Here is a 57671-nt window from a genome sequence, read left to right on the forward strand (position 1 = left end):
AGGCTACACCGCTTTCTCCTCACTTGTCATACACCAGAAATAATCATAGCTCACCAGTTCCACGGGTGCCACAACGTATAACTTAGCTGCTGCCGATGACTGGAACACGGTAATCGGCAATACTGATATCGCGGACGCAACCGGCAACGGCATTACCGTCAGCAACGTGGCCACACCGACGATCACATCGGCCACTTTTGACGCCAGCACCGGCACATTAGTGGTAACTGGAACCGGCTTTCTCAAAGCAAACGGTGCAACTAACGACATTCATGCTTCCAAATTCACCTTCACGGGAGAAGGCGGCGCGACCTACACGCTGACTGATTCCGCCGATGTCGAGACTACCTCCGGCACCACATTCACCATCACGTTAAGCAGTACCGACAAGGCTGCCGTCAATCAGATGGTCAACAAAAACGGCACCGCTTCGACCGGCGGCACGACTTACAATTTAGCCGCTGCGGAAGATTGGGCAGCAGGCGCCGATGCTGCCGTCAATGTTGTTGATGCAACCGGCAACGGCATTACCGTCAGCAACGTGGCCACACCGACGATCACATCGGCCACTTTTGACGCCAGCACCGGCACATTAGTGGTAACTGGAACCGGCTTTCTCAAAGCAAACGGTGCAACTAACGACATTCATGCTTCCAAATTCACCTTCACGGGAGAAGGCGGCGCGACCTACACGCTGACTGATTCCGCCGATGTCGAGACTACCTCCGGCACCACATTCACCATCACGTTAAGCAGTACCGACAAGGCTGCCGTCAATCAGATGGTCAACAAAAACGGCACCGCTTCGACCGGCGGCACGACTTACAATTTAGCCGCTGCGGAAGATTGGGCAGCAGGCGCCGATTCGGCTGCAGTTATTGCTGACCTCACCGGCAATGGTATGACGATTTCGAATATTGCCGTACCAACCATGACGTCGGCAACTTACGATTACAGCAGCAACGTATTAACCGTTACCGGAACCGGCTTCCTCTCTAAAAGCGGCGCCAGCAACGACATCGATATTTCCAAGCTGACAATCACCGGAGAAGGCGGCGCGACTTATACACTAACCACCGCCACCGATGTGGAAATCACGTCAGGCACCGCATTCTCAGTCACATTGGGTGGCACAGACCTGATCAATGTTGAGGCATTGCTGAACAAAAACGGCACCTCAGCGGTCAGCAGCACTACTTACAACCTTGCTGGCGCTGAAGACTGGGCGGTCGGAGCCGATGCTGCAGTAGCAGTAGCCGATCTGACCGGGAATGCGATTACCGTCAGCAACTATGCTGCGCCTGCGATCACTTCCGCTACTTTTGACGGTAGCACCAACGTGCTGACCGTAACCGGAACCAACCTGGTTTCCAACAGTGGTGCAGTCAACGATGTTGACGTTTCTTTGCTGACGATAACCGGTGAAGGTGGAAGCTACACATTGACGTCTTCAGATGTTGAAATCACTTCGGCAGCATCGTTCAGCGTTACACTGAATGCATCCGACCAGATCGTCGCGCATGGATTGCTAAACAAAAATGGCACCGCCTCCTCCGATGCAACCACCTACAATATCGCTGCGGCCGAAGACTGGATGGCCGGAACTGCCACCAGCGTCAATATTGCCGATCTCACCGGCAATGGCATTACCGTGAGCAATGTCCCGACACCTACTATCACCTCAGCAACTTACGATTCCAGTACCGGCATCCTGGCCGTTACCGGCACCCATCTGTTTCACAAGATTGGCGCCAATAACGACATTGACATTTCCACGTTAACCCTGACCGGCGGCGTTGCCAATGCTACTTATACGATCACCAGTGCGTCGGATGTTGAAATCACTTCGGCGACTTCTTTCAGCGTAACGCTGTCCGGCGCGGATAAAACCAACGTTGATGCGTTACTGGATCAAACCGGCACCACATCATCCGGCGGCTCCACTTACAATCTGGCAGCCGCGGACAATTGGCTAACCGGCGCAGACTCTGCCGCCAATATTAGCGATACAACCAATGCAGTAACCGTTTCAATCAATCCAAGAATCACCTCAGCGACCTATAATACATCATCCGGTGCTTTAGTCGTCACCGGCACAAACCTGCAAGCTAATGGCGGTGGTGCCGATATCGATGCTTCCTTGCTTACGTTTACCGGCGAAAGCGGTGCCACCTACACTCTGACCGATTCCGCCGATGTTGAAATCGCTTCCAGCACAGCTTTCACGGTTACGCTCAGTGCCACCGACAAAGCCGCCATTAACCAGATCGTCAATAAGAACGGCACCGCTTCGACCGGTGGAACTACTTACAATCTAGCTGCGGCTGATGACTGGAATACCAATGCCACAGCGGGCGACACATCAGACACCAGTGGCAATGGCATGACCGTCAGCAATGTAGCCGCGCCCACGATTACATCGGCCACCTACAATGCCAGCACCGGTGCATTGGTGGTAACCGGCGCTGGTTTCCTGAAATTAAGCGGCGCAACCAACGACATTGATGCCTCCAAGCTGACTTTTACGGGTGAAGGAGGCGCTACCCATGCATTAACCGATTCCGCTGACGTTGAAATCACATCCGGCACTGCATTCACCGTCACCTTGAGCAGCACCGATAAAGCTTCCGTCAATCAAATCATTAATAAAGATGGCACGGCTTCCACCGGTGGCACTACGTACAATTTAGCCGCTGCGGAAGATTGGGCAGCAGGCGCCGATGCAGCCGTTAATGTGGTTGATGCCACCGGCAACGGTATTACCGCCAGTAACGTCGCCGCACCCACGATCACATCGGCCACTTTTGACGCCAGCACCGGCGCATTAGTGGTAACCGGAACCGGCTTCCTAAAAGCAAGTGGCGCAACGAATGATATCGATGTTTCAAAATTCACCTTTACTGGTGAAGGCGGCGCCACCTACACACTGACTGATTCCGCCGACGTCGAGGTCACTTCCGGCACCGCATTTACCCTTACTTTAAGCGCCACAGACAAAACCGCAGTTAATCTTCTTTTGAACAAGACAGGCACAACCTCCACTGACGCCACGACCTACAACCTGGCTGCCGCGGAGGACTGGACAACAGGAGCCGACGCCGCCGTCAATGTGGCAGATCTGACAGGCAATGGCATTACCGTAACCGTCCCGGCTCCTTCTTCCGGCAGTGGCGGCAATGGCAATTCAACTACGACCACAACGATCGATGGCGCTGAAACGACCATTACAACGCAACCGAATGGCACCGTAATAACCACTCTCTTGCCCATCACACCAACACGAGAAGATGATCCGGCTTCGTTACTTAGAAACTACGCAGATATTCCGCTGGTTACCGGAACATCGGGCAATACCCTGCTGACAATCAGCTTACCTGTCGGTGTTGGCATGAATGTCCAAGGTCTGCCTCGGGAAATGAATCTGACCGATGCCAGAGATGATCTAATTCAGCGCATTGCGCAAGGAACCGGAACCAACAGTACGGATGAAGGGATCATTAACCAAGTTGAAAATTTCTTGTCCACACTCGATTCTGAAACCACCATCGGTATTCGTACCGTAACCCCCACGGTTAGTAACAATCAAGTTCCCGAGCTACCCATTATCATTACCGGCACGGAAAATACCGATGGCTCCCGCCAAGCGCTGATAATCGATGCCAGTAATCTACCGCCTGGCAGCATTATTCAATTAGCAAACGTCGCGTTTGCATATATTGTCGGAGCAATCAGCGTCACAGGGGGTGCGGGTGAAAACTACGTCGTAGGTGACGATCACGATCAATATATCGTGTTGGGCGCGGATAACGACATTCTTTTTGGCGGTGGCGGCGATGATACCATCGGCAGTCTTGGTGGCGACGACCAGGCTTCAGGCGAAGCCGGCAATGATATCGTTTTTGGCGGAACCGGCAATGATCGTTTAAGCGGCGGAAGTGGCAATGACCAACTCAACGGCGGATTGGGTTTCGATATTGCGGCACAGGAAGGACAATTATCGGATTACCGAATTGAAATAGACAATGACCAAGTCATGCTGATACACACTAGTAACGGTGAAACGGACACCCTGATTGATATCGAATTGATCCAGTTTGCTACAGGCAATACTGTTGCGATTGCTTACTCTGAAATTGAGGCGGTCGCGCACCATCTGGTAAAAACCTGGTTGGGCCGTGATTTAACTGCGGCTGAAAGCAATGCTGTGCAAAACTGGCAGAACGCCACTACCGATGATATCTTGACAGCCTTCCATAACCTGCCTGAGGCAGTTGATTTTCAGGATAAAACTGATACTGAATTGCTCAATGGTCTGGAGACCCATCCGGATATTATCCAGCTAGACGTGAGCCGAAACTTTACTGGCGGGGATGAAAATAATCAGGGCTATTTACCGTTGGGTCTGGCCGTGAATGCGGATGGCGGCGCAGGCCATGATGTGTTGCAGCTACCCGGCACGCGTGAGGGTGTGCATCTGGAATTTGCCGAGGATCGGCTGGAATTGACACAACTGAGCAATGGCGCCATGTTCAGCCTCAGAAATGCTGAAATGATTGCCTTTGACAATGGAGAAACCGTTGTGATCGCGCACGATGCAACCGAAGGAATTTTAGGCCGCCTGTTCCAGAGTTTCTTTGACCGGAATGCCACTATTGCTGAGTGGCAACTGGGGCGGGAAGCACTGCAAGCGCAAATCAGTCCTGACACGATTCTGGATTGGTTCCAGCAACGCGCCGGTCTGGATGCCTTATCCGACACGGAATATGTACAAACAATCTACTCTCGGACATTGGAACGCTCCGCGACAGACGATGAGCTCAGCCTGCAAATGTCGCGCTTGGCGAACAACGAAGTTGAACGAAAATGGTTAGCGGTTGAAATTGCACAAAGCAATGAAGCGACTATCAGCTTGGTTGGCAATGTAATGTTGCAGGAAGCGTAAGCAGAAAAGGCTCCTGCACAACTTCCCCCAGAAAAACAGACCGTTGAAAAATTATCTGCATTGCTGCTGCAAGGCAAAAACATTTTTCAACGGCTGGCTAAAGCTTCACTGATTATTATTCTTTATTCGCACTATCACGATCTTTCAGAATATCTTGGCTTGGAGGATACTGGCCTGGCTTTGGCTCGCCGCACGCAACCAAGAATAACGATGCTAAAACCGCCACAACAAAAAAAGAATATTTCATAATATGATGTCCTATATTTGAATGTACGTTAATTGGAAATAACCCTCTATTAAAAAACAAAAAACTGACTTATCACCTTGTTAATTCGCAGCTCTCGTTATTTATTAGATCATTCTTTATAACATAACCAAGATTAAATTTTCGTGAAGATTCGTTAATATCACCGATTTGCAGGGAAATTAGGCGTATTCAGATTGACTGGGTTACATCGGCCAGAACATTTCTCCTAGCCGATTCCACTAGCACAGATGATCACTTTTTACCTGGCATCAACATATTATTGAGTGCGGTCGACCAAGATAAATTGGCGAATTCCAACAATTATGCTCATTTTTCTTGTATTGCGACCTGACCCCATTTCCATACGTGACCCCATTTTCCACTACCGGATCGCAAGACTGGCGGGGCTTCCCTTTACATCATTTTTTTGAATCGCGGAAATTGGGCCTAGTATAATTAGTATCTTAGCTTTGATGGATATTAAAATAGGGATTCTTCCTATAATACAAAGCGATAATGATAAAGGAGGCTAGATAATGTATATCCAATGGAAAAAAACATACGAAACAGGTCATCCCTTGATTGATGCAGAACACCGCTTGTTAGTCATGCTTTTTCGCAAGCTCGACATAGCTATTAAGACTCGCGAGCCTGAGGCAACGGTATTACGCATAGTTCAGGAAGTAAAACGGTACGTTAAATTCCATTTCACCAGCGAAGAAAACCTTATGTACGAGACAAATTATCTTGGTATAGAGGGACATATAGCAATGCATACCCATCTACTGGTGGATTTAAACAAAATGATGAGTAAACTTACTTCACGACAGGAATTTCCTGAAGATGTGCTCGACTTTCTCTCTGATTGGTTAACCAAGCACATCGCGCATCATGATCAGCTACTAGTCAAATACGTGGAAAATGCCGTAAATCGGCCTGTGGCGGAGTTAATCTATCCCGAGTACCTCGAGATGATCATCACACAAAACGTTGAGTCAGATTAGCTGATCCAGTTCAACCAGCAAAAAACAGATACCGGATCCATAGTCTAGAATTCTTCTTGCCAAGAATTACATAAATCGTCACTTGGCTTCAAGTATCGATTTTTTGGGCGACCATCATCGCCCGTTTTCGATCGCATTTCGCTATGTCATCAACAACCTCAAAGCCTCCCGATACTTCTCCATCGTCTGCCGTAAAATATCTTCCGGCAATTCCGGCGCGGGCGCTTTTTTGTTCCAATCCTGCGTTTCCAGCCAGTCACGCACGAATTGCTTATCGAAACTGGGGGGATTCTGCCCTGCCCTATACTGATCAGCAGGCCAGAAGCGCGAGGAGTCGGGTGTCAATACTTCGTCGATCAGATACAGTTCACCGGCATCATCCAGGCCAAATTCAAACTTGGTGTCGGCGATGATGATGCCGCGTTGCAGCGCGTAATCGGCGGCTTCGGTGTAGAGCTGGATCGCTTTCTCACTGACTTTTTCAGTGAGTGGTTTGCCCAACTGCTGTTCCACTTGTATTAAAGCGATGTTCTCGTCATGCGCACCGGCCGGTGCTTTGGTGGAGGGGGTAAAAATCGCGCCACCGGGCAGCTTCTCAGCCAGTTTCAATCCGACAGGTAATCGAATGCCGCAAATTGCGCCGGTTTGTTGATAATCCTTCCAGCCGGAACCAACCACATAGCCGCGCACAATCGCTTCGACCGGCAAAGGCTTTAAGCGTCGGATGACAAATGCGCGGTCGCGTATGTGTTCGCGTTCATTTTCAGCAACAACCGATTCCGGTGCGATACCCGTCAGGTGATTGGGTAGGATATACGCAAGTTTCTGAAACCAGAAATGGGACAATGCGGTGAGAATTTTGCCTTTGCCGGGTACCGCCGTGGGCAGAATCACGTCAAACGCCGATAAGCGGTCAGTTTGCACGATCAGCAGCTGATCGTCGCCAACGGCGTAAATATCCCTGACTTTGCCACGATGTAAAAATGGCAAACTTTTGAGGTGAGTTTCAAATATTGCGGATGATTGCGTCATAGGCTCTGGATTCAATGATGTTCTAGTTGTTTTTTGATATGAATGGCTTCTCGCAATGCGCTGTCAAGCTCCGTGCTTAATACGGTGTAATGCCCCATTTTACGGCCCAGGTGCGCTGCATTTTTACCATATAAATGCAATTTAGCCGATGGATGTTGCAACACCCGATGCCAATCGGGTTTTCCATTGCACCATAAATCCCCCAGCAGATTAACCATTACCGCAGCGCTATGTTGCGTGGTGGCTCCTAACGGAAGCCCGCACAATGTTCTAACTTGTTGCTCAAATTGTGACGTAATGCAGGCATCTATGGAATAATGCCCGCTGTTATGCGGGCGCGGCGCGATTTCATTGATCAATAATATGTCGTCCTGCAATACAAAAAACTCGACACACAACACGCCCTGATAATTCAGCTTCACCGCCACCTGGCAAGCCATGTCTTGCGCCTGCTGCGCGAGTTTTGATGCTACTCTGGCCGGCACGATGCTGATATCGAGAATGCCATTGATATGCTGATTCTCGGCGACCGGAAAGGTCTGCAATAGACCATCGTTACCACGCGCCACTACAACCGACAATTCTCTTTTGAGCGGCAGAAATTTCTCCAGCACGCACACAGCGTGATTAAGCTGCTCATGAGCAGCCGTCAATTCGTCAGGATTAACAACCGGCATCTGTCCTTTGCCATCGTAACCAAATTGACTGACTTTCAGGATACCCGGAAGTAATTGCGCCACATCCTGAGCAGTCAAATCTTGTGGCTGCGCGACGATGGCAAACGGCGCAACGGAAAAGCCATTAGCCACCAGAAATTGTTTTTCCAATACACGATTTTGCGCGATCGCGACGCAGTGCGCATCCGGCCTGACAATGCAGGATTGCACCAGCTTGTGCATTGACTCGGCAGGAATGTTCTCGAATTCAGTGGTAACAGCAGCACATTGATCACCGAGTTTTTGCAGCGCCGCAGAATCCGAATAATCGGCACAGACAAAGTCATCCGCGATTTGTCCCGCCGGACTGTCAATTGCCGGATCAAGTACGGTTACCCGATACCCCATTTGTTGCGCCGCTTGCACGAACATGCGTCCGAGCTGCCCGCCCCCCAGGACACCGAGCATAGCACCAGGCATGATGCGCATTATTTCGACAACTCGGAAACCAGGACAGATTCAGCCTGTTTTTGCCGGTATCGGTCTAATTGCTCACTCAATTCACTGTCGTGCACCGCCAACAATTCAAGCGCAAATAGTCCGGCATTGGCCGCCCCCGCTTCACCGATGGCAAAGGTAGCGACAGGAACGCCCTTAGGCATCTGGACAATCGACAGCAATGAATCCAGGCCCTGCAAATGCTTGGAATTCACCGGAACACCCAGAACCGGCAAGGTGGTCTTTGCCGCGATCATACCCGGCAGATGGGCCGCGCCCCCTGCCCCTGCGATGATGCAGCGGATGCCGCGTGCTTTGGCTTCTGCGGCGAATTGAAACATCAAATCCGGCGTGCGGTGCGCTGAAACCACTTGGGCTTCATGCGCAATATTGAATTCATCCAGGATGGCTACCGCATGCTGCATTACATTCCAATCACTTTTACTGCCCATCACAACGCTAACTAATGGTTTAATCATATGACTTCAGTCGGTTTTAAATTTAAAAATAAATTACTTAATAGCTCGTTGCACGATTATGCCTTGAAACACGGCTGGCTATTTTATAAGTCTGTGCAATAATTGTCTGATTTATTTCGATAGCTTTAATAAAAATGACAACTGGTATTATACTAAGCATATTCACAGTCGCACTTTTACATTGATATGACTATTCAATGCATTAAACTTGAAACATTGACTTACCTATTAACGATGGCTTGATTCTGAATGAATTTTCAACGTGGAAAACAAAGTGATGAACCAGAAATCAATCTGGTGCCCATGATCGACGTACTGCTGGTGATACTGATCTTTCTGGTGGTGACAACAACGTATTCGAAATTTGCCGAACTTGAAATCACTCTCCCGCAAGCCAGTGATGAAGAAGTCGACAAAAATATCGACAAGCCAAACAATATAGACATCACCGTCAATGCACTGGGAGATTACACCATCAATCGGATACCCATCAAGTTTTCCAGTATTGAAAGCCTGCGTGACGCGTTGCTGTTCGCAGCCAAAGATCAGCCTGATCCCTTTATCATCATCAGCGCAGATGCCAAGGCTACGCATCAATCAGTCATTACAGTGATGGAAGCTGCTCGCTTGGCGGGTTACAATAAAATCACTTTCACCACGGAAACGAATCATGCCAACTGATGATTAGTTCGGATCGTGATTGAATTCAGCAAAAATTATTACAATAAACCCTAACGTTCCATTTCATAAGGAGAGCACTATGACCAATGTCAACCTCGATAATTTTTCCCAAGCGGCGCAATCCGGGTCGCAGTATGTTTTAGCCCCATTGCCTTATTCCGATACTGCGCTGCAGCCTGTAATATCTTCAAATACACTCAGTTTTCATTATGGCAAGCACCACAAAACCTATGTCGACAACTTGAATAATCTGCTAGCAAATAGCGATCTGGCAGGACAATCTTTGGAACAAATCATCAAAGCAACCGCCGGACAAGCGGATAAGGCCGCGATTTTCAATAATGCTGCGCAAGTCTGGAACCATATGTTTTATTGGCATAGCCTGAAATCAAGTGGTGGCGGCGAACCATCCGCAACACTAAAACAAAAAATTGAAGCTTCATTCGGTAGCCTGGAAAACTGCAAAAAGGAATTTGCTCAAGCCGCGCTCACTCAGTTTGGAAGTGGTTGGGCATGGTTGGTGCAGGATGGCGACAAAATTGCCTTAGTCAAAACCGGTAACGCCGAAACGCCGCTGACAAAGGATGTCCGCCCGCTATTGACCATCGATGTTTGGGAACATGCTTACTATTTGGATTACCAGAATCGCCGTGCTGATTATGCAAACGCAATTCTGGATAAACTAATTAATTGGGATTTTGCTGCAGCTAACCTTAAATAATCCCACTTTTATGACTGATATCACCATCGCCCTGTCAAAAGGGCGAATTTTTGATGACACCGCGCCCATACTCAACGCTGCGGGAATTGAGACGCTCGATAATCCGGAAACATCACGCAAATTAATTCTCTCCACCAACCGGGCGAATGTACGCTTGATCATAGTGCGTGCATCAGATGTACCGACTTATGTGCAGTATGGCGCTGCAGATCTCGGCATCGCGGGCAAGGATGTGCTGCTCGAACATGGCGGTGCAGGACTTTATCAGCCGCTGGATCTGAATATTGCACGCTGCCGCATGATGGTGGCGGCACCAGAAGACTTCGATTACGATTCCGCGGTGCAACAAGGCGCGCGGCTACGCATTGCCACAAAATACGTGCAAACTGCGCGCGAACACTTCGCTGCCAAAGGCGTGCATGTCGACCTGATCAAGCTGTATGGCTCGATGGAATTAGCGCCTTTAGTAGGCCTGGCAGATGCCATTGTTGATCTCGTTTCGAGCGGTAACACATTAAAAGCTAACCATCTTAAGGCGGTGGAAGAAATCATGGCTATTTCATCACGATTAGTTATTAATCAGGCAGCCTTAAAACTGAAAAGAGATACCATTCAACCAATATTGGATGCATTTTCTGCAGCCGTCAAATCATAAATCCGCCAGCACTCACTCATCATAACCATGATAGAAATAAAACGATTTAATTCAAAAGACGCTGACTTTGATTCCAAATTAGAGAAACTTCTAGCATTCGAGAGTGCACAGGATGATGCCGTCGAATTGACCGTGGCGAAAATTCTTGCCGATATTAAACAGCGCAAAGATGCCGCTCTGATCGAATATACCAACCGGTTTGACAGACTGTCGGCAACTTCCGGCAAGGACTTTGAGCTCACGCAGAACCAGCTGCAGCAAGCGCTGAGTGGTTTGCCGTCAAACCAACGAACTGCCTTGGAAAAAGCGGCCGAGCGGGTTCGCAGCTACCATGAGAAGCAGTTAATGAGCTCATGGCAATATACCGATTCGGAAGGTACGTTACTTGGCCAAAAAATAACGCCGCTGGATCGCGTTGGGCTCTATGTTCCTGGCGGGAAAGCTTCTTACCCTTCTTCGGTTTTGATGAATGCCATTCCAGCCAAAGTCGCCGGTGTAGAAGAATTAATCATGGTGGTTCCAACACCGGATGGCGAAAGAAATGACATGGTTCTGGCAGCAGCGGCTATTAGCCAAGTGGATCGCGTATTCACTATCGGCGGTGCTCAAGCTGTCGCTGCGTTAGCGTATGGTACCGAAACCATACCGCCGGTGGATAAAATTGTCGGCCCCGGCAATGCCTATGTCGCCGCTGCCAAACGGCGGGTATTCGGCATCGTTGGCATCGACATGGTCGCCGGACCATCTGAGATTTTAGTCATTTGCGATGGCCAAACCGATCCGGATTGGATTGCGATGGATTTGTTTTCTCAAGCCGAACATGATGAGTTAGCCCAGTCGATATTATTATCACCCCATGCTGAATTTCTTGACCAGGTATTGCACAGCCTGAGCCGCCTGTTGGCAGAAATGCCTCGCAAGGAGGTCATTCGTGCTTCACTGGAAAATCGCGGTGCTTTGATTCAGGTGCAAGATTTGGATGAAGCCTGTGTTATCGCCAACCGAATCGCACCTGAACATCTGGAATTATCCCTCGAGCAACCGGAAAAATGGGTTGCTAAAATCCGCCACGCCGGCGCTATTTTTATGGGTCGCAATGCTTGTGAGGCGCTAGGAGATTATTGCGCCGGCCCTAATCATGTATTGCCAACATCAAGAACCGCGCGCTTCTCTTCTCCATTGGGTGTGTATGATTTTCAAAAACGCAGTAGCTTGATCCAAGTCTCGCAACAGGGCGCAGCGAAGTTGGGAGAAATTGCATCGATACTTGCAACCGGGGAGGGATTACAAGCACATGCATTATCGGCAGAATATCGTTATAAAAATCAATAATGATACGATTTTACTGCGATAGTTTCGACACCTGCGGGATTCACTTATGCCAGTTATTACTTCGCGCGACCACCCGCTCATCAAACAACTGATCCAGTTGGAAGGATCATCGCAATATCGTAAGAAAACTGGTCTGACGCTTCTTGATGGCATTCATCTCATTCAAATTTATAGCTCGATACTAGGAAACCCCGAAAATCTGATCGTTAGCGAATTTTATTTTGCCGATAACAAACATTTCATCGACATGCTTTTTGGTCACAAGCCTCCTAAAATAACCATCATTAGCGATTCGTTATTTCGTGTAATATCTCCAGTCAAAACACCCACAGGGATTCTCGCACTTATCTCAAAACCTATATTGCAGAAAGTAAATCATCGCAAAAAAGCAGTTCTGAGTGTTCTGTTGGAGGCCATTCAGGATCCTGGAAATATGGGCTCAATATTACGTTCGGCCGCCGCCGCCAACGCCAGTAATATTTATCTTTCAAAACACTGTGCTGACGCCTGGTCTCCCAAAACATTACGGGCTGCGATGGGTGCTCATTTCTTTTTGCACATTCATGAGAATAGTGATTTGAAACAAATTGCGCAGAAATTCATGGGAACTGTGGTTGCCACATCCATACAAGCCAAGCAGAGTCTTTTTGAAATTTCATTGGTTGGACCCACAGCTTTCATATTTGGAAATGAAGGCGCAGGGTTATCTACAGAAATGATACAAGCAGCACAGACGAATATCTCTATTACAATGCCTGGCAAAACTGAATCTCTGAACGTTGCGGCGGCGGCGGCTATTTGCTTTTTTGAAAAAGTGCGCCAGGATAGATTCTCAACTCTAGCTTCCGATGTTGGAACTAAATAATGCAGGGGTGTATCATACTGCAGCTAACAATAATCACTATGGAGTCTCATGAAAATTTCATTTTTATCCCTCATCATCCTGCTCGGATGCTCGTTATTCAATCCTGCCAATGTCATGGCTCTGCACCATGAACCGCAAAATGCACAAGAATCCAAAGAAAGAATGCCTGATAATGAAGGAATTGTTATCAACACAATGGACGCGGCCGGTTACACTTATATGGAACTGGAAAATAGCGGTCATAAATTCTGGATTGCTGCACCCACAACCAAGGTTAATAAAGGCGATCATATTCGCTACTCTGGAAGTATGACCATGAGCAACTTTACCAGCAAGACTTTGAATCGCACATTCAGCACCATTGTTTTTGTTACTTCTACAGAAATTAAAAAATAACCTGTCTAAGTCACATCTGAAAAGCCGATTAATAGCTTATTCTTCAGGCTTTTCAGCTCATCTCGATAGAGTGCTGCTTGTTCGAATTCCAGATTCTTCGCAGCACTGAGCATTTTCTTCTCAACACGCTGAATTTCTTTGGCTAATTGCGTTTCACTCATGACATCATAGCGCGCCTGTGCTTGTGCAGCTTTGAGGTTTTGCTGCGATGATTCATAGTTATAAACGCCATCGATAAGATCTTTAATCCTCTTGTGTACCGATCGAGGAGTAATTTGATGCTGCAAATTATGGTCTATTTGCTTCTGGCGTCGGCGATTCGTCTCATCAATCGCAGCACGCATGGATTTGGTGATGGTATCAGCGTAGAGAATGGCGGTGCCGTTGATATGACGAGCAGCGCGGCCGATGGTTTGAATCAATGACCTCTCCGAGCGCAAGAAACCCTCCTTATCGGCATCCAGTATCGCAACCAGGGAAACTTCCGGGATATCCAATCCTTCGCGCAACAAATTAATTCCGATCAGCACATCAAATTGTCCCAGTCGTAAATCACGGATAATTTCAACTCGCTCTACCGTATCGATATCCGAATGCAGATACCGCACCTTGATTTGATGTTCGGAAAAATAGTCGGTTAAATCTTCTGCCATGCGTTTAGTCAGCGTGGTAACCAGTACACGTTCATTCTTGGCTGTACGCAAACTGACCTCAGACATTAAATCATCGACTTGGGTCGCTACTGGACGTACCTCTATCATCGGATCGACCAACCCGGTAGGCCGCACCACCTGCTCCACAATCTGCCCGCTATGTTGATGTTCATAATTCGCAGGCGTTGCCGACACAAAAACAGTCTGCGGCATCCTTTTTTCAAATTCTTCAAAACGCAGCGGACGATTATCCAACGCGGATGGCAGGCGGAAACCATAATTCACCAGATTTTCCTTGCGCGATCGATCACCTTTATACATGCCTCCGATCTGCGGCACCGTGACATGGCTTTCGTCAATAATCATCAATGCATTGGATGGCAAGTAATCGAGCAAGGTCGGCGGCGGTTCTCCGGGCTTTTTTCCGGAAAGATGGCGCGAGTAATTTTCAATACCTTTACAGAACCCTAATTCATTGAGCATTTCCAGATCAAATCGGGTTCGCTGCTCGAGACGCTGGGCTTCAACTAGGCGATGCTCCTGATAATAATATTCCAGTCGCTCGCGCAGTTCATTTTTGATAGTTTCCATTGCACGCAATGTGGTACTTCGCGGTGTAACATAGTGACTGGACGGGTAGACGGTGAAGCGCGATATTTTTTGCAGTATACGGCCGGTCAGCGGATCAAATAATGACAGGCTATCCACTTCATCATCGAATAGTGACACCCTTATCGCAGCTTCCGAATTTTCCGCCGGAAAAACATCCACCACATCCCCTCGGACGCGAAATACCCCACGTTTGAATTCCAACTCATTACGATCGTATTGCATTTCGGTCAAACGCTTTATGACGTCACGCTGAGAAATTTTCTCACCGTTGCGCAAATGTAGAATCATGCCATGATAATCCACCGGATCGCCGATACCGTAGATACATGACACGGTGGCCACAATAATGACGTCATCGCGCTCCAGCAAGGATTTTGTTGCAGATAGGCGCATCTGCTCGATATGCTCATTGATGCTGGAATCTTTCTCAATAAACAAATCACGCGCAGGAACATACGCTTCGGGTTGATAGTAATCGTAATAAGAAACAAAGTACTCGATGGCGTTCTCTGGGAAAAATTCGCGCATCTCTGCATACAGTTGCGCTGCCAGCGTTTTGTTTGGCGCGATTAAAATTGCCGGACGCCCTGAATGGGCAATCATGTTAGCTATCGTATAGGTTTTCCCCGATCCGGTAACTCCCAGCAATGTTTGAAACGCAAGTCCATCATTCATCCCCTCAATTAGTTGCGTAATAGCTGCAGGTTGATCTCCTGCGGGCGCAAATGTCTGATGTAATTTGAACGGACTATTGGGGAAGGTTACGATCACAGGTATAATTCCGACTAAACATTTATGCTTTTATACCATTCTAACATGTCGTTCTATTTATTTTAGTGCGAGGATTTTTGTGGAACTCTCTAGTCGCGTTCAAGCTATCAAACCATCTCCCACCCTTGCTGTTACTGCGCGTGCCGCCAAGCTCAAATCTGAAGGTAAAGATATTATAGGATTGGGCGCAGGTGAACCTGACTTTGATACTCCTCAACATATCAAAGATGCTGCGATAGCTGCGATCAACAAAGGCCTAACAAAATACACCCCCGTCGGTGGAACACCTGGTTTAAAAAACGCCATTGTGGCAAAGTTTAAACGTGAAAATAATTTTGATTTTGACTCCAAACAAATCTTAGTTTCCTGTGGAGGTAAGCAGAGTTTCTTTAACTTAGTATTATCCGTAATCAATCCGGGTGATGAAGTGATTATCCCGGCACCCTACTGGGTTTCCTATCCTGACATTGTGCTTATTGCTGAAGGTAAGCCTGTGTTCATCGATACCGGCATCGAGCAGAGTTTCAAGATATCCGCACAGCAACTGGAGGCGGTCATTACACCCAAAACAAAAATGTTTGTCATCAACAGCCCCAGCAATCCGACTGGAGCTGTTTATACTTTTGATGAACTCAAAGCACTAGGCGAAGTTTTACGCAAACATCCCAAAATTCTCATTGCTACCGATGACATGTACGAACACATCCTGCTTACTGGAGAACGATTTTGGAATATCGCCAATGCCTGCCCTGATTTATTGCCTCAAACCATCGTTCTCAATGGTGTTTCCAAGGCTTATTCAATGACAGGATGGCGAATCGGTTATTGCGGTGGGCCTGCACACATCATTTCAGCCATGGAAAATATTCAATCGCAAAGCACATCGAATCCAAGCTCTATTTCACAGGCAGCCGCAGAAGCGGCACTCAATGGGGATCAATCGTGTATCAATCCAATGGTGACAGCGTTCAAAGAACGCAATATCTTTATGGCTGAACAATTGAATCAAATCAATGGCATGCGGTGTTTGCCTTCGCAAGGTGCATTCTATGCATTCGCAGATGCTGGCCAGTCAGTTGATGCGTTATTTAAAAAAAACCTGATAAGCGCACCCAATGATATTGTATATAGCGAATATCTTCTGGAGAAAGCCGGAGTCGCTGTGGTTCCAGGTTCCGCATTTGGATGTGAAGGTTATGTGCGACTATCTTTTGCCACCTCAATGGAAAATCTAAAGCAGGCATTAAGTCGAATGAAAAATCTGCTGAAATAAGACCATCAGATCCAGTAGATTTATATTTTTTATTAATGAAGCGCGGCCATCATTGCTGCTTTTTTAGTTTTTCCAGCTCGTGAGGGTACATTGCACAATCCACAGACGTGATTGGAGTGAATTTCCAGTGTGTGTACTACATACTTGCCGTGGCATTTCACACAAGGCGCTATGCACAACACGCCACTTTCGACAAAACGCGCTAAAGTCCACGCACGCGTTAAGCTTAATACTTTTTCTAGCTGATTGACCTTAACATGCTCTTCATAAAGCCTATAACTTTTAATTAATGCATTAATACCTTTAACGCCTGTATTTTCTGTCACATAATTGTATATGTTTATAAACAGTGAAGAATGCATATTTGGCTGCCAGCTTATAAACCAATCTTCCGAATAAGGCAGCATGCCCTTGGGAGGCGACACCCCTCTAATTTCTTTATATAACTTGACTAATCTTTCACGACTCAGATCAGTGTTCATTTCCAATACTTGTAATCGAGCCCCTAATTGAATCAATTCAGTCGCCAGTTGAATTTGCTTAGCCTCGGTGATAATGCTTCGATTGCGCATGCTATTGCCCTCTTTCTATATTTACTTCTACGCTACAGCTTCGGCAGGTTTACCAGCCATCAAAATAGCTGCATGCGACTTAGCGATAGATTGCTCACGATTATCACTGGATAACATCTCGGCAATCAAACGATCATCAAAACGGAAACGACAAAGCAGCATATTTGACGCGGCCATTTTAATTAGCTGTGCAGAAGTTAACTTATCTAGGATATCCGCCAAATCCTGATTAATGCCCAGCCGATACATGGCAGATACCGTATCATCATGCAACATCTGCTTTGCAAGCAATAGATAGCTTAAGTTGATATCTCGGATCTCATTCAACATTTGATCTGTTTGCATTTAATCACCTCTTAAATAAATAATATTTAATCGAAAACACGCATTCGTGAGGTGACATTTTCAATTATGACGCAATGGAAGTAAATGGAAGTTAGGCTTAAACGAAGCTAGGTAATCTTCTTATCGCAATGTAGGAATTTTGACTACACGATAAAAATGATAATGAGTTAAAAATATGGTGTTTTTTACTGCACTAGTTAACTGAGCAATTTGTCAGTTATTTGTGGCCTGATAACAGAAGAAAAACTCGAGTACAATACTGTATACAACCATGCTAGAACTAAACAAACCTTCAGCTCCAATTCTTCCGAGATGCCCGGGTCATCGAGTCACTGTATTTATTAGTTCGGATCTGAATACCGAGCGATCAATGGAATTCATCATATCATGGACACAAGGAACGTCCATCTTGAGAATATCGATGGAAAAATACTTTAAACCAATAATCTTCGTTAACAACTAATACATTTTGCAATGCGGTCTTGAATACTCTAATCATTAATACCCCCATCAGTTCTCAGGTTGACCCCAGAAACAAATCTGGAATCATTTCCTTGCACTGCAGCAGACTCCGTTCCACTATGCGCAACTTATTGAGCAGAATAGTTAATTGCAAATAGAATTGATCGCTCGCCATTAATTGGTGCCATTCATCTCCATCTGGATCATCTTCATCAAGATTACGCCAGAAAAGATTGCAGAAACTATGGAATGAGACTGGATACCCTGCAGTTAAGGCAGATTTAATTTTCTGATCTAACCAACGCTGTCGTCTAATAATTAAGCCTTCAGCTCCATCGCAAATAATGACCGACAAGTAATCATGCAGATCTGTCGTGCTGCGTATGCTTTCCAGCTCAGAGAATTTTTGTCCATTGATGGCGCTGGCAATCAATTCTTGTAAAGCAAGCGTTGAAACTTTAAAACTTACGCCTGTTTGTAGTCTATAGATTTTGTCGAAATACATAGGTCAATCGTCATGAGTAAGTAAAACCAAAGTGAATGAACGATTCGATTAATATTCGCGATTATGGTTCACTTCGGAGAATTCACGCAAATGCAATCTTGGCGGATTACAGTTAATTAATTTCTGACTTAGTTGAGTTGATAAAACAAGCGATCACTTCTTCATCGCTCACTTGCGGAAAACTCAAATAATACTAACCAACCGCATAGAAATCCGATGGAGATGACAAACATACAATACGATCCGCTTTTCCATATAAACTTTCCACAACTCCTTGTGGTTGACCTGGTCAAGTTGGCGTAAAAAGCCAGGCGCTGGTTTGCTACATTATTCCGATCGTGGTAGTCAATATTGTTCAAAAGCCTACAGGGCGCTACAAATAAGTTTTAAAATGAAAACCTCGATGAGTCGTAAAGGTGATTGCTGGGATAATGCGCCAATGGAAAGCTTCTTTGGCACATTGAAAAATGAATGTTTACATCACTATAAATTTAAAACCAGAGCTGAAGCAAGAAAATAGCGTTTGAATATATTGAGGTGTTTCACAATCGTATTCGAAGGCATGCAAAACTTAAGAGTCAAACCCCTGCTGATTTCGCTAAAACTTGCATGCAAAAACTTGAGAGAAATGTAGCATTCTCGAAATACTTGCCCGCCCGGATCTAGCTCGGTGCGCTGGCGCTTGTTTCATCTGCCGGGCAAGGTCGTGCGTCACGCCGGAGCGCTAATATATCTCGTTGTGAAAACTACCAATTGGCGCAAGCGCTGGCTCCGTAGCCTGTTCCCTGCTCTTGCTTCACCACCCCGGTAGAATCGCTTCCGCCCAGCGGCACTCGTCTGGAATTCCGGAAATTTACGAACTTCACTGTCCGGCTGGCCGTGTCGAACCGTTTTCTCGCCATTCGTCCTCCCTGAGCTAACCGGTACCCACAAAATCCAGGCTAAAACGTTCTGCCTCTTACTTCGTCAAAATTCAATCGCGGAAATTGGGACTACTGAAGCGCTTGACAAAATCATCAAAGCGATCAAGATATACCAAGTAGTGGTCTATTAATAAAGCACCCCGCCGCAAGCAGCGAGGAATTAAACCCGGAAGAGATTAAATAACTCTTATTCCGAATAGAGTGAATAGACAGCATTAGGCCCAAATTAAATCCGTTGTTTCTAAGGAAATTGATCATGAATACACGAAACACACACCATAATGAAATTATAAATGTGATTCATCATTTTGAGGAAAATGAAAAACTCAAGTATCCATTTAACCAAGTAGAGAACTTTATACACGTTAATGAGTCGCATTAATTGATTCATACAGCTGTCTTATTCAGATAACAAGAAAGGGGCATCAAATGACTATCGGTGAAATTTGTAATCGCGAAGTAGTTGTAATTCAACAGGATGAAACCGTTCAAGAAGCTGCCAAACTGATGCGTCAGTTTCATGTGGGTGCCGTCATCGTCATCGACAAACCCAATGGCCGCGCAGTACCAATAGGGATAGTCACGGATCGTGATTTGATTGTCGAAGTTATGGCAACAGAATTGGACGAAACAGTAATTACAGTGGGCGATATTATGGCGCCGGATATATTTACCATAAAAGAAAACACCGAAGCACATGAAGCGATCGAATTAATGCGCCGCAAAACTATCCGGCGTCTGCCAGTAGTCGATGATGCCGGCGAATTGATTGGAATTCTAACGCTGGATGACGCCCTACAATGGTTGTCCGAATCAATGCTTGATCTTGCCAAGCTAGTCAAATACGAGCAGAAAAAAGAAATTCGGCATCGCCCCTAGTGAATTAGGGATATCAAACAATTGGGTTGTTTGGCATGATTCTAACAAGCCTCCTCAAGTTTCCGGCCAAACGCGCCGAGAGAGGAGCGACAATTTGTCACATTGTAATTTTATTGCATTTAAGATAGATTGAAACTGTAATTGCATAAAGTAAGATTGTATCTTGTTATATTCCTGTCATATATCTTTGCTATCCTGGATATTATCACCTTATACAAGGAGTAACCCAGATGAAACAACTCCCAACTGTAATTGAACTTGATATTAATCATCAGGTTAATCTACGCAAAAATAACTATCCATTTTATGAAGCAGCCCAGCTAAGGCGTGCAAAAATGCATGCGGCGGGTCTCATTGAGGCGTTGGATAGCGATAAACTGTTGACGCCTTCTCTGCATCAATTACTGGAAGCAAGTCTCATTCTGGAAACAACCGATACCCGGATTCTTGCGGCTTACTTAAAAAGATCGCCAGCTATTATCCGTAGCGAATTCCAGAAGATATGTGCTACGTTAGGAATATACGAGGGAATCCCAAAAGATCTCCAGAAACGACCTGCATCGATGATTAAGGAATCTGCCTAAATAAGTCAAACAAAGAATTTCAGGCGATTAGCAATAGTTACCTTAACGCTAGTAGCATTGAACTGCCAGCGTGTGATGCATCAAATAATGTGGTGCAACCGCTGTTCTTGTTTGCCTGAAAATTCATTCGGAACGACTGGCAATTAACGCAGTCATACTGTTTCTCCAATTCTGACCGGAATACGCTGCCTACCGAATTGACCGACAGATTGACCATAATGACCTGCAATTGTAGCACCGCAACTTGTGCAACGTCCGTCCGCAGTTAAATGATATTGCTTAATTTCATACCAATCACGCACGATTAATTCACTATCGCAGGATGGGCAAAAAGTGGAATCGCCCTCGGTATAATGCACATTGCCGGTATACACATAGTTTAAGCCGGCATTCAGCGCAATATTGCGTGCCCTGACTACGGTTTCAGTCGGTGTTTGCGGTATGTCGACCAATTTGTAATCCGGATGAAACACACTAAAATGCAGCGGCACATCGGCCCCCAGTTCTTTAAAGATCCACTCACTCATCGCGCTGATTTCCTGATTTGAATCATTTAAACCAGGAATCAACAAGGTCGTCAACTCAAGCCATACATCGGTTTCATGCCGCAGGTATTTTAGTGTGTCTAATACCGGTTGCAGATGTGATCCGGTTTGCCTGACATAGAATTCTTCGGTAAATGCCTTAAGATCAACATTGGCAGCATCCATTTTTGCAAAGAAATCCCGGCGCGATTGCGCATGAATATACCCCGCGGTCACTGCAACTGTTTTGACACCCACAGCGTGACAGGCATCTGCTACATCCATCGCATATTCGGCAAAAATCACCGGATCGTTGTATGTAAATGCAACACTTTTGCAACCATATTGCTGTGCGCAGCGTGCAATAGCTTCCGGATTGGCCTGGTCGAGCAATTTATCAAAGCTGCGTGATTTGGAAATATCCCAGTTCTGACAAAACTTGCAGGCGAGATTACAACCTGCCGTACCAAAGGATAAAATACTGCTGCCCGGATAAAATTGATTTAACGGTTTTTTTTCAATGGGGTCAACACAAAAACCGGATGAGCGCCCATATGTCGTCAACACCATGGCAGTACCGGCACGCCCGCGCACAAAGCACGCGCCACGTTGCCCATCATGCAGCTTGCAATCACGCAGACATAAATCGCACTGAATCCGGCCATCGTCAAGAAAATGCCAATATTTGGCTGGATGTTGTTGCGTGGCACTAATTGGTTCATCCATGTGTGCACTCCTTGGAACCCTCTATTTCCCGCCATTTGCTAACGGTATATCGAGATAACTGGATCTCTTCAGACCAAAAATCCTCAGATAATCGAGCTTTCAATTTTAACTTGGCGAGAAATTGTTGGGGTTGAGGCAAGCTCTCCCATACCTGGGGCAAAAACGTACTACGATGAGACCCACAATTGAACACGATACCGTCAATATTCGGACGCAATTGTGCCAGTGCATCGGTTTCACTGGTAAAATCCAGTGGTTGCAATTGTGATAGCAACGAAACTTCGACCGCTATCGTATCGAGTTCATCCTCCACCAGCGGCAAAAAACGAGGATCGTACAATGCAGCCAGGATGGCATTATTGCTGACATCTTCAAGCAATGGATCACACGCTTGCAGAGAACCGATACAGCCTCGTAATTCACTACATTGGGTTAAAGTGACAAATGTTGCTCCCGGCTTGCGAAGCCAAGACATATTTTCCTCCACTGCCACCGCTGTGCAGGGAACATGCAAAGCGCGAGTAATAGCTGCACGTGCAATTTGTAGCAAAATCTTCCCTTGCTGATTGTTATCAAGCGACATGAGCATACCTCCCTTGGTCAAATGCAATAGCTGCGTAACCGACGACCTGATCACGCGCTCCCGCAGTGTCTCCGGAATTCCTCAAATCCAACAAATGCGGCATCAATTGGTGTTTCTGTGCAGAAATAATAAAACCATTGATCGCTACGCTTCCACAGGCATGATCTGGTGCAATCGGTTGCTGTAATTGCAATATTGATTGCACCGTTTGATAGTCGATATGCTGTGCAGTTGCGTAAGGTAAGTAATGTGACAAGTCAGAGCTGATCACGATCAACGTTTCTTCACCACCCCACAGATAATCTAATACTTCGGCAACTTCTACGGCTGAAGCCATACCCACCGCCAATGGCAGTAAGGTAAACTCATCGAGTATACTTTGTAAGAACGGGAGTTGTACTTCAAGGGAATGTTCCAGTACATGCGCAGCTTTGCTGACACTCACTTGCGGCAAATGATTGATTAAATTGACCCAATGCGTATCCACTTCTACGCTGCCCAGCGGTGTAGTAAAAACATCCACACCTGGCAAAGCCAGGCCATATATAGCGACTCGATGCACGGGTCCTAACAATACAACACGCTGAATATTTGCGGCGACCGCACGTAAAGTAGCATAAGCCGTTGCCGCGATAGCACCTGAATACTGATATCCGGCGTGCGGAACGATTAATGCTTTTGGCTTGAAATCATGTCCGTCCGCTTTCGCAAGTAAAGATTTCACATTCAGCCTTAACTGCTGTGCATCTGCAGGGTAAAACAAACTGGCGACTGCGGGGGAGCGAATAGTGGTCATGATGCATTCTCTTATTGATTCACGATATCCCTATCAGACATGAAGCCAAGAAATAAATTGCAACTATCCAACTAATTCATAATTAATTATTCTATTAAATTCTTATTAAAATCATTAGGTTGCTATCATATTTACAGAAAAACAATCCGTTACTGAACGATGTAATTTTAACGCTTGAACGTAATACCCGATTACCACCCGTCCTGATATATAGCCATAAGATTAGTCGCATTATCAATGAGTCTGGCAATGCTATGCCGGCCAAACCTCAAATCTTCCAAATCGACATTACGATCAGGTAAAATTTCCAGCAAATCAAAATTAAATTGAATCAGTGGGGTTACATGATGAGAATCTAAATATATCTTTCCAGTTTTATCGGTATTAGAAACCGGGTCATGAATATCGGAAATCACATAAATTAATTCTCGCAGCTGCTCGTTGGTAAGCGAAATAGTATATGTATCAAAAAAATGATCTGGAACGGGCGAAGAATTAAATGCAAATGTTTCCAATCCCAGAACAGCACCAATCGCTTGTGCTAGTCCACCCCCTAAAGAATGCCCTGCCACTGTAATTTTCTCATCGGGATGTTGAATGAGTACATCCTGAGCAAATCTAAAGGCATCTTTAAATTGGTCGCTGACCGTACCCGTGCCGATGGCTGCATCCGCTATGGTATCCCGTGCAGTATCTTCCAGCTCCTTAAATGAACAAGGGAAATCGCAAGTTTCAGTACCGCGATATACCAGGGCTAATTCTTCGGTTTCGCGGTTTCTATAAACACCTGCATCCATTCCTGAGTTTGTTCCAGTGGACCTAATCAATTCCCAGGAACCTACCTCAACGTTATCAAAATCATAGATTGCATTCGCAAGTTGCGCATAGGGAATAGATCGTATCAGCAAGTCAACCGCACGCCGTTCTTCAGGAAACAACATGCCATAGGGTTTCCAAGTGACATTGGGCACATAATCGGGATTGTTGTACAGCGCGACCGAATTCAGTTCAAACACTGACACGGCATCCACTGTCGCATCATCCGCATCGGTCACCCAGGTTAAATTAACCGTATAGCGCTCGGTTCCATAAAGCATCGGAACATCAACTTTAGGTAAGGTCAACACGCCATTGAGAAAAGAGAATTTTGGGCTATGCATATCGAAAGCATCATCCAATTCTGCGCTCAACAATAAAAATCGGTTCGGATTATCTGCACCCAACCACTGTAACGATGCTTTATATAATTGATCGCCCAATGAATCGGTCACGATGATTTTTTGTAAACACACTAACCCATTGGATTCAATAACCGTAACGGGTGCTGTCAGATTGGCGCATTCTTCCGGTTGCGCTGTGACTGTAGATACAGAAAAAACCAGCGCAGCAACACTGATCAATTTGGCTAAATTAAAATACCTTGTTTTCATAAAATGACTCATTGATAAATTTGATCAAATCCTAGCAGTTTAATCATTTTTTAGAAAATAGGTAGAGCCAAATCATATTTTTCTGCTTACGCCATCAACGACCCCCCGGATTCCCCATTCACATTTACCCACAGGTGTGGCAAGCCTAAAGTATTGAGCCATTCGGCTCCATCCTCTCCTTTCAGCATGCCAATGGTCGACGCACTGCCGGCAACCACACAGAATTCACCCAGCACGCTGACCGCCGCCATAAAATGCACCGGCCAACCGGTTTTTGGGTTAAGCACGTGACCATACCGAGTACCGTTCAGCGTAATGCACCGCTCATAATCCCCGCTACTGGCCAATGCTCCAGAGTGCAATAACAGTGTTTGCAATACACCTTCCGGATTACGTGGATGGCGGATAGCTACACGCCAAGGGCTGCCATCTTGGTGCGGACCGATAACTCTGATATCGCCCCCCAGATTGATCAGTCCATGATGAATATCGGCATCCCAGCATAGCGCAGCAGCGCGATCGACAGCGTATTCCTTGACCACACCGCCAAAATCAATTTCCATGCCCACAGCAGTGAATCGCAGAACTGGACGCTGCCAGTCAATTTTTTGCCAACCGATTTTATTCAGAAGGGATTGAATAATTTTTGCATCAGGTATATTTCCCGATTTAAAATTCCAGGCGCGACGCAGAATTCCGGAGGTGATATCAAACAAGCCATCGCTTTGCTGATAACATGTGTCAGCATAATCGAGCAATCCGGCAGTTTCATCATCCACGCGAATGTGACCACCCTGTGCTGCGACGCGGTTTATATCGGATAAAAAACTGTCTGTTCGATAACGAGAATATTTTGTTTCCAGACGATGTACATCGTCCATGATCAATTTGGCAACGCGCTTACTCTTTTCTTCATGACTGGCATAAAGCTGAATCGAGCAAGGCGATCCCATTGCGCTAAAATCATAGTGATAGTACTTCAATTGCGCCATCACAAATCACACGCCAATGAATTATTATTTGAATGACTCAACTCGTTTAAAACTGATAACTCCAGGTCGCCGACAGCATGCCCTGCCGATTAAGCTGATATCCGTTTAAATCGTTCCTGACCGGTTGCAACCATTCGACTCCGAGTCGGTGTCCGGCAAAACGCCCGCGAGGAATCTGCGCATTGACACCGAACCCCATATCAAAAAATTGCCCGCCATAATTGGATGGAAAATCCATCGGGCCGATGCGCGCGTTGAATTGATTAAAATCCCGATGTATCGCATCTTGCCATGTGTATGCACCACGTACTGTGGCAGTCAGCCATTGTGTCAAATCGTAGCCGCCCCAGGTTGTCGCCTGAAACTGGTCTCCCAAGCGATAGCCTGATTTATTCTGTGCTTCTAAACGCTTGATACCGCTCAATTGCGTACCCCACGACCAACGACTATGTTCACCCGCATAAGTCAGACTCGGGGTAAAATCCCAGGTGCCGCTACCCAGCTGCATGCCAAAGTGGATCAATCCGCCGTCAATCTGAGCAATGCGGCGCAGTTTGATATCCACCTTTCCAGTCGGCGCACTGAAACCAAGATTCGCGTGCACACGGTGGCCTGGAATATCCAGCAATTTGATTAGCGAAGAAAAATAAGTATCGCCAACGGCACCGGTTTCATGTCCGGACACCCCCGTATGTTCATGCACGCCTGGTGTAGGGGGTGGAGCTCCGCTCAATCTGCGCAAATCCATATCCATATCCATGAATGTCGGCATCAACATGACATTGAGCCAACGAGTCGGAGCATACATGAGATCAACCATGTGCATGCGCATATCCATGAATGTCGGCGTAAACCGGCAAGGTTCGCTGCTGCAACCCTGATCAACTATCATTTGATCACTCACCTTATGCGTACCATGCATCATAGAACCACCGGTCCACTGATACATAAATCGATATCCAGCCATGAAATCCCCCGGTTTGTCGAGCATGTGGCCAAACATGACCCCTGCGGGAGGCAAGGCATGATGATGCTGCGAAGCATGCGCGTGCGATGTGGAAGAACCGCCAGCCCCCCCCATCGGCAGGGAAGTCGTCGAATCAATATCAAACTTTATCGCCGCATTCGCCACATAGTAATCGAAATCAGCAAAACTGTTATTCCCGCCACTGCCGATCTGCATCGAGCTAGCACGGGTATAGTATTCAAAACCGGCTTCCAGCGCGACGCCTTTGCCGAGCATTTTACTCAATACCACACCACCGCTGAGTGCGCCAAATCCGGCTAGGCGATGATCACTAGAGAAATTATCAGGCAATTTTCCAGCGTCATAAGATATTGTTTTCTCCCGAGCGCCTACTGCAAACCCATCCACTGAATTGCCATTCTGATCCACCAAATCAAATAATGAGTCGCCGAAATACTGTTTCGTTGGATTATTAGTATCAATCCAGACCTTCCGTCCCAAACTATCGATTTCCTGCTTGCTGAACGCCTGTTGAGAAAACAAATAGGGGCGATAGAAACTGGCAGAATCCTGCGAGTAATAGCGAATTCGGGGTGTCAAGGTCCACCCACTGCCAATCGGTTGCACCCAGCTCGCATCGAACGTATGCGTATTCACACCCCAATCGTCGACCGATAACCGGTAACCCAAATGCATCGCCGCATTGAACGAATTAATATATTGAATGTATTTGGCATTTAAAGCGACTTGATTGCGAATATTCGGGCGCTGTTCGAGCAATGCGCGTACATCCCCCTCAATTAAACTATTATTTAATTTATCCGGATCAATGAAAATGACCGAGGTTGCCTTATAAGGATTTTCCAGGAAACCAGAACTATGCGTATAACCGATATTGGCGTCGATCAATGCATTTTTGTTCAAAACCTGCGTTAATCCAATATTCGAGACCCAATCTTGCCGTTCCCCTCGCAATATCTCCGAGCCACCTCGTCTTACAATCTGCTGTTCATACGCCGTTTTGGTGATATAGGGCGATGAATCATGATCAAGAATCGCGCCAATTTTACTGGACGTATAACCCCCACCCCATTTAACGCTGGTCAGTTTCTGATTGAAATCCAGCCGGCCACCGATAGAGCCAAAGCTCGATTGATAATCTCTTTCCCGGGAAAATCCCCCCCCGACATTGATCGCTGCTTCATTCCATTCATGACTCAAACCAAAATTTGCCTGGCGGCGTGTTTCCGGTGAAGCAGATGACATGACTAATACCGATCGGGTATCAACACCGCCATTTAATTGTTTTGTAATGGGATCGCGCCCGATTGGATTTAAATCCTGGTCTAAAAGTACTTTACTGTTGAGAATTGGAGAAGCGCCGACCACTTCTCCAAACGCAGTTCGCACGCGATTACCGCCAGTGGTAGCCAACGGTGTAATAGTGACCGGTGTTGCACCGGACCAGGTATCCTGGGTGTATCCAAACGTGAATTTGGTACGATCGTTGAGCGAAAAAACCCCGCTGCCGTGTAAAACATCTGCTGAAATGGGTTTTAAATTATTCGGTGCACCAAATAGATTGCGCTCACCTTCCTGGTAGCGGCTATATTGGAAATTGACTCGATCTTGTCCTGCGGCAGACCCCGGCGTCATTAATAAACCGGGCAAAACCAAGGCTGCGGAAGTCAGTGCTTGGAGTGCATTCCTTGATTTTTCTGAAGGTGCTAATTTCGTGTTGGAGCATGGCCGAATCCCACGTTGACGTTGAGGCTTACTGTTTCGGTGCAAATTGTGTTTACCTCAATAGCCATTCCGGGAAGGATCTGGCTTTAATAACAGCCACACCCCCCACCACCAGAAGAAGATTTATGACTGGGCGCCGCCTCCCGGCTGCTATAGTTGTGGGACTGGATCTCGCTTTGCAGAGGATAAGGATCGACTTCCATTTGTGTTTTTGCCAGATTACCGCGTTCCCAGGGCGCCACGCTCACGCAACCCGTCAAAACAATACACAACACTGCCAGTATAAAATAGCTCACAATTATAACGTGATTATTTCGTTTAATCATCAGAGTCGTAAATACTGCAAATCTCGACACTTAGTGTTACTCCTGCAATAGTTGCGTAATCAAAGCACGCAATTCTTCTGATTCACCTGAACGAAATCCCTGATGAATGTGACGAACGTTACCACTGCGATCAATCAAATAGGACGTTGGCATCGCCATTAACTCAAATTCTTTGGCACATTGTTTACTGGGATCAGCCACGATCGAAAAGTCCACTGGATTTTTCGCAAGAAATTCTTGCGCATCGGCCACTTTCTCATCCAGGTTAATACCAACCACATGCAAACCTTTATCCTTCAAGTCCTGGTCCAACTGATTCAAAAAAGGGAAAGATTTTATACACGGCGGACACCATGAGGCCCAAAAATCCATGTATACCACTTTGCCTTTTAATTCTTGCAAATCATAAGTCGGATCTCCATCCAACGTAGTCAAACGACACGAAGCTGATGCTTGATCCAAATGCTCCGCAAAAGACGGATTTGCAAACATGATTAACAACGCAATAGCAAAATAAAAGAATTTAATTTTTTTCATAGCAAACACCTTGATGAGCCAATAACACTATGACACAAACAAGTAATAGTCATTACTGAAATTGATTAACCCTAATATCCGTGCCTGTATGAGCATTATCGACTGTCATACAATGATATGACACAATAAACGAACGTGGGCCCGGACCCGTTTTATTCACAAGCAAAAGATATACACCCTCTCCGCCAGCCACACTGACTTCGGGACTAAAGGCTCCATCGCCAGAAACGGGATCAGTCGTACTGATTGCATTGGCCCCTTTAATAATCTGTAAATTCACTAATAAATTTGCTTGTGACTGCGAAGTATCTTGAACACTGGCAACCAAACGATGGGCAGGTCCATTTCCATCATTAAAGCAGGTAACTTGCGCATACCCAGTAAAACTTGCGATATTACCCTCAGGGTCCATAGTAGCCCCGGCATCATGCGCATGACTCACAGAAGCCAAGCAAAGTACAGCCAAAGTAAAAATAGTTGTTGCTGTTTTTTGTGAAAATAGTTGTGGCATGGTCTTACCTCATTAAAAGCTTATATCACCCAAATACATCATATCTTCTAGTACATTTGATGAGCCGATCACGGGCGCTCTTTATGCGCCTGCGATCATTTTTCTTTTCAAGCGTAAATGAAGCTTGAATTATTGCGGCCAAACCTGATTGCCATTAAAAATAATCGGCATATCGCGGTTAATTTGTGCTGCTGAAGGCTTTACTTCAACAACCTGACCTGTTCCTCCACAAGATTCCGGCAAAGGATTGGTTTCTTCATTACGCATAATAGTCAGTGATGCAGGACCATCATCAGTAGTGCTAACACGATCGTAAGCGGTACCGAGATTGTTTGGTGTCCATAAATTTACTGTATTTTCATTAAAACCGGAAGCGGGTGTAATTTCGCAAATATCCGCAATCGATATATAGAATTTCACACTCGATGCGCAAGAGGCTGGCTCGATAAGCGCTGCACTGGTTCTAAAAGGAATAAAACCAGCCATATGATGCGGCAAAGAGTCGCCACCGCCGGCCCAGAAACCGGAGGCGTTTCCATTGGCATCCAATTTCTCATCTTGAAAGGTAAAAACTGCCTTGCTATATATCTTTGTATTTAGATTTCCCCAATTTTGTACAAACTCAGTCAGTTCACCGGTGTGCGGCTGACCATCAACCGTGATGGTTGAATCCACGCCATCAGGAAACACCACGCTGGTACCCATGACATTGATTTCCCCACAACCATGACCGATTACTACATTATTGGTTATGCGGACACCTTCAGAGACTTCGGGCACTTCCAAGCGTGTATGTGCTAACGCGTTATGTCCAATCGTAGCTATTACAGCAGCAATTACTGAACCTGATATAAATTTAATTTTGTTATGATTTGTCATTTCACTTCCCTTTTAGTTAATTCAGATAACTCTGATATTCTATTATTTCCTGATTGTTGCAACTGGGTGCAAGTCTCATCTTAAGCTTCTAGAGTTTTGAAACCGCAGGTTCAATATCATATCCACTGCATACTAAATACATTCGCCTTTACTCTATCTGCTTACCTGATTATCCAATCTCCAGCCATCAATTTCAATGCGACAAATTGTCGCACCTGGCAATCGCAGCTCTCGAAAGACCAGCCTGAATCATGCTTTTGTTTGAATTTTAGAGAGATGCGACAATTTGTCACATTGATTTTGCAGGCAGAGAAATCTAATATGGATTGTAGATTGAGTTTGATTGCTGAGTTGCTCAGTATGCTGCTATAAGCGTCTTGCTTGATTTATTTCGTGGTTCCCTCCCTTCACCTCCGGCTGATGCCGGAGGTTATTTTCTGATTTCCCAAATACACGCTTTACAGTCTGATTTTTTATTTTTTGATAATGAGTACTTCATCCACAATGTCATTTTCGTCGTACTGAACATGAAATGTCATATCGTCTAAAGGTGATTTCGATTGGCGTACCAACAAGCTCCCAAAGGTCCAGCGTTGCAACATTGGCAGCACCATGCGGAAACGCTCTACTCGCTTTAGTGCCGGTACTATACCCCTGTACAAACTTAAAAATTTCAATCTGCTTGCCGTCTTTATATTCACTGATCACCGGCGCACCAAACTCCGAGATCAATTGGGTTCTTGTCATGCCCTCCTTTAATAGATCAATGTTTTTTTTCCCGGTTGTTTAGCCGCCATAAAAACAGAGCATCCAGAAATCGCCACTATCCAAATAAGCCATTGCATTGCCAGCAACAATCTTCTCTTTAGTACCAACACATTTATCACTAATAAAATCATGATTCTTATATTGTCTCGCTGGTTAATTATCACTATAAAATGCCGCTATCCAAATCGGAAAAATAACGAACACAATATAAATTTTACATATATGTTTTTATTATAAAAGAATAATAAAATACTATTTCTCTTTATATCAAAAAATTGCTATCTTTCGCCTCTATCAATTTTAAAGCTGTTCAATGTAGCTCAAATTATGCAGTTCAAGTAATCAACTGAGCATCATTTACTTTAAGAAATATAAATTTTAATGATCGCACCGTATTACAGAGCAATTCATGCAGGAGAATAAAGTGAAGTTTATTTGGTTTTTCTTACACATCGTGGCATTGAGTACATTTACCGAACCCATTCAGGCGACTTCAAACAATCCATCATCGACTGCAAGCAAATCAAGTGTTGTGCGAATTGTTCAGGCAAGTGCTGCGGATTTAAAGACGGTTGCTGGTGAATCGATCGATCACTCAAAGTCATTGCCAGCCATCGTGCCAGAAACAAAGCTGGATGTCGGCAAGCAACTCACCAGTTATCATCGACGATCCGATAGCTATGCGACCAATCCGGAATCAGACCCACCACGCTATGTACGCCGCTTAAGCGATATCGGCATCCCGGCTTTTAATGATTTAACTTGGCTCGATGTCGGCTTAGAGCACCGCACACGTTATGAATGGCGTAATAATGACCTTCGGCGTATCGAAGGAGGAGAAGACAATCCGATATTTCTGCGTCACCGAGCATGGATAGGCATTCGAGATATTTTAGATCCGTTTCGATTTGCGGTAGAGTTTCAGGATTCTCGGGTCGTTAACAATAAACATGCCATCACGGATCAGGAAAGAAATGAGTATGATCTGCTCAACGCCTATGGCGAGTTGTATTTCAAAAAGGGGCTTGGGGTCGATGATCGAAATCAGGATCGACCGATTCGTTTTCGCGTGGGCCGGATGGCCTATGAAACAATCGATCGGCGTTTTATTGCGCGCAATGAATGGCGCAATACCACCAATACATTTGAAGGCTTTCGCTTAAATCTGGGACGCGATGTCAATGACTGGGAGCTTGATCTATTTGGTCTGCAACCCGTTAGGCGCCTGCAAACAAAATTTGATGTAGCCAATGATCACTTATGGTTCTTTGGCGCTATCGGCCACTGGCGCAAATGGTCTGACATCATCACCATACAGCCGTATTATATGGGCCAGAAACAAACGGCTAACCCAAATGGCTTTACCGCCACCAATCGGTTAGATCGGGAAATTCATATGCCGGGGTTCCGTGCGTATGGCAAGGTGGGCAATCTATTCGATTTTGATGTGAGCTATAACCACCAGTTCGGATATAGCGGCCCACTGCGACAAGATGCACAAGGGTATACTGTCGAAGCAGGGCGAACTTATGAACATCCATGGAAGCCTCGCCTGACGGCCTTCTATGGCTACGCCAGCGGCGATCGTGACCCTAATGACGGAGTGGACAATCGTTTCGACCGTTTCTTTGGATTTGCGCGACCTTGGTCAGCCGATCACTATTTTGTTTATGAAAACCTTAAGGCTCCCAAAATTCGGTTTGATCTTCAACCGATGCAAAAAATAGGATTTGAACTCACATATGGATGGTATTTTTTAGCCAGCAAGCGCGATCGCATGTTCGACATTCTGGATGGCAACATCAGCAATACCCTCCAAGATCCTGGATTCAATCGTGACCGAACTGGGCAAAGCGGAGATTTTGCCGGCCATTCACTGGAAGGACGCGTACGTTACCAAGTGACACCCAAAATCACCGCTGTTCTCGGTTACACGCATTTCACCGCTGAAAATTATGTAAAAAACCGTATCGCAGCCAGTCCATCCTGCGCAAGTGGCAACATACACCCTTGCGTTGACCATCGCTCGGGCAATACCGACTTCTTGTATTTCGAAGTATTGATCAGCTTGCTATAAATCGCTCCGGAAATCGTTCAGATCCGGACACTTTCAAGCCAGAATCTAGAATTAGGTAAAAATCAACTTATCTGAGAATTCTCTGTGAGCAATGCTTTCCAGATATTTTCTGGCCCTTTCACCCACGCCCGCACCATGTTGCAAATAGGATTGCGCGGCTAGCTTGGGTGAATAATTACTCACCACATAACCTTGATCTTTAATATCTGTTGAAGAAAGTGAAGTCACCGCCAATTTGCCCTTACCTAACTTAATCACAAGCAATTTCTTCCCGCTTGTAGCAACGATTAATGCCGTATTTCGATGTTGATTGATAATAACAGTAGGTTGCATAGCAATGAAAAACCTCAGAGTGATGAGTGATTAATACCAAACCAAAATATGCAGCAACAAATTACTTCATCCGCTATTTCTAACTTTGCTCGCCTCACACTGAAGGCTTCACGAGATACGGACTACCGCATATAGCGATTCATCGAATCCAATCATCTTCATGCTAGAAATTTTCATAGCGGTTAATGTCAAATATACCCGCTATCAGAGGTTCCCTCTCGCTCTGCCAGGCAGTAAAGTCATGCAGAGTTTCCCAGAATTGCGGATGGGTACGTCGCACACCCCATGTTTCTACGATATGCTCAAAATGTTCCATCTTCTCAGCATTACCGAGCAATGACGCAAATTCCTCGATTTGAGCCGCAGGCACATCAAAAATGAAATTAGGGTAACTTCCAGTGATACCCGGGTAAATCGTCAGTTGGTCTTTCTCAGGCTGATATCTTGATTTCTCTCCCAGGATAAAAGCAACATTACTATGTGCACGGTCTCGCAGCAACGTATATACAGTGCGCTCATTTTTCTCGTTCTTGACACGTATAAATGTCACATCCGGCAACTGCTTGATACCGCTCAAGTCAGCTGCAGGCCGTGCTGCAATGGTAGATAAAGCGGCATCCGCATTTTGTACCCACTGTGGTTCATCGGGTCGACTGCACTTTGTGCTTTGACAACGATTCAGCGGATCGAATGACATAGCATTAACCGATTGAAAACGCTTTAGAATTCTAGTAGCCAACTCTTGCTTCGGATTTCCTGTAGTAAAAATTTCTGCTGACGGCGATTTATCGTCTATTTTTTCGTAAACAATTCCGAATTTCAATCTACCTAAATCCTGATACCAATCATGCAAAATGGTTTCACGTTGACCGGCAGGCATCAAGCGCATGAAGTTATGTTCTGAACCATTGCGTATCAGATCGAAATAAAGCCGGGTTAATAGCTGATGCGCAACATTACCGAATACATCGAAATTAACCACAAGCTCATAGTAAGTTCGCTCAAACAATGGATAATCAATTAACCAAAGCGTCTGCGGAATATCACCAACAAGTCCCTCGACTACCGAGGCGCTATTATGGTGGCGAAAAATGGTCAACAGCGCATTCTGATTGTTACCATCGCCATCCCAGATATGCGCGAGTGAAGCGCCTTGCCGTTGCTGTGACACATACTGACTCTGCCGCAATGTCAGATAATCGTTATGTCGCTTAAGATAATGCAACCAGTTCTCCCCCATTGCGAGGAGGTCATCGTTTTGTCCGGGCATTCCCAATAAAGGAATGACTTTACGCTGATAAGAAGCATCGGTTACAAAAAGATCGGATTTCGGGTCCTGAAACAATGTCCAGAAATGATCGCGTATCACATCGGTAGCAATCTGGCCACGGCAAACCGGGCCATGGATGAAAGTACGCACGAAATATTCCGCATTATCCAGCATGAACTGATAACGAGCATAAGCCGGAATATCAGCGAAAGTCACAAATGGATTGGCGCGTTCTGTATAGCTATAGCCTGGCAAATCACCCATGGGCCAGGATTTATTAAAAAAAAGCGCGTCGATGCGCTGTCGTTTCGCCTGATCAAACGGATAAGGAATACGTCGTTTGTGCACGATGCTACCCGCGATCGGACGCAGACGGTAAAAAAACGGCCCCATGGGATCGTCATTCGGATTGACTGTGGCTATGGGCTCGATGTCTTCGCCGGATGGGGTCGATGAGCGCAATAACTCAAAGAAACGGGGTTTTCCGTCCAGTTCGGGGAAGTACAGGGACGCTACAAATAGATGCTCGAACAACCAGCGCGCCACAAGCTTGTTGCGTTTACCAGGCTGATTGAAAAACGATTCCCATTCCTCAATTGCCTGAATTTCACTATTTGTAAGCGTGATGAATTCATCTGGAATCACCGCGCCTTGCTTAACCCATCCGGCTAAAAGAGAATATTCCAGGTCGCTAAGACCGGTTACCGCAAATGGCATGCCACTCAGCGGGTAATCGTGCGCATAATCTGCAAATTTCTCACTCGAGACACACTGGTTCTTGCGGCCAATGCCCAGCTCAAGCGAATCCGGCAATTTGCTGTTGGGTGGAAATGGATACTGCTTTCCCAACGAAATCATGTCTGCTATCAAAGCGTTCGACTGTTTATTCTCGGCTTGCAGAACCGAATAAAAGCCGCGTTCTCGCCAACCGGAAATTGTCTGCTCATCGATGCCCAGCCGAGTGGGTTGCATTGCCTCAGTGCGTGCCCCACCATAGATTGATTCGCGAAAAGCGCCACGCAACAATCCTGCCGAGCCTTCTAAATTAAGTTGGCACGGCGCATCGTAACAACTGTGGCATGTCAGGCACTTGGTCTCGAGTATCGGTCGGATTTCTTTAATATAGGAAACTGGATTTTCGGCAGGCGCAGGCAAAGCAACTTTAACCGGCGCAGGCGTGCTGTTGAGCAGTGTAATATCGCTATTTTGACAAGCTGCCAATAAAAAAAACAAACTTATGAAATACATCCATGGACGAAACATCCACATTAAAAACCTCATATCTTGAATTAATCGAAGAAATCATAATTTATTGCATTGTTTATAATGCTTATAAACAAGAACTTATAACACCCACATGTCGGAATCCCAGTTATGTGACGATCTTAACAGGTCGTTGAAAAAACTATTCGCATTGCCGCTGCGGTGTTAAAAACAGGTTAAAAATGCTCATTTATTAGGTATAAATGCGCTATGAATTGGATGTTCAGTAGCCGGATATCGTCAGTCTTAATTCAACACATCCATTGCAGGCGTGTAATCCAACCTTAGATCGCGCGCCACTGCTTCATGCGTCAATCGACCCTGGCAAACATTCAAACCATTGCGCAAATGCGAATCATCCATCAGTGCCTTGCGGTAGCCTTTATTGGCAAGCGCCAGCACAAACGGTAATGTCGCATTATTCAATGCAAAAGTGGAAGTCCTTGCAACTGCTCCCGGCATGTTGGAAACGCAGTAATGCACCACACCATCGACTGTAAAAATAGGATTGGCCAGTGTAGTGGGTTTGGAAGTTTCAAAACAACCACCTTGATCAATCGCGACGTCAACCAATACAGCACCACGATTCATGCGCTTAACCATTGCGCGCGTCACCAGTTTGGGCGCTGCTCCTCCCGGAAGCAACACCGCACCGATAACCAGATCAGCACTTGAAACATGCTCTTCCAGTGCATCCACGGTTGAGAAGACAGTATTGATTCTGGAACCATACTGAAAATCCAGTTGCTGCAAACGACGAATCGATTTATCCAGCACTGTAACATGCGCCTCCACACCCATGGCGATACGTGCAGCATTGGTACCCACCACACCACCACCAATGACCACGACACGCGCAGCAGGTACGCCGGACACCCCTCCGAGCAGCATGCCTCGACCGCCCTGATCCAGTTCCAGCGCATGGGCTCCCGCCTGAATCGCCATGCGTCCAGCCACTTCACTCATAGGCGCCAACAGCGGTAAGCCGCCGAAGCTATCGGTGACGGTTTCGTAAGCAATGGCGATACAACCAGAATTCATCAATCCTTGGGTTTGCACTGGATCGGGCGCCAGATGCAGGTAGGTAAATAATACCTGTCCTTGGCGCAGCAACGAAACCTCAGCAGATTGCGGCTCCTTGACCTTGACGATCAAATCCGCTTTGGCATAGATCTCCTGCGGTGTCTCCATAATCACCGCACCTGCACTCTGATACGTGTCATCGTCCAAATCAATTTGTAGTCCGGCGTTCTTTTGTACCATGACCTGATGGCCATGGGCAACCAGTTCGCGTACCGCTGTCGGAGTCAGCCCTACACGGGATTCATGAATTTTAATTTCCTTAGGCACGCCGATACGCATTTGATTCTCCGATCCTATCTGTTAAATAATTCCGCCATTGACAGCAATATTTTGTCCAGTAACCCAGCGTGCTTCATCGCTAACTAGAAACGATACCACTTGGGCAATATCATCCGTTACACCGATTCGCCCTAATGCTGCCATTTCGGACATGCGTTCTATATCTGCTGCGGTTTTCCCGGTGCGAAATAACTCCGTATCGACAGGGCCCGGTGAAACAATATTGGCGGTGATACCACGCTTTCCCACCTCGCGTGCAAAAATACGCGTCAATTGCTCCACAGCGGCTTTGGTCGCGGCATATGCGCCGTATTTAGGCAGCATCAAGCGCGTCACGGTACTGGATATAGTCACAACGCGCCCATAATCTGCCAGCTTTGCAGTCGCCTCACGCAAAGTATAAAAAACACTCTTGAAATTGATATCGACGATGCGCTCAAATTCATCGTTGCGGATTTCGGAAATTTCCTTAAACAGCAGGATTCCGGCGTTATTGACGAGGATATCGATCTGGTTAAACTGTCCAACAGTTGTGGTGAAAAGTTTTTGCACCGCGACCGGGTCACTGACATCGGCTTGCACCGCCATACACTCGCCACCCGCATTGACAATGGCTGCACAGACTGTGTCCGCAGCCACCTTGTTCTCTACATAATTAATAACGACTTTTGCGCCTGCCTGAGCGAGCGTAAGCGCAATTTGCGCACCTATCCCTCGTGCAGAGCCCGTGACAATGGCAACTTTTCCCTGTAAGGATAGCATCGTAAATTTTTACCAGGATACAATACGCATAGCTGATTTACTTGGATTCGCCATAGTTTTTAAGGAATTTCACGATACTCTGATGGTTTTGTTTTTCAGCCCAAGACATGGCATTGTCGCCATGCTCATTTTTAATCGTTAAATCTGCACCATTTTCCAATAGCAAGGAAACCGCATTCAAATGATCGTCTCTCACTGCCATCATCAAAGCAGTTGTTCCATTATCCGTGGTCGAATTAATATCAGCACCGCCACTCAGTAACAAGCGAATAATCTCTGGATGCCCGCCGGATGCGGCATAAATTAATGGATTCCACCCGCTGTGATTAATTTCCGCCCCCTTGATATAGAGCTGTTTTACCATTTCGGTTTGACCATGATAGCTAGCCAGCATGATCGCTGTTTCGCCATGACCATTTCGAATATCCAATTTAGCGCCTGCCTCAATTAAGATTTCCGCAAGCTTCAGATTTTTGTTTTTTGCGGCAATCATCAATGGCGTGTAGCCTTCGATATCAGGGATATCGGGATTAGCGCCTTTGTTAAGTAATCTCGAGACTTCGAATAAATTGCCTTTTTCAATGGCCCAGATTAAATCTTTCTGAACCCCGGCAGAAACCGTCAGCGACCAACTCAAAAGTACGATTGCGACTAAAACCAGGCTATGTGATCTAAGTAGATAAGTCATTTCGGGGAATTTTAAATAAGTTAAAAAAATTATTGGTTGTTGCGACAGCAATATCACCTAACTCCACTGTGCGTAGACGCGCGATTTCTTCCGCCACATGCCGCACAAACGCAGGCTGATTTTGCTTACCACGAAATGGCACCGGAGCGAGATAAGGCGAATCGGTTTCAATCAGCATTCTATCTAACTGAATGCGCTTGGCAACTTCTTTTAATGCAACTGCGTTTTTAAATGTCACGATACCTGAAAATGAAATGTAAAAATTCATCGCAATCGCTTGCTCGGCGACTTCCCAGCTTTCGGTAAAACAGTGCATCACGCCACCCACTTGGCTAGCACCCTCCTCCCGCATAATGCGTAAAGTATCTGCAGCCGCAGAACGCGTATGAATGATCAATGGTTTATTTGCTTCCAATGCAGCACGAATATGCTGGCGAAATCGCTCTCGCTGCCATTCCAAATTTCCTTGCAGGCGAAAATAATCTAAACCGGTTTCACCAATGGCAATGACTTTGGGATGATTGGCCAGCCTTGCCAATTCATGCGCTTGTGGTTCAATCTGATCTTCATAATCAGGATGCACGCCCACTGAAGCAAACAAATTGTGATGTGCTTCTGCCAATGCGCGCACCCGTGGAAAATCAGGCAAATTGACGCTGACACATAACGCATGCGTGACCTGATTCTTCTGCATATTAACTAACAGTTGGTCAAGGTCTTTAGCAAGATCGGGAAAATCCAGATGACAATGTGAATCTATAAACATAGCAATAAAATTTAAAAGTTACCGTACGCTGCGCACTGCATCGGCCCAACAATTGGGTGTTTCAAACAAACGCACTTGCTCTAATTGCAGATGGTTGCCATAGCTATCCTGGTAAGCACCATCCAAAATATTAAACGCAATAAGAGCCAGATTCTCCGCAGTAGGCTGAACATCCAGCACAACCGTTTTATGATCTTCAATTGATTGTAAAAAATGCAAAACTTGCTTATCCCCGGAATAAACCAGAAATGCATGATCCCAGTGATCCACCAAAACGGTCTTTGCAATTTGCTTCACTTCGGAAAAATCCATGACCATGCCTTGCTGTGCTACGCCTTCGTCAGCGATAATGTTACCCGACAAGGTAATTTCAATACAATAGCGGTGTCCGTGCAAATGCCGACACTGGCTGTTATGCGTTGAAATGCGGTGGCCCGCGTCAAATTCCAGCCTGCGTGTGATTAGCATACGTACAATTTTGCTCGCGTTAAATAAATAAATGAGATTGTAACATTGCAACTAGAGCCTAACTTATTGAATACGACTAACCACAGCCGCGACAGTGCCGGGCTCACTTATGTTTATCCGGTCATATCGCGGCGTGCCGGCGGTGTCTCGATCGGAATTAACCTGAATCCTAATAATGCCTGCAATTGGCGTTGTGTGTATTGCCAGGTGCCGGAACTTAAACGCGGTTCTGCACCGCACATTGATCTGAATAAATTGGAAATTGAATTGCGATCATTCTTGCACGATTTGATCCATGGTGATTTCATGCGCAAACAGGTGCCGCCGGAAGCTAGAAACATTCACGACATCGCTTTGTCTGGTAATGGTGAACCCACCAGTGCAAAAGAATTTGATCAAGTTATTGAATTGATTGGTCGTGTCAAAAAAGACTTTGCATTACCGGCAGATTTAAAAACCGTATTAATCACCAATGGCAGCTTAATTTATCGACCTACTGTGCAAGCAGGTCTGAAGCAGATGGCTGAATTGAATGGCGAAGTCTGGTTCAAATTCGATCGCGCATTGGCAAAAGAAAGACTCTATATCAACAACACATCGATCAGTCTGAGAAAAATTAATGATCATTTGCGGATAGCCACTGCTTTGTGCCCCACCTGGCTGCAAACCTGTGTTTTTCAAATCAACGCCATGCCTCCTACAGAAGAAGAAATAGTCGCTTACTTAAGCTTTTTGCAACAACTGATTAATAATGGAATTCCGCTCCAAGGCGTTTTGTTGTACGGCATAGCACGCCCGTCGCTACAACCTGAAGCGGCACAGCTATCAACAGTAGAGGAATCCTGGTTAGCAGCTTATGCCAGAAGAATTGAAGCGCTTGGCATAACGGTAAAAATTAATTCGTAGCATCACCATTCGAATTTTCTATTGTCATCATAAATTTATCGCTATGTGTAGCTGATTTACAACAGAATGAAGTTTCTTGATATTAATCAAGACTTACATTTTATATAATTGATATTAATGTAAAACATTAAGAATTACCCAAGTTGGAATTTATAAAGAGGTTATATCCAGACTTTAAGAAAAAAGCTTATCGCTTATAATGGCAGCCCGGATCATTCAAGAAAAATAGCACCCTGCCAGCAACAATGTTTATCCTCTGTAATAAATATCGTATTAATCCTAATAACAGGAGTTTCGTAATGAATTCATCGCGTGTGTTTTCTTTTTCAGCAAAACCTTCCGCTGAGTTAAGAATACATTGGATAAAAAAGATACAGCATAAATTATTCAATATAGGCTTTAGCATTGCTGCTATGTATTTAGTTTCTCAGGCTTACGCAACAAGCCCAGCTCCAGCAAACACCAATACCGGCGCACCGACAAGTTCAGCTTCCGCCGCAGCACCGCAAGCTGCAACGGATCAATTCGACATGTCGAAGGTACCCCCGGTCAGCCCAGCGGCACGCCCCGGCTTATTTATGTTACCTCCCACGGGTCCTGGTTATTTTTCACTGTGGGATTTAATCACGGGTAATAAACGCGAGAAACCACCTGTTGCGCCTTACGCACCGTTTGCGCTATTAACTACGCCGGCATATGACATTGACTTTCGTTATCTGGATAACCCAGACCATGAAAAAGATCTTTTTGATCCAGTCAAAAGAATCCATTTAGCCAGTGATTGGCTGTTGTCCTTTGGTGGTAACTTCTGGTATCGCTACATTCACGAAACAGACAGTCGCTTGAATGCAGAAGGCATCAATAACGATTTTCACATGCTACGCACGCGCTTCCATGCAGACTTATGGTATCGCGATCGAGTACGCTTATTTGCAGAATTACTTGACTCTCGTGCTTTTGGTTCTGAGCTGCCTCCATTGGTAACGGATCGAAATCATGCTGACATTTTAAATATGTTTGCCGACATCAAGCTGGCCAATATTAATAATGGTCCGGCGTACATTCGTGTTGGTCGACAAGAGCTCATGTACGGCTCACAAAGACTGATCTCCACGCTGGATTGGGTTAATACGCGCCGAACATTCCAAGGCGTGAAAACTTTTTGGCGTACTGCAGAATGGGATGTCGATGCTTTCTGGACGCGTCCGATGGTAATCGAGAAAGGTAATGTCGATAATTGGGATACACAACAAAACTTTTTTGGCTTGTGGGCAACAAATAAAACGCGACCTGGGCACTTAATCGATCTTTATTTTCTGAGCTTAATCAATGACCGCAATCTTGCAGCCACTAATGTGCTCGCTGGAAATATTCTGCAAGGCAATGCTGATACGCATACGATAGGTGGTCGCTTGGCTGGAAATTATGACAATTTCTTGTATGAACTGGAAGGCATGTATCAGTTCGGCCAGCGATCCAACCTCGACGTTTCCGCTTTTGCCGTTGCAACGGGCCTTGGCTATCGTTTACCGTTACCGATGAATCCGCAAGGCTGGATACGTTATGATTTCGCATCCGGCGATAGCAATTCCAAAGATGGCCGAAGCAATACCTTCAATCAATTGTTTCCTTTCGGTCACTACTACCTAGGCTTCTTGGATCGCATAGGGCGCCAAAATATGCATGACATCAACGCACAGTTTACTATGCAACCAATGCCCTGGATAACATTCATCACGCAATATCATCGTTTCTATTTGGCTAATAATCGCGATTTTTTATATAACGCTGCTGGTCAAGCAACCTTGCAGGATGTCACGGGTCAGTCAGGCAGTCATATCGGAGATGAACTTGATTTCCGCTTAAATCTTCATGTGAATCGCCACCAGGATGTTTTAGTGGGTTATTCAAAAATGTGGCGTGGTGAATTCCTAGATAAGCAAAGACCGGGAATCTCTCCTGATCTTTTCTATGTTCAATATAACATCCGTTTCTAGGCTTCATCAAATCTACACAACCACCGGATAATGCCGGTGGTTTTTCCTGCCGCAGATATCGATAGCGACCAACAACTTAAGATTCATGTGTATTGCTGTCCTGCCACCAATCCGCAATAATTTTTCCTGCTGCGGGATTTACCAGATAACCATACGAACGGTGGCAATTCAACCCCTCATTATTTCGGTAAAAATTATAAATTCCATTACGGTGATCTTTGATGGACTCAATAATTCTCATCGCGCGCATCGGCGCAAAGTCATCAGCAAGCGCCTGGTCAAGCGCCGTAATATCTCCGACGGAAGATATATTTTCCCAATGTCGGATATTGCTTGGATATCGCTTTCCCCCGGTTTGGTTATTACCTGTTAACCGGCGCTGTACATAATTCATACCCAATGGACTACCCATCGTTAGAAATAAGTCAATTCTGCCGGGCAAACACTCTAAATGCGACAGCTCCCATAAAGTGTCGTAGGCAATCACAGAGCCCAGGCTATGACCAATCAATAGCACTTTGTCAGTGTTTGCCAGCATCGGGCGCAGTTCTTGTTTCAATAATTCACGAATCTCGGAAGCAATATTATTGTTATTTTGAAAATAGCGATTAGTTTCTAATGCGGCTGATCGCAAGGGTTCGTGTATCAAGCGCAGAAAGCAAGGAAGATAATCTACGATGTTATACAAAGCGCGGTCCAGCTTGCGATGCCATGCATCCGCTTCGCGAATATCCTGTTCTGTAGGACCGTGTTGATTGATTAATGCATCAATCCATTCAAGTTCACTATTAATATCTTTATTTAGATGATAGTAAGGATAATTCCAAGCAACCAGCCTAAAACTTTCCGGGTGCAAACCCAGGTCTGCGGCTATTTCCGGCTCAGCACGGCGAACACCTTCAAGAAGGACACGCCATAGCAACTTTTTGTGCTGATTGGCTGGTGGTTTGGGATTTTTTCCAGGGATGAAAATAATCTGTCGTTGGTTCATTCCATCAGTCATGTTGAATCATCACCGTATGCAATAAGAGCCATGATCTGTTGACAATCTCATATAAGCATTTAATGAATCAATACCCGGTCATAGAATACAAGTGGAGAAGGTACTCCCATAATCCAGATTGCGAACAAGAAAACGAGTAAAATCACTATTGGCAAAGGCTACCACGCATAAAAAGCTACCTAGCTAAACTCAACAAGCAGACTCATTCAAAATAAAATCCCGCACAATTTTAATCTGGTTATCATCCATCAGCATCGGAGAATGACCGATACCGGGTAATTCAACTACCTTAGCCTTTGCTCCACGCACTTGCATTTGCGCGGCCGTCTCGGATGACAAAATATCGGAATTCATTCCGCGTAATACCAAAATAGGAACATTGAGTTGATCCCATTGCGCCCACAAATCAATATCTGTGATTTCGTGTGTTTTAAAACTTATTGCAATCCTTGGGTCGTAGCGAAAGCCGTAAGAACCATCGGGGTATTCACGAGCACTATGAATCGCCATATGCTCCCATTGCTTGTCAGTTAAGGGGCCAAAAGAAACTGAAATCAATTTCATGTAATTTTTAAATTCCTCAAAATTAGCAAAACGAGGATCTTTGCCAACATAATCGGCTATTCTTTTCAGTGCTACCGCTGAAATTAAAGGACCCAGATCACTTATCACTAGCCTGTTAATTGGGATTGGTAAATTTGGTTGTAGCGCCATCACCATACCAATCAGCCCACCCATAGAAATACCCACCCAATCCAGCACTATCGGTGCAGTAGTGTATTGAGATCTGAGATGATTCAGTAGCGAGATCGCATCCGCAAGATACAACGGGTAATATTCATAACCCTGCGCTTCCTGCAGCCAATCACTCTGACCACGGCCCACAACATCAACACAAACCACCCGGCAATCCGCTTGAAGCGCACGCGCCAGATAATCGAAATCACGGCAATTACGCGTCAGTCCATGAACACAAATCACAATATGTGGATTGTTACGATCACCCCAGTCAGTGTATGCAATATGATGGGGTTGTTTTGGCTTATCGTCGGCTGACAGGGTTGGAACGAGTAATCGATTTATAGGTATTTTCATGGGCTTATTATGCTATCTTTTCATTTTTAGAAAATTATTACATTATCTGTTATAAGATACAGTAAGGAAGATTTTAAACAACTGTCTCAGTCATCAATGTAAACAAGTATCTAACAAGTTATTACAGCAAGTTATTCATGATCCGCTAGATTTCATCACAATTTTTATTGCCTGTTGAATATAGGTCGTGTAAAAGCTATCACGCAGCATCTGATCGCCTTCTCAATTCCCAAGCGGCCCTAAATAAATATTGGATAGAAGTAAATTATGAAATTATCTGATCTCTATTGGCATCGTATCACACCCCTGCATTTTCTATTGTGGCCAATCAGTGTCCTATATGGTTATTTCCTGACACTGAAAAAACTGTGTTATTGGCTGGATATTTTTCCTTCGGTTAAATTACCTGTCACTGTCATTATGACTGATAGTATCAGTGTTGATGACGGCAGCAAAACGCCCTTGTTGCTTTGGCTAGTGGATTGCTTGATAGCCCAAGGTTATCAGCCGGGAATTATAGCGCGCGACAACTCCGATAATCCCGATTTACCACGTGAAATAACTGCTGATAGTGATCCGCATAGTATCGATGGAAAAACATTTTTATTAGCCCATCACTGCCAAGCATCCTGTCCGGTGTGGATTGGCAACAATAGAGTAGCCACCGCCCAGGCACTACTAAGTGCCTACCCTGGATGTAATATCATCATCTGTAATAATGGAATACAACATTATCGACTTGAACGCGATATAGAAATCATAGTCGTTGATTTCAGTGAACATAGTTTTGGCAATGGGCTTTTAGTGCCTGCAGGGCCGCTACGTATCAATCTCAACCAGTTAAGAAAATCCGATATCATCGTGACAAATGGAGTACCAAACCATCATCTAGACATCAGCAGGTGGGGTAAAACCTATAATATGCAGCTGACAAATGAGATGGTCTATAACGTGCTTAATCCAGAAATTCAGCAATCCATTTCCAGCTTTAAAAATAAGCAATTACATGTTGTAGCCGACGCTGATAACTCTCGTTGGTGCTTTGATTTCATACAAAAAATGAACCTCAATGCAGAATTCCATTCCTATGCGGAAAATCATCGGTTTAACCAGCAGGAAATTGATTTCACAGAAGCTGATGCTGTTCTCATGCCGGAAGAAAATGCGCTACAGTGCAAAAAATTTGCTAGTGACAGACTCTGGGCTTTGCCAAAAAGAGCCTGGATTAATAGCGAATTACAAGCGATTTTACTAAAAAAACTTAAAAATAAACCTGATTAGTTACTTGCCTCAGAAACTCTCAATATACTGAGTGGAAGAGGATGACGTATGCTTATTTCGCATGGATAAACACCTTGTGCCAGAGTGGTACGGTATTTCGACGCTCTTCCTACGCTTATCCAGCATCTGCTCAAAATAACTGCATCTTCGGCAAATCGCTCCGTTGCATGAGGAACTCATCCACCCCTCGCGCCGCCTGTCTTCCCTCGCTGATTGCCCAGACCACCAGTGACTGCCCACGGTGCATGTCGCCAGCCGCAAAGACGCCGGGAATGTTGGACATGTAGTTTTGATCGACCAATACGTTCCCGCGCTGATCGAGTTTCAGACCAAGTTCTGAGATCGGTCCTTCTGATTCGGGGCTGAGAAAGCCCAGGGCCAACAGACACAGGTCGCAGTCGAGCGTGAATTCGCTACCGGAAATTTCCTTCATCTTCACTGGACGAGAGCCTTGCATTTCCCATTCCAGATGGATGCCGTGGAGTTTTTTGACGACGCCATTCTCGCCAGAGAAGGATTGAGTGTTGATGGCGAAGTTGCGGATATCGTGCCCGATGGGGGCGGCAGCTTCTTCGTGGGCAGAGCTGATACGATAGATCATAGGCCAGCAGGGCCAGGGCATGTCCTGCGGTCGACTAGCGGGCGGCTTGGGAAGAAGCTCGAATTGCTGGACCGACTTGCATCCCTGCCGGATGGCGGTACCGAGGCAGTCGGCCCCGGTATCGCCGCCGCCGAGAATGATCACATGCTTACCCTTGGCGCTGATGAATTCCTCCTCTGAGACGTGGTCACCAAGGTTGATCTTGTTCTGCATTGGCAGATAGCTCATGGCCAGATGGATGCCATTCAGATCGCGGCCGGGGATGTTAATATCACGTGCTTTGGTTGATCCGCCGCAGAGAACGATCGCATCAAAATCGCGGCGTAGGTCGTTGACCTTGACGTTGAAACCGACGTTGGAGCTGGTGACAAAATTGATTCCCTCGGCCCTCATCAAATCCACGCGGCGATTGACAATATGCTTTTCGAGCTTGAAGTTGGGAATGCCGTACATGAGCAGCCCGCCAATCCGGTCAGCGCGCTCGAATACCGTCACCAGATGCCCCGCCTTGTTGAGTTGGGCAGCACATCCGAGTCCGGACGGACCGGAGCCGACGACAGCGATTTTTTTGCCCGTCCGCGTGGCTGGCGGGCAGGGCTTAATCCATCCCTCCTTAAACGCGTGATCAACGATATTCTGTTCTATCGATTTGATTGTGACTGGTTGCTCATTGATTCCCAGCACACATGCCTCTTCGCATGGTGCAGGGCAGATGCGCCCAGTAAATTCAGGGAAGTTATTAGTTTTGTGCAGCATCTCGATGGCATCATGCCATTGCCCTTTGTAGATCAGATCGTTCCACTCTGGAATGATGTTCCCCAGTGGGCAGCCACCGGGGCCATGGCAGAACGGAATCCCGCAATCCATGCAGCGGGCGCCCTGGAGCTCGAGTTTCTCCTCAGCAATATCGAAATAGACCTCATTCCAGTCGAGAATACGCGACTCAACCGGTCGGCGTATCGCCGTTTCACGCTTGAATTCCCTGAAACCAGTGGGTTTTCCCATTGTTCTCTCCATTTAAAATTAAAAGTTAAAAATGCAGAAGCTCATCTTCTCCTTCAATTTTTAACTTTTAATTTTCAATTCACACCGTGCCCGCTTGGCGTTCACTAAGTTTTTTGGCCGCTTCTTCAATTTCGTTCATCTTGCCTAGCGCATTGCGGTAGTCGATCGGCATCACTTTGACGAACCAGCAAAGCTCCTTCTCGAAATCGTTCAGGATCGACTTCGCACGGACTGATCCGGTCAGTTCGTGGTGGCTTTCCAAGAGGGTCTTGATCGTTTCACGGTCGTAATCCTCGTCGGGTTTTTCCAGCTCTACCGTCTCGGTATTGCACAGAAGCGGGAACTGACCATTGTTGTCGTAAACGTAGGCGATCCCGCCGCTCATGCCGGCGGCGAAGTTGCGCCCAGTTGAGCCGATGACGACGACTCGTCCACCGGTCATATATTCGCAACCGTGATCACCGATGCCTTCGACAACTGCCTTGACGCCTGAGTTACGGACGCAGAAGCGTTCGCCGACGACGCCGCGGATATAGACTTCGCCTGCAGTTGCACCGTAGCAGATCACGTTGCCGGCAATGATGTTTTCCTCAGCCTTGAATGTTGCTTCCTTTGGTGGGAAGAGGACAATCTTTCCGCCGGAAAGTCCCTTGCCCAGGTAGTCATTACTGTCTCCTTCCAACATCAGCGTGATGCCGCGAGCGAGAAAGCATCCGAAGCTCTGCCCGGCCGATCCGGTGAACTTGAATGTGATCGTGTCGTCCGGAAGCCCGGTGTGCCCGTATTTCAGGGCGATCTGGTGCGACAGCATCGTACCCACAGTGCGGTTGATGTTCTGGATCTCAAGGTTGGCCACAACCTTCTCTCCGTGCTCAATTGCCCGTGCCGCCAGCTTAATGAGCTGGTTGTCCAACACCCGCTCCAGTCCATGCTCCTGCTTCTGTATGCAGCGAACAGCCACATTCGCAGCGGTCTGGGGTTTGTGCAGGATCACGTCCAAGTTCAGATTCCTCGCCTTGTAATGGTTTGAGACATCGATGAATTCCAGCAACTGCGTCTGTCCGACCATGTCTTCAAACTTCCGCAATCCCATCTCGGCCATGTATTGCCGCACTTCTTCGGCAATAAAGAAAAAGAAATTGATGACGTGTTCCGGCTTGCCGGCGAATTTCTTGCGCAGCTCGGGATCCTGAGTCGCCACGCCGACTGGGCAGGTGTTTAGATGACAGACTCGCATCATGATGCATCCAGAGGCAATCAGCGGTCCGGTGGAGAAACCAAATTCTTCCGCTCCAAGCAGTGCTCCGATGATGACATCGCGACCGGTCTTGAGTTGTCCATCCGTTTGCACGATCACACGTCCGCGCAGGTTGTTCATCACTAGAACTTGCTGCGTTTCGGCAAGTCCCAGTTCCCACGGGATGCCCGCGTACTTGATACTGGTCAGCGGCGCAGCACCCGTCCCGCCGGAATCGCCGGAGATCAGAATGTGATCCGCTTTGCTCTTGGCGACGCCAGCCGCGACGGTTCCGACTCCGACCTCACTGACTAGCTTCACGCTGACGCGCGCATTGGGATTGGAGTTCTTCAGATCGTGGATGAGCTGGGCTAGATCTTCAATCGAATAAATATCATGATGCGGTGGTGGTGAAATCAATCCGACGCCGGGCATCGAGTGCCTGATCTTCCCGATATACGCATCCACCTTATGCCCCGGCAATTGTCCACCTTCGCCGGGCTTGGCGCCTTGGGCCATTTTGATCTGCAATTCATCGGCGTTGGCCAGGTATTCAGTGGTGACGCCGAACCGTGCGCTCGCCACCTGCTTGATGGCACTGCGACGGAAAATGACGTTGCCGTTTGCATCCGGCTGCGGATCGGGCTGGAAGCGCCGCGGGTCTTCACCTCCTTCGCCGGTGTTACTCTTGCCGCCGATGCGGTTCATGGCAATGGCCAGGTTCTCGTGGGCTTCGGTACTGATTGATCCGAGAGACATCGCGCCGGTGACGAATCGCTTGACGATCTCCTTAGCCGGCTCGACTTCTTCCAGCGGAATCGGATTGGCCACTTTCTTGAAGTTAAGTAACCCGCGCAAAGTGCATCGGTTGCGCGCTTCGTCGTTCAACAACCCGGTGTATTCCCTGAATTTCTTGTATCCGTCAATGGGTTTCTCGACTCCCACTCGAACCGAATCCTGGAGCTTGGCCACCGTCTCGGGATTCCACATGTGGTATTCACCGTCACGGCGCCACTGATATAGTCCGCCGGTGTCCAATACCTGCCCATTCACTTGGACCGGCGGGAATCCACGGCGATGCCGTTCCAGCGATTCACGAGCGATGATCTCCAGCCCGACTCCCTTGATACGTGATGATGTGCCGGTAAAATACCGATCGATCACCCCCTTGCAAAGACCAATCGCTTCAAAAATCTGAGCGCCTCGATAGCTCTGCACCGTACTGATTCCCATTTTTGACGCGACCTTGAGGATCGCCTTGTTGGCCGCTTTGATATAGTTGCATTGCGCTTTCTCCAATTTCAGGTCCTTGGGGAGCAGTCCATCCTTATCTAGCCCTGCCAGCGTCTCGAAAGACAGATACGGATTCACCGCCCCGGCTCCGTACCCAATGAGCAGACAGAGGTGATGCGCCTCGCGCGCCTCGCCGGTTTCGACCACCAAGCCGCATTGCGTGCGCGTACCTTCGCGGATCAGGTGATGATGCACTGCCGCGGTCGCCAGAAGGCTGGGAATCGGCGCGTTCCAGGCATCCACGCCCCGGTCCGACAGGATCAAGAGAGATGCGCCTTCCTTGACCGCACGGGCCGCCCTCTCCATCAATTCTTCCAGTGCCCGCTGCAGACCCGCTTCGTCTTCGCTGACCTTGAAGAGCATCTCGAGCGTCACCGCTCGTAATTTTCCGATTGCTACTTCCCGTAGCTTTTCCAGATCAGCGTTACTGATGATCGGACTCTTGAGCTTGATCAAATGCGCTGCATCCGGTGTCTCATCCAGTAGGTTTCCTTCACATCCGATGTATGTATATGTCGATGTAACCAGTTCCTCCCGGATCGCATCCAGTGGCGGATTGGTCACCTGAGCAAAGAGTTGCTTGAAATAATTGTAGAGTAATTGCGGCTTCTCGGAAAGACACGCCAACGGCGTGTCCGTTCCCATCGAGCCGATCGCCTCGGCCCCACTGGCGGCTATCGGCATCATGATCAGCTTCAGGTCTTCATACGTATATCCAAACGCGTGTTGCCGCATTATTAACGTCGCGTGATCCGACTGATGCACTTTGCTTGGAGCTGGAAGGTTATCCAACTCGATCAGGTTTTCTTCCAACCACCTTTTCCAAGGCCGTTTGTTTACCAGTTGCCGCTTGATCTCGCTGTCATCAATAATCCGACCTTGTTTGGAATCGATCAGAAAAATCTTGCCCGGCTGCAACCGCCACTTCCGCGCCACGTTCTCCGGCGGGATCGATAGCACGCCCACTTCGCTGGCCATGATTACCAAATCATCCTTCGTCACGTAGTATCGCGACGGCCGAAGCCCATTTCGATCCAACATCGCTCCGACGAGCGCGCCATTCGTAAAGGCAATCGAGGCCGGTCCATCCCACGGTTCCATCAGGCAGGCGTGATACTCGTAAAACGCCTTGAGATCCTTATCCATCTGATCGTGACTCTGCCATGCTTCCGGGATGAGCATCAGCATCGCATGGGGCAGGCTCCGACCGTTTACGCACAGAAATTGGAGCGCATTGTCCAGCGTGGTCGAATCCGAGCCGGATTCTGTCAGGATCGGAAACATCTTCTGGAGCTCATCCCCGAATACTTCCGATTGTAAGGAACCATATCGCGCCCGCATCCAGTTGCGGTTGCCGCGCAGCGTGTTGATCTCGCCGTTGTGAGCCAAGTAGCGATACGGATGCGCCAGTCGCCAGGATGGAAAGGTATTGGTCGAGAATCGCGAATGAACGATCGCCAGCGATGATAGGAAATCCGCATCCGACAAATCCGGGAAATACAACCGAACCTGGGAAGCTGTCAACATCCCTTTGTAGATTATCCGATTGGCCGACAGGCAGCTGATGTGGAAATTCTCCACGGCTTCTGGCGGGAAATTACCGAACTCGATCGTATTCTCGGTTCGCTGGCGCACCAGGTATAGCCGCCGATCAAAGTCATGCCGGTTGTAAAAACTCTCTCCCATCCCGACAAAGATTTGCCGGATCACTGGCTCCACCTTGCGCGGACTCGGCCCGCACGCCTTGGAGTTGACCGGCACATCCCGCCAACCCAGCACCACCATCTCGAAATCGACCGCGATTTTCCCCATCGCTTGTTCGCACAACTTACGAGTAGCTGTGTCCTTGGGCAGAAAGACCATCCCCACGCCATACTGCCCCAGTTGTGGTAACTCGATACCAAGCTTCTTGGCTTCCCGCCGGATGAATTTATCCGGCATCCGACACATAATCCCGGCACCATCCCCTGAATCCGGCTCGCATCCACAGGCGCCACGGTGTTCCATGTTTTCCAGCATTTTTAGGGATTGATCAACGATGGAATGAGAGTCCTTTCCCTTGATGTGGGTGATGAACCCGACACCGCAGGAGTCATGGTCGAATTGTGGATCGTATAGGCCCTGTGCGGGCGGATAGCCTTTTGTCATCGTTTTAGTCGCTCTAATTCTGGGTTAGCTCCAGCCAGACAAATTCCAGAATTATGATCATAGCGGATGAGAGGGGAGAATCCAAACATTTGGGTGCTAATCAACAAAAGACTCTAAAGTTTCGCAGGATTTATTGGAACATTTGTTGTTAACGTGTCGTGTGCGAATTATTATTTTAAGCCGCAACTGGTAAATCAAACAAACCGCTACGGTAAAACTCCCAGTGGAAATTTCTCAAGGGCATCAATTTATTTGCAATAATGTCATTAGATGCCTTTTGATTTGGCGTTTTCTTACTCGGGATCGTCTAGAAACTCAAATCATCAAGAACCCCATTTTTATAGACACTGATTTTCCCGACAGCTTGACTGGAATAATTGTTGTTCGATACTTCTTCAGGGACGGCTATCTAATATTCAACGCTATATCATCAATAAAGATGTCCAGACTAATTACCATATCGATTTGTATTTACATATGATTAATTATGGCATGCTTAATATATGAAAAAAGAATTTAATTCATTCAAAAAAGCTAAATCTAGTTTTCTTTGGGGGAAATGTGTAAAATCTTGCGGTTTTCCAATTCAGAAATTAAGCGAGTCATTAGTCTGTGGCATTCTACGTACAAAAATATGGTGGCACATCAGTCGGAAGTACCGAACGGATCAAGAATGTTGCCCGTAGAGTGGCAAAATTTCACTCGCAAGGACACCAGATTGTAGTTGTCGTTTCAGCCATGAGTGGTGAAACCAATCGCTTGATCGCATTGGCCCACGAAGTACAACAGAATCCTGATCCGCGCGAATTAGATGTAATGGTCTCCACCGGCGAGCAAGTATCCATTTCATTATTAGCAATGGCATTAATGGAACTTGATATCAAAGCCAAAAGCTATACAGGATCTCAAGTTAAAATTTTAACTGACAGCACACACACGAAAGCGCGAATATTAAATATTGACGAGGGCAGAATCCGGGCTGATCTTGCTGCCGGTTATGTGGTAGTTGTTGCGGGATTTCAAGGTGTAGACGAGCAAGGCAGCATTACAACACTTGGCCGAGGCGGATCTGACACTACTGGAGTAGCACTGGCCGCGGCTCTAAAGGCTGACGAATGTCAAATTTATACTGATGTTGATGGAATTTACACGACAGATCCACGTGTTGTAGCAGAAGCAAGAAGGTTAAACACCATAACCTTTGAAGAAATGCTCGAAATGGCAAGCCTTGGCTCCAAGGTCTTGCAGTTAAGGTCTGTCGAATTTGCTGGAAAATATAAAGTGAAACTGAGAGTTTTATCGAGTTTTGAGGATGAAGGTCAAGGCACTTTGATTACTTTTGAGGAAGATGAAAATATGGAGCAGGCAGTCATTTCAGGGATCGCATTTAATCGCGACGAGGCAAAAATTACTGTATTAGGTGTTCCAGATCATCCTGGCATTGCTTATCAAATTCTTGGACCCGTCGCAGATGCGAATATCGATGTGGATATGATCATACAAAACGTAGGTCATGATGGTCTGACAGACTTCTCATTTACTGTTCATCGTAATGAATTTAACAATACGATGAATATTTTGAAAGAAAAAATTCAACCTCATATTGGTGCACGTGACGTACTCGGAGGTGATAGAATTGCGAAAGTATCAGTTGTGGGCGTTGGAATGCGCTCGCATGCTGGCATTGCCAGCAAAATGTTCCGGGTATTAGCAGAAGAAGGAATTAATATACAAATGATCGCCACTTCTGAAATAAAAATATCAGTTGTGGTTGATGAAAAATATATGGAATTAGCAGTCCGGGTTCTGCACAAAGCATTTGATCTTGAGCAAGCACCCTGAACTAAATCTTAGGAATTGATCAAGAAACTATCATACGATTGTATTCAATCTATTAACGGAGAGATGGCCGAGTGGTCGAAGGCGCTCCCCTGCTAAGGGAGTATAGGCACAAAAAGCTTATCGAGGGTTCGAATCCCTCTCTCTCCGCCAAAAAACTCACGACACTGAGTTACCTGATACCGGGGTAAATCCTCAGATTATTATTACGCCTCCTCCACCTTGCCGCGTAGCGACTTTTTCCGGCCCTGAATCGTTTTTCCTTCCAAACGCCTGATCCTGGATGCCTTTGTTGGTTGAGTGGGTCTGCGTGGTTTCATCTCAACTATGACGCTGTTGATCATCGCTTGCAGCCGATTAAGCGCGTCTTCCTTGTTCTTGATCTGGCTACGAGACCGCTGCGCCTTGATGATGACAATGCCATCACTGGAAATCCGACTATCCTTTAAATTCAACAGCCTTTCTTTGTAAGGTTCTGGCAATGACGACGCATTGATATCGAAACGCAAATGGATCGCGGTCGACACTTTATTCACGTTTTGTCCGCCAGCGCCTTGCGAGCGCACGGCCTGGATTTCGATCTCAGTCAGCGGTATAGCAATATTATTCAATAGCATTAACATGATCAGTCACTCAACTACCACTTCCCTTATGATGCGCCTGATTCGTTTGCAATGGGATCAGGCAATCCCTTCGGATATCCAACGATCTGTGACAGCAGCACTTGCTGATCATGCGTCAATCCCGGCGCATCGGTAATCGCACCAGCCGCTACCGATGCATACGATTCTCGCTGCCCCACCGGTACGCGGTTCATTCGCGTGTGGTCGGCCACGTAAACCAAATCCAGCGGCGCCTCATCGACAAAATCCTGGTAACCGGTAATGCGCCTCAAGTCATCGATCGCCACCAAATGCAGTTCATTGAGAGCCGCATCATAGCGGTATGCTCCTGATGGCAATGCTAGAAATACATCAATTTCCTGGGCATTCAGTGCGGAAGGCGTCGTGCACCCTCCATCAGTGCGATTAATGCCATTGGCTGCCCAGAGCAGATTTGAAAGCAACTGCAAAGACAATGGATTGGATGCAAAATCGCGAGAAGAATGGCGCAGTTTCAATGCCTCCATTAATGGCAGACCACCGTGTTTCTCGGGTAGCGGCAATGCAATGGATTGTATCGCGTCACCCGTTGCCGGCTTGGGTCGCAACTGCCCCATCATACCCGGTACAAATTTGGTTAACGTATTCATAATAATACCCTATATGCTGTAGACGACAGGATACATGCTTCAATAGCCAAGCCTAATCATTTCTGCAAATTAGACTCTGACTTCTGAAGCGACTGCAGAAAATTTGAAGTTGTTTAAATTTTATGTCATAAACTTCCGGATAAATTCAATTCAATCGCACCTCTCGCTGTTTATCGCGAGGCTAAAAGGAAAAAATTCAACCATGGCTAAAGCCAAAGAAGCCAAAACAGAACCCTTGGAAAAGCAGCTCTGGAAAGCTGCCGACAAGTTACGCAAAAACATTGATGCAGCGGAATACAAGCATGTGGTGCTGGGACTCATGTTCCTGAAATACATCTCGGATGCGTTCGAGGAATTGTACCACCGGCTCAACGCGGGTGAAGGTGATTTCGCCGGAGCCGACCCGGAAGATAAGGATGAATACAAAGCAGAGAATGTTTTCTTTGTTCCTGCGGAATCGCGCTGGTCGCATCTGGTGGCACAAGCCAAACAACCCGACATCGGCACTTATGTGGATGCCGCCATGGATGCGATTGAAAAAGAAAATTCCTCGCTTAAAGGCGTATTGCCCAAAGTCTACGCTCGCCAGAACCTCGATCCGACATCACTGGGTGAACTGATCGACCTGATCGGCAATATCGCGCTGGGTGATGCCAAAGCGCGTAGTCAAGATGTGCTCGGTCATGTGTTTGAATATTTCCTCGGTGAGTTTGCGTTGGCTGAAGGTAAGCAAGGTGGCCAGTTTTATACCCCGCGCAGCATTGTTGAATTGCTGGTAAAAATGTTGGAGCCTTACAAAGGGCGCGTATTTGATCCATGCTGCGGCTCCGGCGGCATGTTCGTGCAATCGGAAAAGTTTGTCGAGGAGCATCAGGGCCGCATCAACGATATTTCCATTTACGGGCAGGAAAGCAATCAGACCACCTGGCGGCTGGCGAAAATGAACCTGGCCATTCGCGGCATCGACAGTTCGCAAGTGAAATGGAATAACGAAGGCTCGTTCCTCAACGATGCCCACAAAGACCTGAAAGCCGATTTCATCATCGCCAATCCACCGTTCAACGTCAGCGACTGGAGCGGCGAACAACTGCGTGGTGATGCGCGTTGGCAATATGGCACTCCGCCTTCTGGAAATGCCAACTTTGCCTGGCTG

Annotated in this window: 50 protein-coding genes, 1 tRNA gene and 1 pseudogene (1 of these 52 running past the window's edge); 19 read left to right on the top strand and 33 right to left on the bottom strand. The window is 46.5% G+C overall.

The features are described from left to right. Positions 1 to 3 precede the first annotated feature (3 nt). The gene (locus QZV86_RS01120; protein ID WP_295623445.1) at positions 4 to 246 is read right to left on the bottom strand and encodes a hypothetical protein; all 243 of its coding nucleotides are present in this window, start codon (positions 244 to 246) and stop codon (positions 4 to 6) included. On the opposite strand from QZV86_RS01120, the gene QZV86_RS01125 reads away from it, so the two are divergent. Further along, the gene (locus QZV86_RS01125; RefSeq protein ID WP_295623446.1) at positions 221 to 4942 is read left to right on the top strand and encodes a DUF4214 domain-containing protein; all 4722 of its coding nucleotides are present in this window, start codon (positions 221 to 223) and stop codon (positions 4940 to 4942) included. The genes QZV86_RS01120 and QZV86_RS01125 overlap by 26 nt on opposite strands. Positions 4943 to 5057: 115 nt before the next feature. Here the strand turns inward: QZV86_RS01125 and QZV86_RS01130 are convergent, their stop codons facing one another. After that, positions 5058 to 5189, bottom strand: coding sequence for a hypothetical protein (locus tag QZV86_RS01130; protein ID WP_295623447.1), 132 nt, complete (start codon positions 5187 to 5189; stop codon positions 5058 to 5060). A 536-nt stretch (positions 5190 to 5725) separates the two neighbouring features. On the opposite strand from QZV86_RS01130, the gene QZV86_RS01135 reads away from it, so the two are divergent. Next, entirely contained in the window at positions 5726 to 6193 is a 468-nt protein-coding gene (locus QZV86_RS01135; RefSeq protein ID WP_295623448.1) for a hemerythrin family protein, read from the top strand. Between the two features lie 141 nt (positions 6194 to 6334). Here QZV86_RS01135 and QZV86_RS01140 read toward each other — a convergent pair whose 3' ends face one another. The 3 genes from QZV86_RS01140 to purE are packed head-to-tail and all read right to left on the bottom strand — an operon-like array spanning position 6335 to position 8858. Next, positions 6335 to 7225: a phosphoribosylaminoimidazolesuccinocarboxamide synthase gene (locus QZV86_RS01140; RefSeq protein ID WP_295623449.1), complete on the bottom strand. Its 891-nt coding sequence runs from the start codon at positions 7223 to 7225 to the stop codon at positions 6335 to 6337. Between the two features lie 11 nt (positions 7226 to 7236). Next, positions 7237 to 8370, bottom strand: a complete 1134-nt coding sequence (locus tag QZV86_RS01145) for a 5-(carboxyamino)imidazole ribonucleotide synthase (RefSeq protein ID WP_295623450.1) — start codon at positions 8368 to 8370, stop codon at positions 7237 to 7239. Beyond that, complete coding sequence (gene purE / locus QZV86_RS01150) at positions 8370 to 8858, bottom strand: 5-(carboxyamino)imidazole ribonucleotide mutase (RefSeq protein WP_295623451.1); 489 nt, start codon at positions 8856 to 8858, stop codon at positions 8370 to 8372. The genes QZV86_RS01145 and purE overlap by 1 nt, the downstream gene beginning before the upstream one ends. A gap of 249 nt (positions 8859 to 9107) precedes the next feature. Between purE and QZV86_RS01155 the strand changes: the two genes are divergently transcribed. The 6 genes from QZV86_RS01155 (at position 9108) to QZV86_RS01180 (ending at position 13508) form a co-directional block, all read left to right on the top strand. Continuing rightward, positions 9108 to 9539 (top strand): biopolymer transporter ExbD, encoded by a 432-nt coding sequence (locus QZV86_RS01155; RefSeq protein ID WP_295623452.1) that lies wholly within the window; start codon positions 9108 to 9110, stop codon positions 9537 to 9539. Between the two features lie 79 nt (positions 9540 to 9618). Further along, the gene (locus QZV86_RS01160; protein WP_292919121.1) at positions 9619 to 10260 is read left to right on the top strand and encodes a superoxide dismutase; all 642 of its coding nucleotides are present in this window, start codon (positions 9619 to 9621) and stop codon (positions 10258 to 10260) included. A gap of 10 nt (positions 10261 to 10270) precedes the next feature. Next, entirely contained in the window at positions 10271 to 10915 is a 645-nt protein-coding gene (gene hisG, locus QZV86_RS01165) for an ATP phosphoribosyltransferase (RefSeq protein ID WP_295623502.1), read from the top strand. A gap of 30 nt (positions 10916 to 10945) precedes the next feature. Next, entirely contained in the window at positions 10946 to 12247 is a 1302-nt protein-coding gene (hisD, locus tag QZV86_RS01170; RefSeq protein WP_295623503.1) for a histidinol dehydrogenase, read from the top strand. Between the two features lie 46 nt (positions 12248 to 12293). Continuing rightward, positions 12294 to 13112, top strand: a complete 819-nt coding sequence (locus tag QZV86_RS01175; RefSeq protein ID WP_295623453.1) for an RNA methyltransferase — start codon at positions 12294 to 12296, stop codon at positions 13110 to 13112. Positions 13113 to 13160: 48 nt separating this feature from the next. Beyond that, positions 13161 to 13508, top strand: a complete 348-nt coding sequence (locus QZV86_RS01180) for a hypothetical protein (RefSeq protein ID WP_295623454.1) — start codon at positions 13161 to 13163, stop codon at positions 13506 to 13508. Between the two features lie 5 nt (positions 13509 to 13513). Here QZV86_RS01180 and uvrB read toward each other — a convergent pair whose 3' ends face one another. Continuing rightward, positions 13514 to 15544 (bottom strand): excinuclease ABC subunit UvrB, encoded by a 2031-nt coding sequence (gene uvrB / locus QZV86_RS01185; protein WP_295623455.1) that lies wholly within the window; start codon positions 15542 to 15544, stop codon positions 13514 to 13516. A 79-nt stretch (positions 15545 to 15623) separates the two neighbouring features. Here uvrB and QZV86_RS01190 point away from each other — a divergent pair, with 79 nt between their 5' ends. Next, the gene (locus QZV86_RS01190; protein ID WP_295623456.1) at positions 15624 to 16817 is read left to right on the top strand and encodes a pyridoxal phosphate-dependent aminotransferase; all 1194 of its coding nucleotides are present in this window, start codon (positions 15624 to 15626) and stop codon (positions 16815 to 16817) included. A gap of 32 nt (positions 16818 to 16849) precedes the next feature. Here QZV86_RS01190 and flhC read toward each other — a convergent pair whose 3' ends face one another. The 3 genes from flhC to QZV86_RS01205 all read right to left on the bottom strand — a co-directional run bounded on the left by flhC (position 16850) and on the right by QZV86_RS01205 (position 18701). Beyond that, entirely contained in the window at positions 16850 to 17389 is a 540-nt protein-coding gene (flhC, locus tag QZV86_RS01195; RefSeq protein ID WP_295623457.1) for a flagellar transcriptional regulator FlhC, read from the bottom strand. Positions 17390 to 17416: 27 nt separating this feature from the next. Continuing rightward, complete coding sequence (gene flhD / locus QZV86_RS01200) at positions 17417 to 17734, bottom strand: flagellar transcriptional regulator FlhD (RefSeq protein WP_295623458.1); 318 nt, start codon at positions 17732 to 17734, stop codon at positions 17417 to 17419. Positions 17735 to 18251: 517 nt separating this feature from the next. After that, entirely contained in the window at positions 18252 to 18701 is a 450-nt protein-coding gene (locus tag QZV86_RS01205) for a hypothetical protein (protein WP_295623459.1), read from the bottom strand. Positions 18702 to 18999: 298 nt separating this feature from the next. On the opposite strand from QZV86_RS01205, the pseudogene QZV86_RS01210 reads away from it, so the two are divergent. The 3 genes and pseudogenes from QZV86_RS01210 to QZV86_RS01220 all read left to right on the top strand — a co-directional run. Then, positions 19000 to 19367, top strand: a pseudogene (locus tag QZV86_RS01210) (IS3 family transposase); the annotation flags it as partial. 686 nt (positions 19368 to 20053) lie between these two features. Beyond that, positions 20054 to 20503, top strand: coding sequence for a CBS domain-containing protein (locus QZV86_RS01215; RefSeq protein ID WP_295623460.1), 450 nt, complete (start codon positions 20054 to 20056; stop codon positions 20501 to 20503). A 230-nt stretch (positions 20504 to 20733) separates the two neighbouring features. Next, complete coding sequence (locus QZV86_RS01220) at positions 20734 to 21087, top strand: hypothetical protein (protein ID WP_295623461.1); 354 nt, start codon at positions 20734 to 20736, stop codon at positions 21085 to 21087. A gap of 152 nt (positions 21088 to 21239) precedes the next feature. Here QZV86_RS01220 and amrS read toward each other — a convergent pair whose 3' ends face one another. From amrS to QZV86_RS01275, 11 genes are all read right to left on the bottom strand, one after another. Further along, complete coding sequence (gene amrS / locus QZV86_RS01225) at positions 21240 to 22337, bottom strand: AmmeMemoRadiSam system radical SAM enzyme (protein ID WP_295623462.1); 1098 nt, start codon at positions 22335 to 22337, stop codon at positions 21240 to 21242. Then, positions 22330 to 22920 carry an AmmeMemoRadiSam system protein A gene (gene amrA, locus QZV86_RS01230; RefSeq protein WP_295623463.1) on the bottom strand — a complete coding sequence of 197 codons (591 nt, stop codon included), beginning with the start codon at positions 22918 to 22920 and terminating at the stop codon, positions 22330 to 22332. Before amrA ends, amrS begins: the two co-directional genes overlap by 8 nt. After that, positions 22910 to 23716 carry an AmmeMemoRadiSam system protein B gene (gene amrB, locus QZV86_RS01235; RefSeq protein ID WP_295623464.1) on the bottom strand — a complete coding sequence of 269 codons (807 nt, stop codon included), beginning with the start codon at positions 23714 to 23716 and terminating at the stop codon, positions 22910 to 22912. Before amrB ends, amrA begins: the two co-directional genes overlap by 11 nt. Positions 23717 to 23907: 191 nt before the next feature. Further along, complete coding sequence (locus QZV86_RS01240) at positions 23908 to 25146, bottom strand: lipase (protein ID WP_295623465.1); 1239 nt, start codon at positions 25144 to 25146, stop codon at positions 23908 to 23910. Between the two features lie 86 nt (positions 25147 to 25232). Further along, on the bottom strand, positions 25233 to 26138 hold the full coding sequence (locus QZV86_RS01245; protein WP_295623466.1) for an FAD:protein FMN transferase: 906 nt from the start codon (positions 26136 to 26138) through the stop codon (positions 25233 to 25235). 46 nt (positions 26139 to 26184) lie between these two features. After that, positions 26185 to 28896, bottom strand: a complete 2712-nt coding sequence (locus QZV86_RS01250) for a DUF3570 domain-containing protein (protein ID WP_295623467.1) — start codon at positions 28894 to 28896, stop codon at positions 26185 to 26187. A 41-nt stretch (positions 28897 to 28937) separates the two neighbouring features. Next, positions 28938 to 29207: a DUF4266 domain-containing protein gene (locus QZV86_RS01255; protein ID WP_295623468.1), complete on the bottom strand. Its 270-nt coding sequence runs from the start codon at positions 29205 to 29207 to the stop codon at positions 28938 to 28940. 6 nt (positions 29208 to 29213) lie between these two features. Next, a complete protein-coding gene (locus tag QZV86_RS01260) occupies positions 29214 to 29714 on the bottom strand; it encodes a TlpA disulfide reductase family protein (RefSeq protein WP_295623469.1) in 501 nt (166 codons plus the stop codon). A gap of 52 nt (positions 29715 to 29766) precedes the next feature. After that, the gene (locus QZV86_RS01265) at positions 29767 to 30225 is read right to left on the bottom strand and encodes a hypothetical protein (RefSeq protein ID WP_295623470.1); all 459 of its coding nucleotides are present in this window, start codon (positions 30223 to 30225) and stop codon (positions 29767 to 29769) included. A gap of 129 nt (positions 30226 to 30354) precedes the next feature. Then, positions 30355 to 31104 carry a hypothetical protein gene (locus QZV86_RS01270; RefSeq protein ID WP_295623471.1) on the bottom strand — a complete coding sequence of 250 codons (750 nt, stop codon included), beginning with the start codon at positions 31102 to 31104 and terminating at the stop codon, positions 30355 to 30357. 507 nt (positions 31105 to 31611) lie between these two features. Continuing rightward, on the bottom strand, positions 31612 to 31851 hold the full coding sequence (locus QZV86_RS01275) for a hypothetical protein (RefSeq protein ID WP_295623472.1): 240 nt from the start codon (positions 31849 to 31851) through the stop codon (positions 31612 to 31614). Between the two features lie 445 nt (positions 31852 to 32296). Between QZV86_RS01275 and QZV86_RS01280 the strand changes: the two genes are divergently transcribed. After that, the gene (locus tag QZV86_RS01280) at positions 32297 to 33949 is read left to right on the top strand and encodes an alginate export family protein (protein WP_295623473.1); all 1653 of its coding nucleotides are present in this window, start codon (positions 32297 to 32299) and stop codon (positions 33947 to 33949) included. 51 nt (positions 33950 to 34000) lie between these two features. On the opposite strand, the gene QZV86_RS01285 is transcribed toward QZV86_RS01280, so the two are convergent. From QZV86_RS01285 to queD, 7 genes are all read right to left on the bottom strand, one after another. Beyond that, positions 34001 to 34282, bottom strand: coding sequence for a hypothetical protein (locus tag QZV86_RS01285; protein WP_295623474.1), 282 nt, complete (start codon positions 34280 to 34282; stop codon positions 34001 to 34003). Between the two features lie 163 nt (positions 34283 to 34445). Continuing rightward, positions 34446 to 36821, bottom strand: coding sequence for a fatty acid cis/trans isomerase (locus QZV86_RS01290; protein WP_295623475.1), 2376 nt, complete (start codon positions 36819 to 36821; stop codon positions 34446 to 34448). Positions 36822 to 37061: 240 nt separating this feature from the next. After that, positions 37062 to 38177 (bottom strand): alanine dehydrogenase, encoded by a 1116-nt coding sequence (gene ald, locus QZV86_RS01295; protein ID WP_295623476.1) that lies wholly within the window; start codon positions 38175 to 38177, stop codon positions 37062 to 37064. A 21-nt stretch (positions 38178 to 38198) separates the two neighbouring features. Further along, on the bottom strand, positions 38199 to 38939 hold the full coding sequence (locus tag QZV86_RS01300; protein ID WP_295623477.1) for an SDR family oxidoreductase: 741 nt from the start codon (positions 38937 to 38939) through the stop codon (positions 38199 to 38201). Positions 38940 to 38976: 37 nt separating this feature from the next. Then, complete coding sequence (locus QZV86_RS01305) at positions 38977 to 39627, bottom strand: ankyrin repeat domain-containing protein (protein ID WP_295623478.1); 651 nt, start codon at positions 39625 to 39627, stop codon at positions 38977 to 38979. Continuing rightward, positions 39611 to 40393 (bottom strand): TatD family hydrolase, encoded by a 783-nt coding sequence (locus QZV86_RS01310; protein ID WP_295623479.1) that lies wholly within the window; start codon positions 40391 to 40393, stop codon positions 39611 to 39613. Before QZV86_RS01310 ends, QZV86_RS01305 begins: the two co-directional genes overlap by 17 nt. Positions 40394 to 40411: 18 nt before the next feature. After that, entirely contained in the window at positions 40412 to 40861 is a 450-nt protein-coding gene (queD, locus tag QZV86_RS01315; protein WP_295623480.1) for a 6-carboxytetrahydropterin synthase QueD, read from the bottom strand. A 66-nt stretch (positions 40862 to 40927) separates the two neighbouring features. Here queD and QZV86_RS01320 point away from each other — a divergent pair, with 66 nt between their 5' ends. Together QZV86_RS01320 and QZV86_RS01325 are read left to right on the top strand one after the other, a co-directional pair. Next, the gene (locus tag QZV86_RS01320) at positions 40928 to 41767 is read left to right on the top strand and encodes a radical SAM protein (RefSeq protein WP_295623481.1); all 840 of its coding nucleotides are present in this window, start codon (positions 40928 to 40930) and stop codon (positions 41765 to 41767) included. A gap of 299 nt (positions 41768 to 42066) precedes the next feature. Then, positions 42067 to 43764 carry an alginate export family protein gene (locus QZV86_RS01325; protein ID WP_295623482.1) on the top strand — a complete coding sequence of 566 codons (1698 nt, stop codon included), beginning with the start codon at positions 42067 to 42069 and terminating at the stop codon, positions 43762 to 43764. A gap of 76 nt (positions 43765 to 43840) precedes the next feature. Here the strand turns inward: QZV86_RS01325 and QZV86_RS01330 are convergent, their stop codons facing one another. Together QZV86_RS01330 and QZV86_RS01335 are read right to left on the bottom strand one after the other, a co-directional pair. Then, positions 43841 to 44767: a hypothetical protein gene (locus tag QZV86_RS01330; protein WP_295623483.1), complete on the bottom strand. Its 927-nt coding sequence runs from the start codon at positions 44765 to 44767 to the stop codon at positions 43841 to 43843. Positions 44768 to 44956: 189 nt separating this feature from the next. After that, the gene (locus QZV86_RS01335; protein ID WP_295623484.1) at positions 44957 to 45862 is read right to left on the bottom strand and encodes an alpha/beta hydrolase; all 906 of its coding nucleotides are present in this window, start codon (positions 45860 to 45862) and stop codon (positions 44957 to 44959) included. 267 nt (positions 45863 to 46129) lie between these two features. Here QZV86_RS01335 and lpxK point away from each other — a divergent pair, with 267 nt between their 5' ends. After that, positions 46130 to 47143 (top strand): tetraacyldisaccharide 4'-kinase, encoded by a 1014-nt coding sequence (gene lpxK / locus QZV86_RS01340; protein WP_295623485.1) that lies wholly within the window; start codon positions 46130 to 46132, stop codon positions 47141 to 47143. A gap of 130 nt (positions 47144 to 47273) precedes the next feature. On the opposite strand, the gene QZV86_RS01345 is transcribed toward lpxK, so the two are convergent. Both QZV86_RS01345 and gltB read right to left on the bottom strand, forming a co-directional pair. Then, positions 47274 to 48749, bottom strand: a complete 1476-nt coding sequence (locus QZV86_RS01345) for a glutamate synthase subunit beta (protein WP_295623486.1) — start codon at positions 48747 to 48749, stop codon at positions 47274 to 47276. A gap of 79 nt (positions 48750 to 48828) precedes the next feature. Further along, a complete protein-coding gene (gene gltB, locus QZV86_RS01350) occupies positions 48829 to 53427 on the bottom strand; it encodes a glutamate synthase large subunit (RefSeq protein ID WP_295623487.1) in 4599 nt (1532 codons plus the stop codon). A gap of 612 nt (positions 53428 to 54039) precedes the next feature. Between gltB and QZV86_RS01355 the strand changes: the two genes are divergently transcribed. Both QZV86_RS01355 and QZV86_RS01360 read left to right on the top strand, forming a co-directional pair. Beyond that, positions 54040 to 55269, top strand: coding sequence for an aspartate kinase (locus tag QZV86_RS01355; RefSeq protein ID WP_295623488.1), 1230 nt, complete (start codon positions 54040 to 54042; stop codon positions 55267 to 55269). A gap of 57 nt (positions 55270 to 55326) precedes the next feature. Next, positions 55327 to 55419, top strand: a tRNA-Ser gene (locus QZV86_RS01360). A 53-nt stretch (positions 55420 to 55472) separates the two neighbouring features. Here the strand turns inward: QZV86_RS01360 and arfB are convergent. After that, positions 55473 to 55889: an alternative ribosome rescue aminoacyl-tRNA hydrolase ArfB gene (arfB, locus tag QZV86_RS01365; protein WP_295623489.1), complete on the bottom strand. Its 417-nt coding sequence runs from the start codon at positions 55887 to 55889 to the stop codon at positions 55473 to 55475. A gap of 26 nt (positions 55890 to 55915) precedes the next feature. After that, positions 55916 to 56518: a nitroreductase family protein gene (locus QZV86_RS01370; RefSeq protein ID WP_295623490.1), complete on the bottom strand. Its 603-nt coding sequence runs from the start codon at positions 56516 to 56518 to the stop codon at positions 55916 to 55918. A 202-nt stretch (positions 56519 to 56720) separates the two neighbouring features. On the opposite strand from QZV86_RS01370, the gene QZV86_RS01375 reads away from it, so the two are divergent. Beyond that, on the top strand, positions 56721 to 57671 hold the 5' portion of the coding sequence (locus tag QZV86_RS01375) for a class I SAM-dependent DNA methyltransferase (protein WP_295623491.1). The gene runs 585 nt beyond the window's last position; the window shows 951 of its 1536 coding nt (coding positions 1-951); it begins with the start codon at positions 56721 to 56723; its stop codon lies off the right edge, out of view.

Origin of the sequence: uncultured Nitrosomonas sp. (assembly GCF_902826915.1) — a bacterium.
In the GTDB taxonomy this organism is placed as follows: Bacteria; Pseudomonadota; Gammaproteobacteria; order Burkholderiales; family Nitrosomonadaceae; genus Nitrosomonas.

What these genes read in the sequence shown, in the direction of transcription:
- QZV86_RS01330 (WP_295623483.1), bottom strand. Translation starts at nt 44,767, where the DNA reads ATGACTGATGGAATGAACCAACGACAGATTATTTTCATCCCTGGAAAA.
- amrS (WP_295623462.1), bottom strand. Translation starts at nt 22,337, where the DNA reads ATGGATGAACCAATTAGTGCCACGCAACAACATCCAGCCAAATATTGG.
- gltB (WP_295623487.1), bottom strand. Translation starts at nt 53,427, where the DNA reads ATGACAAAAGGCTATCCGCCCGCACAGGGCCTATACGATCCACAATTC.
- QZV86_RS01140 (WP_295623449.1), bottom strand. Translation starts at nt 7,225, where the DNA reads ATGACGCAATCATCCGCAATATTTGAAACTCACCTCAAAAGTTTGCCA.
- QZV86_RS01290 (WP_295623475.1), bottom strand. Translation starts at nt 36,821, where the DNA reads ATGTGGATGTTTCGTCCATGGATGTATTTCATAAGTTTGTTTTTTTTA.
- QZV86_RS01155 (WP_295623452.1), top strand. Translation starts at nt 9,108, where the DNA reads ATGAATTTTCAACGTGGAAAACAAAGTGATGAACCAGAAATCAATCTG.
- QZV86_RS01220 (WP_295623461.1), top strand. Translation starts at nt 20,734, where the DNA reads ATGAAACAACTCCCAACTGTAATTGAACTTGATATTAATCATCAGGTT.
- QZV86_RS01205 (WP_295623459.1), bottom strand. Translation starts at nt 18,701, where the DNA reads ATGTATTTCGACAAAATCTATAGACTACAAACAGGCGTAAGTTTTAAA.
- arfB (WP_295623489.1), bottom strand. Translation starts at nt 55,889, where the DNA reads ATGTTAATGCTATTGAATAATATTGCTATACCGCTGACTGAGATCGAA.
- QZV86_RS01175 (WP_295623453.1), top strand. Translation starts at nt 12,294, where the DNA reads ATGCCAGTTATTACTTCGCGCGACCACCCGCTCATCAAACAACTGATC.
- lpxK (WP_295623485.1), top strand. Translation starts at nt 46,130, where the DNA reads ATGAAATTATCTGATCTCTATTGGCATCGTATCACACCCCTGCATTTT.
- amrB (WP_295623464.1), bottom strand. Translation starts at nt 23,716, where the DNA reads ATGACCACTATTCGCTCCCCCGCAGTCGCCAGTTTGTTTTACCCTGCA.
- QZV86_RS01215 (WP_295623460.1), top strand. Translation starts at nt 20,054, where the DNA reads ATGACTATCGGTGAAATTTGTAATCGCGAAGTAGTTGTAATTCAACAG.
- QZV86_RS01160 (WP_292919121.1), top strand. Translation starts at nt 9,619, where the DNA reads ATGACCAATGTCAACCTCGATAATTTTTCCCAAGCGGCGCAATCCGGG.
- amrA (WP_295623463.1), bottom strand. Translation starts at nt 22,920, where the DNA reads ATGTCGCTTGATAACAATCAGCAAGGGAAGATTTTGCTACAAATTGCA.
- flhD (WP_295623458.1), bottom strand. Translation starts at nt 17,734, where the DNA reads ATGCAAACAGATCAAATGTTGAATGAGATCCGAGATATCAACTTAAGC.
- QZV86_RS01130 (WP_295623447.1), bottom strand. Translation starts at nt 5,189, where the DNA reads ATGAAATATTCTTTTTTTGTTGTGGCGGTTTTAGCATCGTTATTCTTG.
- QZV86_RS01345 (WP_295623486.1), bottom strand. Translation starts at nt 48,749, where the DNA reads ATGGGAAAACCCACTGGTTTCAGGGAATTCAAGCGTGAAACGGCGATA.
- QZV86_RS01370 (WP_295623490.1), bottom strand. Translation starts at nt 56,518, where the DNA reads ATGAATACGTTAACCAAATTTGTACCGGGTATGATGGGGCAGTTGCGA.
- QZV86_RS01335 (WP_295623484.1), bottom strand. Translation starts at nt 45,862, where the DNA reads ATGAAAATACCTATAAATCGATTACTCGTTCCAACCCTGTCAGCCGAC.
- QZV86_RS01325 (WP_295623482.1), top strand. Translation starts at nt 42,067, where the DNA reads ATGAATTCATCGCGTGTGTTTTCTTTTTCAGCAAAACCTTCCGCTGAG.
- QZV86_RS01180 (WP_295623454.1), top strand. Translation starts at nt 13,161, where the DNA reads ATGAAAATTTCATTTTTATCCCTCATCATCCTGCTCGGATGCTCGTTA.
- QZV86_RS01135 (WP_295623448.1), top strand. Translation starts at nt 5,726, where the DNA reads ATGTATATCCAATGGAAAAAAACATACGAAACAGGTCATCCCTTGATT.
- QZV86_RS01265 (WP_295623470.1), bottom strand. Translation starts at nt 30,225, where the DNA reads ATGCCACAACTATTTTCACAAAAAACAGCAACAACTATTTTTACTTTG.
- QZV86_RS01310 (WP_295623479.1), bottom strand. Translation starts at nt 40,393, where the DNA reads ATGTTTATAGATTCACATTGTCATCTGGATTTTCCCGATCTTGCTAAA.
- purE (WP_295623451.1), bottom strand. Translation starts at nt 8,858, where the DNA reads ATGATTAAACCATTAGTTAGCGTTGTGATGGGCAGTAAAAGTGATTGG.
- hisG (WP_295623502.1), top strand. Translation starts at nt 10,271, where the DNA reads ATGACTGATATCACCATCGCCCTGTCAAAAGGGCGAATTTTTGATGAC.
- QZV86_RS01145 (WP_295623450.1), bottom strand. Translation starts at nt 8,370, where the DNA reads ATGCGCATCATGCCTGGTGCTATGCTCGGTGTCCTGGGGGGCGGGCAG.
- QZV86_RS01305 (WP_295623478.1), bottom strand. Translation starts at nt 39,627, where the DNA reads ATGACTTATCTACTTAGATCACATAGCCTGGTTTTAGTCGCAATCGTA.
- QZV86_RS01260 (WP_295623469.1), bottom strand. Translation starts at nt 29,714, where the DNA reads ATGAAAAAAATTAAATTCTTTTATTTTGCTATTGCGTTGTTAATCATG.
- ald (WP_295623476.1), bottom strand. Translation starts at nt 38,177, where the DNA reads ATGCGTATCGGCGTGCCTAAGGAAATTAAAATTCATGAATCCCGTGTA.
- QZV86_RS01240 (WP_295623465.1), bottom strand. Translation starts at nt 25,146, where the DNA reads ATGAAAACAAGGTATTTTAATTTAGCCAAATTGATCAGTGTTGCTGCG.
- QZV86_RS01270 (WP_295623471.1), bottom strand. Translation starts at nt 31,104, where the DNA reads ATGACAAATCATAACAAAATTAAATTTATATCAGGTTCAGTAATTGCT.
- QZV86_RS01285 (WP_295623474.1), bottom strand. Translation starts at nt 34,282, where the DNA reads ATGCAACCTACTGTTATTATCAATCAACATCGAAATACGGCATTAATC.
- queD (WP_295623480.1), bottom strand. Translation starts at nt 40,861, where the DNA reads ATGCTAATCACACGCAGGCTGGAATTTGACGCGGGCCACCGCATTTCA.
- QZV86_RS01245 (WP_295623466.1), bottom strand. Translation starts at nt 26,138, where the DNA reads ATGGCGCAATTGAAGTACTATCACTATGATTTTAGCGCAATGGGATCG.
- QZV86_RS01300 (WP_295623477.1), bottom strand. Translation starts at nt 38,939, where the DNA reads ATGCTATCCTTACAGGGAAAAGTTGCCATTGTCACGGGCTCTGCACGA.
- QZV86_RS01275 (WP_295623472.1), bottom strand. Translation starts at nt 31,851, where the DNA reads ATGACAAGAACCCAATTGATCTCGGAGTTTGGTGCGCCGGTGATCAGT.
- flhC (WP_295623457.1), bottom strand. Translation starts at nt 17,389, where the DNA reads ATGCGCAATCGAAGCATTATCACCGAGGCTAAGCAAATTCAACTGGCG.